The following is a 56,862-nucleotide window of genomic DNA, read 5'->3' as shown; positions in this document are numbered from 1 at the left end:
GTGCCGCGGGCGGGGGCCTCCGCCCCGCGGCGGCGGGCGGCCGGGGCCGCCCCGGCCCGGCGCGGGGGCTGGGGGGGGGCCCCCGGGCGGGCGAGCCGCCCGGCCCGGCCACCCGCGCCGGGTGGCTACTGAGCTGCGTGTCGGGCGGGCCGGCCACTCGCGCCGGGTCGGTTGATCGACTCGGCTTCCTTGTGGTCGGGGTGTCTTCGGCGGGCGGATCCCCCGTCTTCAAGGAAGTCGAGTTGACCATGCCGCCGCAGGTGGTTGCTCGGGGGCGGTTCGCGGGCGGCCTCCCGCCGTGCGGCGGACCGGTCCGACCTGGGGGAATGTGCGGGCACGGAGAATTGTCGTACCTCGGGGCTAGAGTTGCCGAGGCGTTCTTCTGCGCCCAGACAACCGCTCAGAACCGCCTCCGAGCGGACAGATCCGCCTCATCTTCTTCACCCGGGAGTACACGTACCGTGGCCGACCGACTGATCATCCGTGGCGCGCGCGAGCACAACCTGCGTGACGTCAGTCTCGACCTGCCTCGGGACGCCCTGATCGTATTCACCGGGCTCTCCGGATCGGGCAAGTCGAGCCTGGCCTTCGACACGATCTTCGCCGAGGGGCAGCGCCGCTACGTCGAGTCGCTCTCGTCGTACGCCCGGCAGTTCCTCGGCCAGATGGACAAGCCCGACGTCGACTTCATCGAGGGGCTGAGCCCGGCCGTCTCGATCGACCAGAAGTCGACCTCGCGCAACCCGCGTTCCACCGTCGGCACGATCACCGAGGTCTACGACTACCTCCGGCTGCTCTTCGCCCGTGTCGGTGAGCCGCACTGCCCGATCTGCGGCGAGCGGATCTCGAAGCAGAGCCCCCAGCAGATCGTCGACCGGGTGCTGGCCATGCCCGAGGGCACCCGGTTCATGGTGCTCGCCCCGGTGGTGCGGGGCCGCAAGGGCGAGTACGTCGACCTCTTCACCGAGCTCCAGGCCAAGGGCTACGCCCGGGCCCGGGTCGACGGTGTGGTGCACCCGCTCACCGAGCCGCCGAAGCTCAAGAAGCAGGAGAAGCACACCATCGAGGTCGTCATCGACCGGCTCACCGTCAAGGCGAGCGCCAAACAGCGGCTGACCGACTCGGTCGAGGCCGCGCTCGGCCTCTCCGGCGGCCTGGTTCTGCTCGACTTCGTCGACCTGCCGGAGGACGACCCCGACCGGGAGCGGCGCTACTCCGAGCACCTGGCCTGCCCCAACGACCACCCGCTCGCCATCGAGGACCTGGAGCCGCGGGTCTTCTCCTTCAACGCGCCCTACGGCGCCTGCCCGGAGTGCACCGGCCTCGGCACCAAGAAGGAGGTCGACCCGGAGCTGGTCGTCCCCGACCCGGAGCGCACCCTGCGCGAGGGCGCGATCCAGCCCTGGTCCACCGGGCACAACCTGGAATACTTCCTGCGCCTGCTGGAGGCGCTCGGGCAGGCCGAGCACTTCGACGTGGACACGCCGTGGCGGGCGCTGCCGTCGCGGGCGCAGAAGACGATCCTGCACGGCTCCGACGACCAGGTGCACGTCCGCTACCGCAACAAGTACGGGCGCGAGCGCTCCTACTACACCGGCTTCGAGGGTGTGGTGCAGTGGATCGAGCGCCGGCACAACGACACCGAGTCGGAGTGGTCGCGCGACAAGTACGAGGGCTACATGCGGGACGTGCCCTGCGCGGCCTGCGGTGGCACCCGGCTCAAGCCCGAGGTGCTGGCGGTCACCATCGCCGGCAAGAGCATCGCCGAGGTCTGCAACCTGTCCGTGGGGGAGTGCGCCGACCTGCTCGCCGGCATCGAGCTCACCGACCGGCAGAAGATGATCGCCGAGCGGGTCCTCAAGGAGATCAACGCCCGGCTGCGGTTCCTGCTCGACGTCGGCCTGGACTACCTCTCCCTGGACCGCCCGGCCGGCACCCTCTCCGGCGGCGAGGCCCAGCGCATCCGGCTGGCCACCCAGATCGGGTCGGGCCTGGTCGGCGTCCTCTACGTGCTCGACGAGCCGTCGATCGGGCTGCACCAGCGCGACAACCACCGGCTGATCGAGACCCTGGTGCGGCTGCGTGGGCTGGGTAACACGCTGATCGTGGTCGAGCACGACGAGGACACCATCCGTACCGCCGACTGGATCGTCGACATCGGGCCGGGCGCCGGTGAGCACGGCGGCCGGATCGTGCACAGCGGCTCCGTCCCCGAGCTGCTGGAGAACCCGGAGTCGGTGACCGGGGCGTACCTCTCCGGTCGCAGGTCGATCCCGACGCCACAGCAGCGCCGGCCGCAGACCCCCGGCCGGGAGTTGGTGGTGCACGGCGCCCGCGAGCACAACCTGCGCAACCTCACCGTGAACTTCCCGCTGGGCCAGCTCATCGCGGTCACCGGGGTCAGCGGCTCGGGCAAGTCGACCCTGGTCAACGACATCCTGCACGCCGTGCTGGCCAACCAGATCAACGGCGCCCGGCTGGTGCCGGGCCGGCACACCCGGGTCACCGGCCTGGAGCACGTCGACAAGGTGGTCGGCGTCGACCAGTCGCCGATCGGTCGTACCCCCCGGTCGAACCCGGCCACCTACACCGGTGTCTGGGACCACGTCCGCAAGCTCTTCGCCGAGACGGCCGAGGCGAAGGTACGCGGCTACGGGCCGGGACGGTTCTCGTTCAACGTCAAGGGCGGGCGCTGCGAGGCGTGCTCGGGTGACGGCACGATCAGGATCGAGATGAACTTCCTGCCCGACGTGTACGTCCCCTGCGAGGTCTGCAAGGGCGCCCGCTACAACCGGGAGACCCTGGAGGTGCACTACAAGGGCAAGACCGTCGCCGAGGTGCTGGACATGCCGATCGAGGAGGCGGCCGAGTTCTTCTCCGCCATCCCGGCCATCCACCGGCACCTCAAGACCCTGGTCGACGTCGGTCTCGGCTACGTACGTCTCGGCCAGCCCGCGCCGACGCTCTCCGGCGGTGAGGCGCAGCGCGTCAAGCTCGCCTCCGAGTTGCAGAAGCGCTCGACCGGCCGGACGGTCTACGTGCTCGACGAGCCCACCACCGGCCTGCACTTCGAGGACATCCGCAAGCTGCTGATGGTGCTCGAGGGCCTGGTCGACAAGGGCAACACGGTGATCACCATCGAGCACAACCTCGACGTGATCAAGACGGCGGACTGGCTCATCGACATGGGCCCGGAGGGCGGGCACCGGGGCGGGACGGTGCTGGCCACCGGCACGCCGGAGGAGGTCGCCGAGGTCCCGGAGAGTCACACCGGGCAGTTCCTGCGGCACGTGCTCAAGCTCGACGGCGAGGCGAAGGGTGCCGCGGCGGCGATCTCGCGGGCGGCCAAGGCCAACGGGACGAAGGCCCGTGGCAGCCGGAAGGTGCCCGCCGGGGCGCGTTGAGCTGTCCAGGCTCCTTGCAGCCGGGGTGTCGCGTGCGCCGACCCCCCGGCGCGATAAGCCGAGTCGATCCGGCGTGGCCCGCCATCAGCCGAACCGGTCGACCGCGCGAAGATCCGTCGTGATCTACCGGTCGCCCTGGTCGATCAACCGACCACCGTTGGACGACACCTGGTCTGACCGGGCACTGGACGACAGCGTCGCCACGGATGGTCAACTCGACCTTCTTGAAGGCGGCGCATCAGCACGCCCAGGACACCGCGACTTCAGGAAAGTCGAGTCGATCAACTACCCGGACCGCCTACCCGGCCTCCACCGGCCCGCCAAGGCTTGGCGGGCCGAGTGATGAGCCGGTGGAGCGTTCCGGCACGCTGTGAGTGAACCGTCGGGCACAGTCGGACGTGTGGAAAAGGTGTGGCGCCGGGGGTCGGGACGAGCCGCAGCAGCCGAGAGAAGGGCAAGGCATGAGTGACCATCAGGAGCTGACCCGTTCGGGCACGCAGACGCGGCGGGCGTTGCTCGCCGGTGCCGGTGCGGCCGGAGCGGCCGTCGTCCTGGCGGCCTGCGGCGGGAACGACGCGGGTGACGGCGTGACCGGGCAGCAGCCCACCAGTGGCGGGCCGGTCGTACCCAGCACCGGGGACGCCGGCGGCGGCAACCGGCAGGGCTCGCAGTCGCTGGCGACCACCACCGACATCCCGCTCGGCGGTGGCCGGGTGCTCGCCGCCCAGGGCGTCGTCATCACCCAGCCCACCCCGGGGCAGTTCAAAGGCTTCGACCCGATCTGCACCCACCAGGGCTGCCCGGTGTCGAACGTCGACGGCGGCACGATCAACTGCACCTGCCACGGCAGCAAGTTCTCGATCGAGGACGGCTCGGTCAAGGCGGGTCCGGCGACCAGGTCGCTTCCGGCCAAGCCGGTGAAGGTCGTCGGCGACCAGATCTCGTTCGCCTGATCCGACCGGGCCGCCCGCCCGTCCGGCGGCCGGCGGCCGGTCGGCTGCCGGGCGCGAGGCAGCTCGGTCGGCCTGCCCGGCGGAGGTGGCCGGTCCGTCCGCATGGCGGGAAACGGCCGTTGGCCTGCTCCGGAACGGCCACTGGTGGTGCCCAGCCGCGTGGGACGCCACCAGCTCGTGGCGGCGGACCGGCGGCGGCAAGGTCGACTCGAGTCACCAATGTGCCGGGGCGTCGCGGCGGGCCGACTCGGCTGGCAGCGCCGAGCGCGAGCTGCGCCGCCCGCGGGTCGTACGCATACCGAGAGCGCGTGCCGGGCGGTGAAGCCGGCGCCGACGGCCGCGACGCGGCGTGTCGAGGGGCTGTCGGTGCCGCGGACTAGGCTTGCAGCCGTGGCTGACCCCTCGACCTACCGTCCCGCACCCGGCACCATCCCGGAATCGCCGGGGGTCTACCGCTTCCGCGACGGCACCGGCCGGGTGATCTACGTCGGCAAGGCGAAGAACCTGCGCAGCCGGCTCAACTCCTACTTCGGCGACCTCTGGAACCTGCACGACCGCACCCGGCAGATGGTGACCACCGCGGAGTCGGTGGACTGGATCACGGTCGGCACCGAGGTCGAGGCGCTCCAGCAGGAGTTCACCTGGATCAAGCAGTACGACCCTAGGTTCAACGTCCGCTACCGGGACGACAAGTCGTACCCCTATCTTGCCGTCACGCTCGACGAGGAGTACCCGCGGCTGCAGGTGATGCGGGGCGCCAAGCGCAAGGGCGTGCGCTACTTCGGGCCGTACTCCCACGCCTGGGCGATCCGCGAGACGCTCGACCTGCTACTGCGGGTCTTCCCGGCCCGCACCTGCTCCGCCGGCGTGTTCAAGCGCGCCGGTCAGGTCGGCCGGCCCTGTCTGCTCGGCTACATCGGCAAGTGCTCGGCGCCCTGCGTGGGCACCGTCTCCGCCGAACAGCACCGGGCGATCGTCGACGGCTTCTGCGACTTCATGGCCGGCCGCACCGACACCATGGTGCGCAAGCTCGAACGCGAGATGGCCGACGCCAGCGAGCAGTTGGAGTTCGAACGGGCCGCGCGTGTGCGTGACGACATCGCCGCGCTGCGGCGGGCGATGGAGAAGCAGACCGTCGTGCTCGGCGACGGCACCGACGCCGACGTGGTGGCGTTCGCCGACGACCCGCTGGAGGCGGCCGTCCAGGTCTTCCACGTGCGCGACGGCCGCGTCCGGGGTCAGCGCGGCTGGGTGGTGGAGAAGACCGAGGAACTCAGCACCGGTGACCTGGTGCACCACTTCTGCACGCAGGTGTACGGCGGCGAGCACGGCGAGACCGACGTGCCCCGGGAGCTGCTGGTTCCCGAGCTGCCCGGCGACGCCGACGCGCTGGCCGACTGGCTCTCCAGCCACCGTGGCAGCCGGGTCGTGCTGCGGGTGCCGCAGCGCGGCGACAAGCGCGCCCTCATGGAGACGGTGGAGCGCAACGCCAAGGACGCGCTGGCCCGGCACAAGCTGCGCCGCGCCGGCGACCTGACCACCCGGAGCAAGGCGCTCGACGAGATCAGCGAGGCGCTCGGGATGCGCACGTCGCCGCTGCGCATCGAGTGCTTCGACATCTCGCAGATCCAGGGCACCGATGTGGTGGCGAGCATGGTCGTCTTCGAAGACGGGCTGCCGCGCAAGAGCGAGTACCGCCGGTTCATCATCCGCGGCGCCACCGACGACCTCTCCGCGATGTCCGAGGTGCTTCGCCGTCGCTTCGCCCGCTACCTCGACTCCCGGGCCGAGACCGGCGAGGCGGGCGTCGAATCGGCCGACGACCTGGAGGTGGCGGGCGATTCGGCGGCCGTGGACGAGCCGCGGGTCGGCGTGCTGGTCGACCCGACCACCGGGCGACCACGCAAGTTCGCGTACCCGCCGCAGCTGGTGGTGGTCGACGGGGGCCCGCCGCAGGTGGCGGCCGCCGCACAGGCCCTCGCCGAGCTGGGCATCGACGACGTCGCGCTCTGCGGGCTGGCCAAGCGGCTGGAGGAGGTGTGGCTGCCCGACGACGAGTTCCCGGTCGTCCTGCCCCGCAGCTCCGAAGCGCTCTACCTGCTGCAACGGGTACGCGACGAGGCGCACCGCTTCGCCATCACCTTTCACCGGCAGCGCCGATCCAAGCGCATGACGCAGTCGGCGCTGGACTCGGTGCCCGGGCTGGGGGAGGTGCGGCGCAAGGCGTTGTTGCGGCACTTCGGGTCGCTGAAGCGGCTCTCGGCGGCCACCGTCGAGGAGATCACCGAGGTGCCGGGGGTGGGTCGGCGTACGGCCGAGGCGATCCTCACCGCGCTCGGCGGTGAGTCCGCGAAGGCGTCGTCGACCGACTGACCGCGCCGGTCAGGCCGGGGAGTCGACGAGGACCGTGAGGATCTGCTCGCCGTACTTCGCGAGCTTGTTCTCCCCGACCCCGCTGACCTGGGACAGTTCGGCCAGCGAGGTGGGGGCGTCGGTGGCGATCTGCCGCAGCGTGGCGTCATGGAAGATCACGTACGCCGGGACACCCTGCTCCTTGGCGGCGGCCGCGCGCCAGGCGCGGAGCCGTTCGAAGACCGGCGCGGCGGCCGGCGGCAGCTCGACCGCGACGGCTGCACGGGAGCGCCCGGATCGGGCGGCGGCGGGGCGCTCCGGCTCACGTCGCAGCAGCACCGACCGTCGACGGCCCAGCACCTCGGCGCTCGTCTCGGTGAGCACCAGCGTGCCGTAGTCGCCCTCGACCGCGAGCAGGCCCTCGGCGAGCAACTGCCGGACCACCCCGCGCCATTCGGCCTCCCGCAGCTCGCCGCCGATGCCGAAGACGGTGAGCGAGTCGTGCCCGAACTGGGTCACCTTGTCGGAGCGTCGCCCGAGCAGGATGTCGATGCAGTGTCCGGCCCCGAAACGCTGGTTGCGTTCCCGGTCCAGCCGGAACACGGTGGAGAGCAGCTTCTGCGCGGCGATCGTGCCGTCCCACGACTCCGGCGGTGTCAGGCAGGTGTCGCAGTTGCCGCAGTCGGGTGTGCCCGGCTCACCGAAGTACTCCAGCAGCTGCGAGCGGCGGCAGCGGACGGTCTCGCAGAGCGCCAGCATCGCGTCGAGGTGTCGGGCGAGCCCACGCCGGTGCGCCAGGTCGCCCTCCGAGGTCTCGATCAGCTTCCGCTGCTGGACGACGTCCTGCAGCCCGTACGCCAGCCACGCGGTCGACGGGAGTCCGTCCCGCCCGGCGCGGCCGGTCTCCTGGTAGTAGCCCTCGACCGACTTCGGCAGGTCGAGGTGCGCGACGAAGCGGACGTCCGGCTTGTCGATGCCCATGCCGAACGCGATGGTGGCGACCATCACCAGCCCCTCCTCGCGGAGGAAGCGCTGCTGGTGCGTGGCGCGGGTGGTCGCGTCCAGACCGGCGTGGTAGGGCAGCGCGGCGATCCCGTTGGCGGTGAGGAAGTCGGCCGTCTTCTCCACGGAGGCGCGGGAGAGGCAGTAGACGATGCCGGCGTCGCCCGGATGCTCGTCGCGCAGCAGGCTCAGCAGCTGCTTGCGGGGTTCCCGCTTCGGCACGATCCGGTACTGGATGTTGGGGCGGTCGAAGCTCGCCACGAAGTGCCGGGCGCCGGTCAGGTCCAGGCGGCTGGCGATCTCGGTGCGGGTGGCGCTGGTCGCGGTGGCGGTCAGGGCGATCCGTGGTACGTCCGGCCACCGCTCGTGCAGCATCGACAGGGCGAGGTAGTCGGGCCGGAAGTCGTGCCCCCACTGGGAGACGCAGTGCGCCTCGTCGATCGCGAACAGCGCGATCTTGCCGCGTTCGAGCAGCTGGACGGTCGCGCGGGAGCCGAGTGCCTCCGGTGCCAGGTAGAGCAGGTCCAGGTCGCCGGCTAGGAAGGCCGCCTCGACCCGGCGGCGGGCGTCGAGGTCGAGCGTCGAGTTGAGGAACCCGGCCCGTACGCCGAGCGCGGTCAGCGCGTCGACCTGGTCCTGCATCAACGCGATCAGCGGGGAGACGACGACCCCGACGCCGGGACGCACCAGCGCGGGGATCTGGTAGCAGAGTGATTTGCCGCCCCCGGTGGGCATCAGCACCAGCGCGTCGCCGCCGGCCACCACGTGGTCGATCACGTCCTGCTGGAAGCCGCGGAACGTGTCGTAGCCGAAGATGCGGCGCAGCACCTGCAACGCGTCCGAGGTGCGTAGGTCGGCAGGGGAGGCCATCCGGGAAGTGTACGAGCCGCCCCCGACGACGTCCGGCTCCGGCGAGCGCGTCGTCGGGGCGGTGTCATCGGGACCGGCACGACGGTGGGCCGGCCCGGCCGACCTGTTCGCCGGGGCCGGCGAGGCGTACGAATCGGACAACTGGCTGTTCCGGTCATCACCCTGCGGAATCCCGGACGAGGTCGCAGCCGTTAGAGTCGGCGATTAACCATGCGCGGCCGACCGGCCGCGGCGCCACGGCTGGGGGTAGTGGGTGAGCGAGGCGCGTACGGCTGAGGGGCGGCACGACACGTCGGCGGAGACAACCGTCGGGCAGTCGGCGCCGGCGGAGTCGGACACCACTCTCGTGGTGGTCACCGGCCTCTCCGGCGGCGGGCGCAGCACGGTTGCCCGGGCGCTGGAGAACGTCGGGTACTACGTGGTCGACAACCTCCCGCAGGCGCTCATGCTCGACATGGCCGAGCTCGCGTTCAAGGCGGGCGGAGCGGCCCGGCGAACCGCGATGGTGCTGGACGTACGCTCGCGGGCGTTCTCCACCGATCTGGCGGGCGCGATCCGCGAGCTGCGCGATCGGGGCTTCTCGCCGCGGGTGGTCTTCGTCGACGCGGACGACGAGGTGCTGATCCGCCGGTTCGAGAGCGTCCGCCGTTCCCACCCGTTGCAGGGCGACGGGCGGCTCGCCGACGGCATCGCCGTCGAGCGTGGCCTCCTGGAGGAGGCCCGCGACCAGGCTGACGTGATCATCGACACCAGCCATCTCAACGTCAACCAGCTGCGCCGGCGCATCGAGGAGCTCTTCGGTGGCGAGGACGCGCGCCGGCTGCGCGTCACGGTGCTCTCCTTCGGCTTCAAGTACGGCCTTCCGCCGGACGCCGACTTCGTGCTGGACGCCCGGTTCCTGCCCAACCCGTACTGGGTGCCGGAGCTGCGCGAGCACACCGGCCGGGAGGAGGCGGTCAGCGCGTACGTGCTGGGTCAGGAGGGGGCGGACATGTTCGTGGCCACGTACGCCGACCTGGTCAACGCCACCACACCCGGCTTCGAACGGGAGGGCAAGCGGTACCTGACGGTGGCGGTCGGCTGCACGGGCGGCAAGCATCGCAGCGTGGCCATCGCCGAGGAGTTGGCCGAGCGGCTGCGCCAGTCCGGGCTCGCCGCCAACGCCCAGCATCGTGACCTGGGGCGGGAATGACGACGAGGGTGGTGGCGTTCGGCGGGGGCCACGGCCTCTCCGCCTCGCTGCGGGCGCTGCGTCGGTGCGCCCCCGAGCTGGACCTGGACATCACGGCGGTGGTGACGGTGGGCGACGACGGCGGCTCCAGTGGCCGGCTGCGCGCCGAGCGGGGCGGGCTCCCACCGGGGGACCTGCGGCAGGCGCTGGTCGCGCTGGCCGGCGACCACCCGGCCACCCGGCGCAGCGCGGGGCTCTTCCAGCACCGGTTCATCGAGGTGCCCCGGGCGGACACCGCTGACGGGCTGGCCGGACACGCGGTCGGCAACCTGGTGCTGTGCGGGCTGATGGAGCTGCTCGGCGATCCGGTGGCCGCGCTGGAGCATGCCGGCGCGATGCTCGGCACGGTCGGCCGGGTGCTGCCGATGTCCTGCCAGCCGGTGGGGATCGAGGCGCGGGTCCGCGGCGCCGACCCGGACCGCCCCGACGAGGTACGGACGGTCACCGGCCAGCACCAGGTCGCCGTCACGACCGGGCTGGTGGAGTCGCTGCGGTTGACGCCGGACGAGCCGGAGGCGTGCCCGGAGGCGGTCGAGGCGATCGGTGCGGCCGACTGGCTGATCTTCGGCCCGGGCAGCTGGTACACCAGCGTGCTGCCGCACCTGCTGGTACCGCAGCTGGCCGAGGCGATCGTGTCCAGCCCGGCCCGCCGGCTGGTCACCCTGAACCTCGCCGCGGAGAAGGAGACGCTGGGTCTCTCGGTGGCCGATCATCTGGCCGCGTTGCGCTGGTACCTGCCGAAGCTGAAGGTTGATCACGTGCTGGCCGATGCCAAGGCGGTCGGTGACCCCGAACCGGTCGAACGTGCGGCAGAATCGCTGGGTGCCCGGCTGGTCCTCGCCCCCGTCGCCGTCACCGACGGCACTCCTCGCCATGATCCAGCCGCCCTGGGCGCCGCCCTGGTGCCTGTCCTGGGCGCCGATCGTTAGACACGTACGTAATCTCCGGCGACACGCCGGAACCGGTCCGTGAGGGGACGCACAATGGCGATGACGGCTGCGGTCAAGGACGAGCTGAGTCGGGTCGACGTGCCCAAGCCCTGCTGTCGGCGGGCAGAGATGGCGGCGCTGCTCCGCTTCGCCGGCGGGCTGCACATCGTCTCCGGTCGCGTGGTGGTGGAGGCGGAGCTGGACACCGGCGCGGTGGCCCGCCGGCTGCGGCGGGAGATCGCCGAGGTTTACGGCTACTCCAGCGAGATCCACGTGCTCGCCTCCGGCGGGCTGCGCAAGGGCAGCCACTTCATCGTCCGGGTGGTGAAGGACGGCGAGGCGCTGGCCCGGCAGACCGGCCTGCTCGACGTCCGAGGCCGTCCGGTGCGTGGCCTGCCACCGCACGTGGTCGCCGCGAACGTCTGCTGTGCCGTCTCCGCCTGGCGGGGCGCGTTCATGGCGCACGGTTCGCTGACCGAGCCGGGCCGCTCCAGTGCTCTGGAGATCACCTGCCCCGGTCCGGAGTCGGCGCTCGCCCTGGTCGGCGCCGCCCGCCGGATCGGCATCACGGCCAAGAACCGCGAGGTGCGCGGGGTGGACCGGGTGGTGGTCAAGGACGGCGACGCGATCGCCGCGTTGCTCACCCGGATCGGCGCGCACTCCAGCGTGCTGGCCTGGGAGGAGCGGCGGGTCCGCCGCGAGGTGCGGGCGACCGCCAACCGGCTCGCGAACTTCGACGACGCCAACCTGCGCCGGTCGGCGCGGGCCGCGGTGGCCGCCGCGGCCCGGGTGACCCGGGCGTTGGAGATCCTCGCCGACGACGCCCCGAACCACCTGACCTCGGCCGGTCGGCTGCGGCTGGAGCACCGCCAGGCCTCGCTGGAGGAGCTCGGCGCGCTCGCCGACCCGCCGCTGACGAAGGACGCCATCGCCGGGCGGATCCGCCGGCTGCTGGCGCTGGCCGACAAGCGGGCCCGCGACCTGGGCATCCCGGATACCGAAGCAGCCGTCACGCCCGACATGCTCGTGGTCTGATAGGACGGTGGCGGTCAGCGGAGACGGGCGGGCCGGCAGGCGCGCCCTGCCCTCCGCCGTGGTGTGCGACGGGTCCGGAACGCGAGCCGGTCACCACCCCGCGCAGCGCCCTGTCACGCGCTCGGATAGGGTCGCAGCGTACGGCAAGGGGGCCGGCACCGGTACTCCACGCCGCGCGTACCGCCTCGGGCGGTCAGGTCCTCACAGACCGCGGCGGGGTGGCCGAGATGAATTGTCAACGGCCGGCTCCAACGGTCGGCGCACATCACTCCGCCGGCGACACGTTCTGCGGTCGGCGGACCAGAACGCGAGGAGATGGAACCTGTGACCATCCGGGTTGGCATCAACGGCTTCGGTCGGATCGGCCGCAACTTCTTCCGGGCAGTGCTGGCGTCCGGCGCTGACGTCGAGGTCGTGGCGGTGAACGACCTGACCGACAACGCGACGCTTGCCCACCTTGTCAAGTACGACAGCATCCTGGGCCGCCTCCCGCAGGAGGTCAAGGCGACCGCCGACGAGATCACCGTGGGCGGCAAGACCATCAAGGCGTACGCAGAGAAGGACCCGGCGAAGCTGCCGTGGGGCGAGGTCGGCGCCGACGTGGTGATCGAGTCCACCGGTTTCTTCACCGACGCCACCAAGGCCAAGGCGCACATCGACGGCGGGGCCAAGAAGGTCATCATCTCCGCGCCGGCAAAGAACGAGGACGTCACGGTCGTCATGGGCGTCAACCACGACCAGTACGACCCGGCCAAGCACACGATCATCTCGAACGCCTCCTGCACCACCAACTGCCTCGCCCCGATGGCGAAGGTGCTGCACGACACGTTCGGCATCCAGCAGGGTCTGATGACGACCATCCACGCGTACACGCAGGACCAGAACCTGCAGGACGCGCCGCACAAGGACCTGCGCCGGGCCCGGGCCGCCGCCCTGAACATCGTGCCGACCTCCACCGGTGCCGCGAAGGCGATCGGTCTGGTGCTGCCGGACCTCAAGGGCAAGCTGGACGGTTACGCGCTGCGGGTGCCGATCCCCACCGGTTCGGTCACCGACCTGACCGTCACGGTCGGTCGCGAGACCACGGTCGACGAGGTCAACGCCGCGCTCAAGGCCGCCGCGGACGGCCCGCTCCAGGGCATCCTCGTGTACAACGAGGACCCGATCGTCTCCACCGACATCGTCACCGACCCGGCGTCCTGCATCTTCGACGCGCCGCTCACCAAGGTGATCGGCAACCAGGTCAAGGTCGTCGGCTGGTACGACAACGAGTGGGGCTACTCGAACCGCCTGGTGGACCTGGTCAAGCTGGTCGGTAGCTCGCTGTGAGTGCGCGGAGCGAGCTTGCGAGCCCCGCAGTCGCGAACGGAGGACTGGCTCTGTGAGCATCCGAACCCTCGACGACCTGCTCGCCGAGGGGGTCTCGGGTCGGCGCGTGCTGGTGCGCGCCGACCTGAACGTCCCGCTCGACAAGCAGACCGGTTCCATCACGGACGACGGCCGTATCCGCGCCGTCCTGCCGACCCTGAGCGCGCTGATCGGGGCCGGTGCGAAGGTGACCGTCTGCTCGCACCTGGGCCGTCCGAAGGGCGCGCCGGACCCGCAGTTCAGCCTGCGGTCGGTCGCCGGTCGGCTCGGCGAGCTGCTCGGCGCCCCGGTGCACTTCGCGACCGACACCGTCGGCGACTCGGCCCGTTCCACCGTCGACGCGCTCGGTGACGGTGAGGTCGCCCTGCTGGAGAACCTGCGCTTCAACGCCGGCGAGACCAGCAAGGACGAGGCCGAGCGGGCGTCCTTTGCCGACCAGCTCGCCGGGTTCGGTGAGGCGTACGTCGACGACGCGTTCGGCGCGGTGCACCGCAAGCACGCCAGCGTCTACGACGTGCCGGCGCGCCTCCCGCACTTCGCCGGCCGGCTGGTGCTGCGCGAGGTGGAGGTCCTCTCCACGCTCACCGGCGAGCCCGAGCGGCCGTACGTGGTGGTGCTCGGCGGCTCGAAGGTCTCCGACAAGCTGGCGGTGATCGAGGCCCTGCTGCCGAAGGTCGACCGGCTGCTCATCGGCGGCGGCATGTGCTTCACCTTCCTCAAGGCTCAGGGCCACGAGGTGGGCACCTCGCTGCTCGAGGAGGAGATGGTCGAGACCTGCCGCAACCTCATGGAGCGTGCGCCGGGCAAGATCCTGCTCCCGGTCGACGTGGTGGCCGCCGACGCGTTCTCGCCGGACGCCACGCACGACACGGTCCGCGCCGACGGCATCCCGAGCCACCGGCTGGGGCTGGACATCGGCCCGGAGACCGTGGCCGGCTTCGCCGCCGCCCTCAAGGGCGCACGGACGATCTTCTGGAACGGCCCGATGGGCGTGTTCGAGATGGCGCCGTTCGCCCACGGCACGCGGGGCGTGGCCGAGGCGATCGCCGGTTCCGGGGCGTTCACGGTCGTCGGCGGTGGCGACTCCGCCGCGGCGGTGCGGGCGCTCGGCCTGGACGAGTCCTCGTTCGGGCACATCTCCACCGGTGGTGGGGCATCCCTGGAGTACCTGGAGGGCAAGACCCTCCCCGGCATCGCTGCTCTGGAGAACTGATGGCGGGCTCCACTCGCCGGCCGCTGATGGCCGGCAACTGGAAGATGAACCTCAACCACTTCGAGGCGAACCTGCTCGTGCAGAAGCTGGCGGCGAGGCTCAACGAGAAGCAGCTCACCGACGTCGAGGTGGTGGTTCTGCCGCCGTTCACCGATCTGCGCACCGTGCAGACCGCGGTGGAGGGCGACAAGCTGATGATCGGCTACGGCGCGCAGGACCTGTCGCCGCACGACTCGGGCGCCTACACCGGCGACATCTCCGGATCGATGCTGGCCAAGCTCGGCTGCACGTACGTGGTGGTCGGGCACTCCGAGCGGCGGGTCCACCACCACGAGAGCGACGCCCTGTGCAACGCCAAGGTGAAGGCGGCGCTGTCCCACGGGCTGACCCCGATCCTCTGCGTGGGGGAGGGGCTGGACGTGCGTGAGCAGGGGCGGCACGTGGCGCACTGCGCCGCGCAGCTCGAGGGCGGCCTGAGCGGCATCAGCGCCGAGCAGGCGACCAAGGTCGTCGTGGCGTACGAGCCGGTCTGGGCGATCGGCACCGGCAAGACGGCGACGCCGGAGGACGCCCAGGAGGTGTGCGGAGCGGTCCGTGATCAGCTGGCCTTCATCTACGATCGGGAAACCGCGGACCAGGTCCGTATCCTCTACGGCGGCTCGGTCAAGGCGTCGAACGTCGCCGCGACCATGGCCCAGGGGGATGTGGACGGCGCGCTGGTGGGCGGCGCGAGCTTGGACGCCGAGGAATTCGCACAGATCTGCCGGTTCCCGGAACACATCGCTCGCTGATCGCTCGCTATCCTTGACTCCGCCCGTCCGCCGGTCGGTGCCGCCGTGCCCGACCTGTCCGGGCGAGGATCGCTACGAGAGGACTGACCCCAGCCATGCCGACCTGGTTCGCATACACGTTGATCGTGTTGCTGATCATCACTAGCGTCCTGCTCACCATGCTGATTCTGCTGCACCGAGGTAAGGGTGGTGGGCTCTCCAGCATGTTCGGCGGGGGTGTCAGCTCCAGCCTCGCCGGTTCCTCCGTGGCGGAGAAGAACCTCGACCGCTACACCGTTCTGGTGGGCATCGTCTGGTTCGCCTGCATCGTCGGGCTCGGCCTCTGGCTCCGTCTGCAGATGAGCAGCGGGGCCTGATCGGCCGGTTCGAGTCGTACAATCTGCGCGCGGTCCGTCACTCGACGGGCCGCGCGCAAACTTTTTGCTGCACCGCGTCGCCCGCCGTCCCCTCGCGGCGGTTCCCCTCCGACGACAGGAGCGAGCAACCGTGTCCCAGCACAACGTGATCCGGGGTTCCCGGATCGGGGCCGCACCGGAGCGCCTGCCCCAGCGCTACGAGCCGGCTCCGCGCCGAACGGTCACCTACTGGTGCCGCAACGGCCACTGGATGGAGATTCTGATCGCCGCCGACGCCGTCGCGCCGCCGCAGTGGGACTGCCGGCGGTGCGGGCACCCGGCCGGCCCGGACGCGCAGAACCCGCCCGGACGGGCGCGCGCCGAGCCCCACAAGACGCACCTGGCGTACGTGAAGGAGCGGCGCACCGACGAGGAGGGCGCGGCGATCCTCGCCGAGGCCCTCGCCGCCCTCCACCGCCGCCGCGGCCGATGACCGCCGCGCCCCTCTCTCGCCCAGAAAACATGGAAAGAGTGGCCATTCTCGGCGGAATGGCCACTCTTTCCACGAACGAGGCGGTGCGGGGCGGTGGGTCAGCGCAGGCTGCGTAGGCGCGCGGGCACGTCGGCCGCCGCGGGCCGGTCCAGCAGCCAGAGGGTACGGCTGACGCCGTGTACGCCGGCCGCGGGCAGCTGCACCGGCCCGGCGCCCGCCAGGGCCATGCCGACGGCCCGCGCCTTGTCGGCGCCACTGGCCACCAGCCAGACCTCCTCGGCGGTGTTGATCGTCGGGAGGGTGAGCGTGGTGCGCACCGGCGGTGGCTTCGGGCTGCCCCGCACCGCGCTGACCGGCCGGCTCTCGTAGTGCACCGGGTGTTCGGGGAAGACCGAGGCGATGTGCCCGTCCTCGCCGACGCCGAGCATCAGCACGTCGAAGTGAGGCAGCTCGGCGGTACCTGGCCGCGCCGCCGCGGCCAGCTCGGCGGCGTACCGGGCGGCGGCCTCCTCCGGATCTGACCCGGCCGGGCCGTCCGACGCCGGCATCGGGTGCACCCGGGCCGGGTCCAGCGGCACCGCGTCGAGCAGCGCCGCCCGGGCCTGGGTCTCGTTGCGCTCCGGGTCGCCCGCGGGCAGGAACCGCTCGTCACCCCACCAGACGTCGACCCGCGACCAGTCGACCGCGTCCCGCGCCGGCAGGGTCGCCACGGCCCGGTAGACGGCCGCCGCGATCCGGCCGCCGGTCAGCACCACGGATGCCTGACCCCGTTCGGCCTGCGCGTCGAGCAGCTTCACCACGAAGCGTGCCGCCACCGCCTGCGCCAGCAACCCGGCGTCGGCGTGGACGGCGACACTCGCCTCACTCATCTTGTGCCTTTTCCTGTTCGAGCCGACCGTCTGGCGGTCGGTACGTCGTTGCTCGGGCGGGTACGGCCACCGTCACCGCTGGCTGGTGCCGGTGTGCGCGGTGACTCCCGCCTCCGCCCGCTCGGCCGTGGCGGGGTCCTTCCACACGTGCACCCGCGTGGCTGGGCGCTGCTCCAGGCCGCTGACGCCCGAGATGGCGCCCAGTGCCTCCGCGTAGACCTGGTCGGCGTCGAGCCGGCGCAGCTCCTCGGCCAGCTCGTCGCCGAGCGGGCGGCGGACCAGCGGCAGCTGCCGGTCGTCCTGACCGGTACGCCGGAAGGTGGCGACGCTGTCCTCCCGGGTGAGCGTGAGCTCGTCACCGTTGGTGCACCTCAGCTGCACCTCCCGCATCCGGGGGAACTCGTCGGTGTGCTCCCAGCGCGGGCTGATGCCGAGCCGGCTGCTCAGCCAGCCACACATCAGCGCCGCGGTCGGGTCCTGCCGCGGCGCCACCAGCCGGGCCTCGCTGACCTGCGCCTCGGTGGTGTCGAAGGCGCCCGCGACCAGCGTGCGCCACGGGGTGATCCGGGTCCAGGCCAGGTCGGTGTCGCCCGGGGCGTAGTCGTGGGCCCGCTGGCGCAGCGCCGCGATCGGGTCCCTGGCCTGTGCCGTGTCGGTGATCCGGCGGTCGGCCACCACACCGAGGAAGTCGGTGGCGATCTCCTCCGGCGGCTCGCCGTGCCACCAGGTGACCACCGGCACGTCCGGCACGAGCAGCGGCATGACCACCGACTCGGCGTGCAGCGCCAGCCGGCCGTACGTCCGCATGACCACGGCCTCGCAGGGGCCGAGCCGGCCGCCCACGACGATCTCCGCGTCCAGCCGGTTGCGGTCGCGCTCGATCTCGGAGCGGACCACCACCAGCAGGCGGCAGGGGTGGGCGGCGGCGGCGATGGTGGCCGCCGCCTCCGCCTCGCGTACCCGCTTCTCGTCCACTACGACGATCAGCGTGAGCGCCATCCCACTGGCCACACCGCCCGCGCTGCGCCGTTCTGCGGCGAGCGCCTTGACCACCTCGTTGCCGGTGGTGTCCCACAGGCCGATCACTGGAGCCTCCCGCTTCGCGTGCTCGTGCCGCTCCGCAGCGGCGCGAGCACGTCTCCGCTGTGCCGAATCGTTCGTCCGCTCACGCCGTTCACGCCCGCCGCCAGGCGCGGCCCTCGCCGGCCAGCATCTCGTCGGCGGCCCGGGGACCCCACTCACCGGCTCGGTACGGCTCCGGCTTGGTGCCCTGCCAGGCCCGCTCCAGCGGGTCGATGACCTGCCAGCTCTGCTCGACCTCGGCCGCGTCCGGGAAGAGCGTCCGGTCGCCGATGAGGACGTCCAGCACCAGCCGCTCGTACGCCTCCGGGCTGGACTCGGTGAACGCCTCGCCGTACTGGAAGTCCATCGCGATGTCGCGGACCTCCATGGCGGTGCCGGGCACCTTGGAACCGAACTTCAGCACCACGCCCTCGTCGGGCTGGACCCGGATGACGAGCTGGTTGTTGCCGAGCGACTCCACGTCGGTCGTGTTGAACGGCAGGTGCGGCGCCTTCTTGAACATGATGGCCACCTCGGTGACCCGCCGGGGCAGGCGCTTGCCGGCCCGGATGTAGAAGGGTACCTCCGCCCAGCGCCGGTTCTGGATGCCCAGCCGGACCGCCACGTACGTCTCGTTGATGGAGTCCTCGGGGACGCCCTCCTCGTCGAGGTAGCCGACGGCCCGCTCGCCGCCCACCCAGCCGGGCAGGTACTGGCCGCGGACGGTGCCCTGGGTGACGTCCTTCGGCAGGGTGATCGCCTTGAGCACCTTCAGCTTCTCGGTGCGGATCTCGTCCGGGTCGAAGCTCGTCGGCTCCTCCATCGCCACCAGCGCGAGCAGCTGGAGGAGGTGGTTCTGGAGCACGTCGCGGGCCGCGCCGGCCGAGTCGTAGAAGCCGGCGCGGGTGCCGATGCCGACGTCCTCGGCCATCGTGATCTGCACCGAGTCCACGTACTTGGAGTTCCACAGCGGCTCGAACAGGTTGTTGGCGAACCGCAGGGCGAGGATGTTCTGGACGGTCTCCTTGCCCAGATAGTGATCGATCCGGAAGACGTCCTTGCTGGTGAAGACGTCGTCCACCAGGTCGTTGAGCGCCTTCGCCGACGGCAGGTCGTGCCCGAACGGCTTCTCGACCACCACCCGGCGCCAGCCGCCCGACTTGGCGTTGTCCGCCATGCCGGTGCGGGCGAGCTGCTTGAGGACCACCGGGAAGGCGGCCGGGGGGATGCTGAAGTAGAAGGCCGCGTTGCCCGGGATGCCGTGGGTCTCCCGCAGTTCGTCGAGAGTGGCGGCGAGCTGGTCGAAGGCCTCGTCGTCGTCGAACGACCCGCCCACGAACTTGATGTTGCCGGCGATCCGCGCCCAGACCTCGTCCCGCCAGGGGGTCCGCGCGTGCTTGCGGGCCGCCTCGCAGGCGAGGGTCTCGAAGTCGCCGTCACCCCAGTCGCGGCGGGCGAATCCGAGCACCACGAAGCCCGGGGGCAGCAGCCCCCGGTTGGCGAGGTCGTAGACCGCCGGCAGCAGCTTCTTCCGGGCCAGGTCGCCGGTGACCCCGAAGATCACCAGCGCGCACGGCTCGGGAATCCGCGGCAGCCGGCGGTCCTGCGGGTCGCGCAGCGGGTTGACGCTGCTTCTCCGCTCCGACTGTTCCACGTCGTCCATCCTCACGCTCGCAGCCCACTGGCCGCATCGAGCAGCTGGGCCATGCCGGCGGACCGGTCGGTCAGGTGCAGCCGGAGCACCGGCCGGTTCCGCCCGGCGAGTGCCTGCCGGTCGCCGGCGGCCTGGGCCGCCTGCAGCTCACTGAAGGTGTACGGCTTGCCGGGCACCGGCAGGTCCTCGGTCACCGCGCCGGTCACCTGGAGGTAACTGCCGACCTGCGGGCCGCCCTTGTGGTACTGGCCGGTGGAGTGCAGGAAGCGGGGGCCCCAGCCGAACGTGACCGGTCGCCCGGCCGCCTCGGCCAGCAGCGGGCGCAGCCGGGCCGTGTCCGCGTCGGCGAACCGGTCGAGGTACGCCATCACCGAGAGGTACCCCTCGTCGCCGAGCCCGTCGAGCAGCCAGCGCAGCACGCCGGCCAGGTCGCCCGGGGCGCCGGCCGGGGCGTACACCTCGATCGCGCCCTCGGTGAACGACGGCGTCTCCGCCGGCAGACCCGAGGCCAGGATCTTGTTGGTGTTCTCCTTGGACTCGGTGACGTTCGGCTGGTTGAACGGGTCGATCCCGAGCACCACGCCGGCCACCGCGGTGGCGTACTCCCAGGCCAGGAACTGCGCGCCGAGCGGGCCGTTGATCGTCACGTCCGGGTCGCCCCCGCCGCCGGGCGCCTCGCCCGCGGCCAGCGCACCGCCGTAGCTCACGGAGAGCACGTCCGGGCCCTTGGCGCCGGCGCTCTGCGGCGACTCGACCACCACCGGAAGGATGCCGACTCCGGCCTTGCCGGTGGACTCGGCGATCAGCTGCTCGGCCCAGTCGCCGAGCCCGTCGATGCCGGTGCCGTCGGAGACCAGGGCGACCTTGTCCCGGCCGTCGGTGGCGGCCGCGCCGAGCGCGGCGCCCAGCGCCAGGGCCGGGTTGTCCTTGTCGCCGGCGAGGGTGGCGGCCAACGCGTCGGCCTGGTCGAGCAGCTCGGACACCTCCACGCCGGCCAGCGCCGACGGGACCAGCCCGAACGCGGTGAGCGCCGAGTAGCGGCCACCCACGTTCGGGTCGGCGAGCACGGTGAACGCGCCCATCGCGGCGGCGGTCTCCTCGAGCGGCGAACCGGGGTCGGTGACGATGACGAAGTGCCGTCCGGCCTCCGCCTCGGTCATCCCGGCGTCCAGGAACGCCTGCAGGTAGGCCCGGCGGTGGCTGTCGGTCTCCACGGTCGAGCCGGACTTGCTGGCCACCACGACGACGGTGCGCTCGAGCCGGTCACCGAGGGCCGCGCGTACCTGGCCCGGGTCGGTGGTGTCCAGCACGGTCAGCGGCCGGCCGAGCGTACGGGTGATCACCTCGGGGGCCAGTGACGAGCCGCCCATGCCGGCGAGCACCACGTGGTCGAGGTCGGCCAGCTCCGCCTTCAGCTCGGCGAGCTGGGGGAGCAGCTCCCGGCTGCGCCGGTGGGTGTCCACCCAGCCGAGGCGGATCTTCGCCTCGGCCTCGGCGTCCGAGCCCCACAGGGTCGGGTCCTTTGCGGCCAGCTTGGCCGGGACACCGGCGTTGACCAGCGCGTTGCGGGCGGAGGCCGGGGCGGCCTTGTCGACCGCCTCCGCCCCGTGCACGGTCAGTCCCGCGGCCGACTCGGCCGGGGTCGCGAACAGGTCGCTCATGCCGCCTCCCCGCTGCGCTCGATGGCGGCCCGAGGGTTCCGCACGCTGAGCTCGCTCACGCGTTGCCTCCCGCCTGCGCGGCGGCCTTGGCGTTGCCCTGCGCGACCCGGCCCGGCGTGCCCACACCCTGCGCCGCCGACTCCAGCGACTTGCGTACGCCGTCGAGCAGCTCCAGCCAGCTCGCCTCGAACTTCTCCACGCCCTCGCGCTCCAGCACCGCGATCACGTCGGTCAGGTCCACGCCGGCCGCCTCCAGGTCGGAGAAGGCCTTGCGGGCCGCGTCGTACGCGCCGGTGATGGTGTCGGCCTGGGTCTCGCCGTGGTCGGCGTACGCCTTGATGACCGACTCCGGCATCGTGTTGACCGTGCCGGGCGCGATCAGCTGCTCGACGTAGATGACGTCCCGGAAGTCGGGGTTCTTGGTCGAGGTGGAGGCCCACAGCGGCCGCTGCGGGTGCGCCCCGGCGTCGGCGAGCGCCTGCCACCGCTTCGAGGAGAAGACCTTGCTGTAGCGCTCGTACGCCAGCTGGGCGTTGGCGATGGCCGCCTTGCCGCGCAGCGCCTTCGCCGTGTCCGAGCCGATCTTCTCCAGCCGCTTGTCCACCTCGGTGTCGACCCGGGAGACGAAGAACGAGGCGACCGACCCGATCTTGGAGAGGTCGTGTCCGTTCGCCTTCGCCTGCTCGAGGCCGGCGAGGAACGCCTCCATGACCTGCGAGTAGCGGTCCAGGCCGAAGATCAGCGTGACGTTGACGCTGATCCCCTCCGCAAGCGTCGCGGTGATCGCCGGCAGGCCGGCCTCGGTGGCCGGGATCTTGATGAACAGGTTCGGCCGGTCGATCAGCCACCAGAGGGCCTTCGCCTCGGCGACCGTCTTCTCGCTGTCGTGCGCCAGCCGCGGGTCGACCTCGATGGAGACCCGGCCGTCGACGCCGCCGCTCTTGTCGTACGAGGGGCGCATCACGTCGCAGGCCCACCGTACGTCGTACGTGGTGAGCATCCGGACGGCCTCTTCGACCTCCACACCCCGTACCGCGAGGTCGCGCAGCTGCCAGTTGTACTCGTCGGCGTCACTCAACGCCTTCGCGAAGATCGTCGGGTTCGTGGTCACCCCGGCCACGTGCTTCTCCCGGCGCAGCTGCTCCAGCCCGCCGGAGGCAAGCCGCGTCCGGGAGAGATCGTCGAGCCAGATCGCCACGCCGGCGGAGCTGAGTTCGCCCAGTCTGTCCGTCATTTCGTCCACGCTCCCCTTCAGTTGCCGGTCGTGTAACCGGTGATGTCGCCCACCCGAGTCAGCGCCGCCCGCGCGGCGGCCACGATCCGGTCGGGAGTGAACCCGAACTGCTCGAAGAGCACCGTGTGCGGCGCGCTGGCGCCGTAGTGCTCCAGGCTCACGCTCTCGCCGCAGTCGCCGACGATGTGCCGCCAGGACATCGCGATGCCCGCCTCCACGCTCACCCGTGCCTTTACCCCGCGCGGCAGGACCGACTCCCGGTAGGCCTCGTCCTGCTCGTCGAACCACTCCTGGCAGGGCATCGAGACGACGCGGGTAGGCGTCCCGTCGGCCTCCAGCCGCTCCCGGGCGGTGAGGCAGAGCTGCACCTCGGAGCCGGTGCCGACGATGATCACCTGCGGCTTGGCGTTGGACGCCTCGGCCAGCACGTACCCCCCGCGGGCCACGCCCTCGGCGCCGCCCAGCTTGCTGCGGTCCAGCGTCGGCAGCGCCTGCCGGCTCAGCGCGAGCGCGGTCGGCCGGTCGGTGTGCTCCAGGGCCATCCGCCACGCCCACGCGGTCTCGTTGGCGTCCGCGGGACGGACGACGTCCAGGCCGGGGATGGCGCGCAGCGCGGACAGGTGCTCCACCGGCTGGTGGGTCGGGCCGTCCTCGCCGAGGCCGATCGAGTCGTGCGTCCAGACGTAGATCACCGGCAGCTTCATCAGGGCGGCGAGCCGCACCGAGGGCCGCATGTAGTCGCTGAACACCAGGAACGTGCCGCCGTAGGGCCGGGTGCCGCCGTGCAGGGCGATGCCGTTGAGGATCGCGCCCATGGCGTGCTCACGGATGCCGAAGTGCAGCGTGCGACCGTACTCGTGGCCGGGGAACGCCTTGGTGGCGTGCGAGGCCGGGATGAACGACGGCTCGCCCTTCATGGAGGTGTTGTTGCTCTCGGCCAGGTCGGCCGAGCCGCCCCAGAGCTCGGGCAGGATCGGGGCGAGCGCGTCGAGCACCTTGGACGAGGCGGCCCGGGTGGCGATGCCCTTGGCGTCGGCCGGGAACTCCGGCAGCACGTCCGCCCAGCCCGCCGGCAGGACCCGTCCGGCCAGCCGGTCGTAGAGCGCCTTGCGCTCCGGGTTGGCCTTCGTCCAGCTTCCGAACGTGGTGTCCCACTGCTGCTGCGCCTGCTCGCCGCGGGTGAGCACCTGGCGGGCGTGCGCGAGCACCTGCTCGTCGACGGCGAAGGTCTGCGCCGGGTCGAACCCGAGGATCTTCTTGGTGGCGGCCACCTCGTCGGCGCCGAGCGCCGAGCCGTGGATCTTGCCGGTGTTCTGCTTGTTCGGCGCGGGCCAGCCGATGATGGTGCGCAGCGCGATGATCGAGGGACGGCCGGTCTCCGCCTTGGCGGCCAGCAGCGCCCGGTAGAGCGCCTCGACGTCCTCGTGGTAGTCGCCCTGGTCGGCGTCGCCGCGGCGCCAGTCGACGGTCTGCACGTGCCAGCCGTACGCCTCGTAGCGGGCCGCCACATCCTCGCTCTTGGCGATCCGGGTGTCGTCCTCGATGGAGATCTCGTTGTCGTCGTAGATGACGACGAGGTTGCCCAGCTGCTGGTGGCCGGCGAGGGCGCTGACCTCGTGGCTGATGCCCTCCTCGATGTCACCGTCGGAGGCGATGCACCAGATGTGGTGGTCGAAGGCGGAGGCGCCCGCCTCGGTCTCGGGGTCGAACAGGCCACGCTCGCGGCGGGCGGCCATCGCCATGCCGACCGCGTTGCCCAGGCCCTGGCCGAGCGGACCGGTGGTGGTCTCCACACCGGGGGTGTGCCCGTGCTCCGGGTGACCCGGGGTGAGCGAGCCCCACTGGCGCAACGACTTCAGGTCCTCCAGGTTGAGCGGGTAGCCCGAGAGGAAGAGCTGGATGTAGAGCGTCAGGCTCGAGTGGCCCGGGGAGAGCACGAACCGGTCCCGGCCGGGCCAGGCGGGGTTGGCGGGGTTGTGCCGCATCACGCGGTTGAAGAGAAGGTGCGCCGCGGGCGCGAGGCTCATCGCGGTGCCGGGGTGGCCGTTTCCGGATTTCTCCACGGCGTCCATGGCGAGCACGCGTACAGTGTCGACGGCCCGGCGGTCGAGGTCAGACCAGTTGAGTTCGGTCTCGGATTGGTTGGCAGCCACGTTGGTTGTGCTCCTCGGCAGATGGGCGGAACCCTCATTGGTGACCCTATCGAGTCGTCCTAAACGTCCGCCCGGGGATCACTGCATGGTCCTTGGTACTCCTTCCGGAGGATTCGGCGGTAGGTCGGAACGTGTGACGGCCCGCACCGTTGCCGGGTCGGCCGGGCAGCCAAAACGACAGCGCGTAGTGTGTGGGCGGTGTGGGGCCCGATCTGGGCCCGGCCGATCCGAATCTCCCGCGCCGACGCCGGAAGGTGGCAATCCGTGAGCATGATCACCGAGCGCCCCGTCAGCAACTCCGCCGGGCAGCCGCCCGTGCGGACGGCGGCGGAGGGCTCGGTCGCGCCCCGGCGGGACGTCCGGGCGATCGTTCGGGCGTACGTGACGCTGACCAAGCCCCGGATCGTGGAACTGCTTCTGGTGACCACGGTGCCGGCGATGATGCTCGCCGCGGATGGCCTGCCGTCGCTCTGGCTCGTCGCCGTGGTGCTGGTCGGTGGCTCGCTCGCGGCCGGCGCGGCCAGCGTGATCAACTGCTACATCGACCGGGACATCGACCAGTTGATGCGGCGGACGAAGCGCCGCCCGCTACCCGCGCACACCGTATCGCCGCGTAGCGCCCTCATCTTCGGCCTCACGCTCGCGGTGATCTCGGTGGCGCTGATGGCCGTGTTCACCAACCTGCTGGCCGCGGGGCTCACCCTGGCCGCGATCGTCTACTACGACCTGGTCTACACGCTCTGGCTGAAGCGCACGACGACGGCGAACACCTTCTGGGGTGGCGCCTGCGGCGCGGCCCCGGTGCTGATCGGCTGGGCCGCGGTCACCGGCTCGCTCTCGCCGGCCGCGTGGGGTCTGTTCGCGGTGGTCTTCTTCTGGCAGATGCCGCACTTCTACCCGCTGGCGATGAAGTACAAGGACGACTACGCCCGCGCGGGGATCCCGATGCTGCCGGTGGTGGCCTCCACCCGCCGGGTCAACGCCGAGATCCTGATCTTCACCTGGCTGACCGTGCTGACGTCGTTGGCGGTCTGGCCGCTGGGCATGAGCTTCGTGTACGGCGTACCGACGCTGGTGGTCGGCGGCGTGCTCGTGGTCGAGGCGCACAAGCTCGCCCGTCGGACGGCGCGCGGCCAGGCGGTCAAGCCGATGCGGCTGTTCCACTGGTCGACGACCTACCTGACCATCGTCTTCGCCGCGGTCGCGCTGGACGCGCTGCTCTGACGGCCGGCGAGTCCGGCGGCCGGCGAGGCCAGCCGCACTGTGAACCGTGGGGAAGTCCCCACAAAATCATCATCTTGGATTAGTTGTCCAGGTTTAGCGGCACATCGTGCCCTCTGTCAGTATGAGTCGGATCGACTCAACTTGCGCCGGATAGTGTGCGGTTTGTCGAAGAGCTATGCAGCGAAAAGTGTTGAAAAATCTGGGCAAAACTCCTGTGGTCTTCCTTAAACGTCCAGGTAACAGGCATCACAAAAGGTTCACTGTTCTCGTCCGTCTCAGTGGCAACCTGCATAGGCTTCGCGTCATGGCAGATGGTTCCGATACGACGCTGACGGCTGAGCACAGCGATCAGGCCCCGAACGGCCTGGTCGCCGGGATCAAGTCGTTCGCCGCCGGACACGGCGGTGCGAAGGCCGTCATCGAGTACGTCGGCAAGCGCGGTGCACGCATCGTCCTCGTCGGTGAGGACGGCGAGTGGGGCGACCAGATGGCGACCGACACGGTCACCGCGCGCGAGGCGTGCGCCAAGGCGGGAGTCACCGTCGAGAACGCCTGGGAGCGGGAACTGATGGACCAGATGCGGCCGAGTAACGACCTCTGGCGGTCGATGGCCCGGCGCACGATGGCCCGTTGAGGACGAGTTGAACAACCACCAGCCGGCCCGGGGGAAACCCCGGGTCGCTCTCATAACCTGCGGCGAACTCGCCGACCTGGACCCGGACGACCGGCTCGTGCTCGCACCGTTGGCCGCCCGGGGCGTCGACGCCGAACCCGTCGTCTGGGACGACCCGGCCGCCGACTGGGCGGCGTACGACCTCGCGGTGCTCCGCTCGCCCTGGGACTACATGCCCCGCCGGGACGAGTTCGTGGCCTGGGCACAGCGCGTGCCGCGGCTGGCGAACCCCGCCGACGTGGTGCGCTGGAACACCGACAAGCGCTACCTCGACGAACTGCGGGCGGCGGGTGTCCCGACGGTCCCGACGGCGTGGGTCGGTCCGGGCGAGTCCTGGACGCCGCCCGCCGACTCGGGCGAGTACGTGATCAAGCCCGCGGTCAGCGCGGGCAGCCAGGACACCGGCCGGTACGACCTGGCTGACCCGGAGCACCGCGAGCTCGCGGTGGCGCACGTGCGGCGGCTGTCGGCCGCCGGACGGGTGACGATGGTGCAGCCGTACCTCGCCGCGGTCGACACCGCCGGCGAGACCGCGCTGCTCTTCCTGGCCGGCGAGCGGGGGCTCGAGTTCAGCCACGCCATCCGCAAGGGGCCGATGCTGACCGGGCCCGACTTCGGGGTGGACGGGCTCTACCGGCCGGAGGAGATCACCGCTCGTACGGCCGCCCTGGAGCAGCTCGCGGTGGCCAGGAAGACCCTCGCGTCGGTGCCCGGCGGAACGGACCGGCTGCTCTACGCCCGGGTCGACCTGATCCCCGGCCCGGACGGCCGGCCGGTCCTGGTCGAGCTGGAACTCACCGAACCCTCGCTCTTCCTCGGGCACAGCGACGGCGCCGCCGACCGGCTCGCCGACGCGATCCTCACTCGGTTGGTAAGCGAAACCTGATCCCCTCGTCCACCATTTCGGCGATCATGCAGTGGTGGCATGGCACAAGAGGCGCGAACGCGGGCATACCGTCCGAGGGTGCCTCCACGTCGGCCCTGTCGCCGGGCCGGGCCGACGGCCGCGCCGTGGCGGGTCAGACGGCGACGGTGACGGGTTCGGCGGCCGGGGTGGGCGCCGGGGCCGCGGGCACGGATCGACGTTCCCGGGTCGACCACTGCACGTGCAGCGCGGCCAGCAGGACCAGGCACGAGCCGAACATGTGCGCGCCGACCAGGACTCCGGGCAGGTGGGTGAAGTACTGCACGAAGCCGATCAGGCCCTGACCGAGTTCGACAGCGACCAGCAGCAGCGCGGCCCGTCCGGCCCGTGCCGCGCCCACCGCGCGGAACGCGAAGACCAGCGCCACCGAGAGTCCGAGCAGCAGGAACACGCTGTCGGCGTGCACCTGCGAGATCGACTCCGGGTCCAGTCCGTTGCGCGCCGCGCCCTGATCACCCGCGTGCGGTCCGCTGCCGGTCGCCCAGGTGCCGATCACCAGCACCGCGACGGCGACCACCGTGGTGAGCCGGGCCAGCGCCCGCAGCGGTGCGGGCACCACGGCCACCACCGGCCCGTCCGGGTCCGCGGTGCGGCGCCAGAGGGCGTACGCGGCGGCGATCACCGCCATCGAGGCGAGGAAGTGCAGGCCGACCACCCACGGGTTGAGGTCGGTCAGCACGGTGATCCCGCCGACCACCGCCTGTGCCGGGATGCCGAAGAAGACCGCGACGGAGAGCGGCAGGACTCCGCGCCGGCGTGGCCGGTGCGCCAGCGCCGCCAGCACGGTGGCGAACGCGATGACGCCTACCGCGAACGTGAGCGTCCGGTTGCCGAACTCGATCACCCCGTGCACGCCCATCTCGTTGGTGGGGACGTACGAGCCGTCGGTGCATCGCGGCCAGGTCGGGCAGCCGAGCCCGGAGGCGGTCAACCGCACCGCCCCGCCGGTGACCACGATGCCGACGTTCGCGATGATCGAGGCGAGCGCGAGCCGGCGCAGCAGTGCCGCCGGGACCGGAAACCGATCGAGCAGGCGGTGCAGCGCGGCGGGGACCGGGAACCGGACGTATCGCTTCACGGCGCAAATCCTACGCAACGTAGTGATCGATCTTCCTTCGAGTCCGGTGACACGGTGGTTGGAATCACCGGGACATCGGTTTGCGGGCCTCGGACGAAATACGTAACGTGGACGTTGTGAAAAAGGCGGCGGGAATCTCCCGGCACCGATCGGCGACCGATCCGGTCGCCGGTCAGCGCGCGTCCGCCACCGTCGGGGCCGACCTGTCCACCCGTGACCGGGTGACCCAGCTGCTGCTGGAGCAGGGCGCGACCACCGCGGCGCAGCTCGGTTCGGCGCTCGGGCTCAGCCCGGCCGCGATCCGCCGGCACCTCGACGCGATGCTCGCGGACGGTGACGTCATCGCCCGCGACCAGACGATCCACGGCCACCGGGGCAGGGGGCGCCCGGCGAAGGTCTTCGTGCTGACCGAGGCCGCCCGGGTCCGCTGCGGCACCCACCACTACGACAACATGGCCACCGCCGCGCTGCGCTGGATCGCCCGCAGCGGCGGTTCGGAAGCGGTCGAGACGTTCGCCGCCGAGCAGGTCTCCGCCCTGGAGGCCCGCTGCCGGGCGGCCATGGAGGACGCCGGCGACGATCCGCTCGCCCGGGCGGAGGCACTCGCCGGCGCATTGACCGCCGAGGGTTACGCTGCGAGCGCATCCACGATCGCCTCCGGCGGCCAGCTCTGCCAGCACCACTGCCCGGTGGCACACGTGGCCGCCGAGTTTCCCCAGCTGTGCGAGGCCGAGACCGAGGTGATCTCCCGCCTGGTCGGCACCCACGTGCAGCGCCTGGCCACCATCGCGCACGGCGACGGGGTGTGCACCACGCACATCCCCGCCCAGCCGGGGCGTGTCCAGTCCGGAAAGACCCGTCACCACTGTGAGGACAGATAGATGACCGAGCAGATCGTCCAGCCACTCACCCAGGAGGAGCAGCTCGCCGCCCTGGGCCGCTACGAGTACGGCTGGGCCGACCCGGACGTCGCCGGGGCCGCCGCCCAGCGGGGCCTCAACGAGGCGGTGGTGCGGGACATCTCGGCCAAGAAGAACGAGCCGGCCTGGATGCTCGACCTGCGCCTGAAGGGCCTGCGGCTGTTCGAGCGCAAGCCGATGCCGTCCTGGGGCGCCGATCTCACCGGGATCGACTTCGACAACATCAAGTACTTCGTCCGGTCGACGGAGAAGCAGGCCACCAGCTGGGAGGACCTGCCCGAGGACATCAAGAACACCTACGACCGGCTGGGCATCCCCGAGGCGGAGAAGCAGCGGCTGGTCGCCGGTGTCGCGGCACAGTACGAGTCCGAGGTCGTCTACCACAAGATCCGTGAGGACCTCGAGGAGCAGGGCGTCATCTTCCTCGACACCGACACGGCGCTGCGGGAGCACGAAGACCTGTTCAAGGAGTACTTCGGCACCGTCATCCCGGTGGGCGACAACAAGTTCGCCGCGTTGAACACCTCCGTCTGGTCCGGTGGCTCGTTCATCTACGTGCCGAAGGGCGTGCACGTGGAGATCCCGCTGCAGGCCTACTTCCGGATCAACACGGAGAACATGGGCCAGTTCGAGCGGACGCTGATCATCGTCGACGAGGGCGCGTACGTGCACTACGTCGAGGGCTGCACCGCGCCGCTCTACTCCTCGGACTCGCTGCACAGCGCCGTGGTCGAGATCATCGTCAAGAAGAACGCCCGGTGCCGCTACACGACCATCCAGAACTGGTCGAACAACGTCTACAACCTGGTCACCAAGCGCGCCACCTGCCAGGAGGGCGCGACCATGGAGTGGGTCGACGGCAACATCGGCTCCAAGGTCACCATGAAGTACCCGGCGGTCTACATGCTCGGTGAGCACGCCAAGGGCGAGGTGCTCTCGGTGGCCATGGCCGGCGAGGGGCAGCACCAGGACGCCGGCGCCAAGATGGTGCACGCCGCACCCCACACCAGCAGCACGATCGTCTCCAAGTCGATCGCTCGCGGTGGTGGCCGCACCTCCTACCGCGGCCTGGTCCAGGTGATGGAGGGCTCGCACCACAGCAAGAGCACGGTCAAGTGCGACGCGCTGCTGGTCGACACCATCTCCCGCTCGGACACCTACCCGTACGTCGACATCCGTGAGGACGACGTGGCGATGGGGCACGAGGCGACCGTCTCCAAGGTCAGCGAGGACCAGCTCTTCTACCTGATGAGCCGGGGAATGTCCGAGGACGAGGCGATGGCGATGATCGTGCGCGGCTTCATCGAGCCGATCGCCAAGGAGCTCCCGATGGAGTACGCCCTGGAGCTCAACCGCCTGATCGAGCTCCAGATGGAGGGCGCGGTCGGCTGACGCCGCCGCTCCCGAGCGGCGGGCCGGGATCCGGCCCGCCGCGCCAGCCCATAGACCGTCGTCACGGAACAGACAGACCAAGGAAGAGATGACTACCCAGGCTTCCGCGCCACCGACCACCAAGTCGCAGGCGCTGCGCTCGTACGACGTTGCCGACTTCCCCGCCCTGACGGGTCTGGAGGAGGAGTGGCGGTTCACTCCGCTCAAGCGCCTGCGCGGCTTGGTGGGCCCGGCGCAGGCCGCCACCGGAACGGTCCGGCACGAGCACGGCGACCTGCCCGCGGGCGTGACGCTCGGCCGCATCGCGAAGGACGACCCGCGGGTGGGCAGCGTGCTCACCCCGTTCGACCGGGTCAGCGCGCTGGCGTACAGCGGTGCCGGTGAGGCGCTGCTGATCCAGGTCGCGCGGGAGGCTGTGGTCGCGGCGCCGGTCACCGTGCGGGTGGTCGGCGACGGTGCGGACGGCCTGGCCTTCGGGCACACCTTCGTCGAGGTGGGCCGGTTCGCCGAGGTGACCCTGGTGCTGGAGCACGTCGGTTCGGCCACGCTGGCCGACAACGTCGAGGTGTCCGTGGCCGACGGGGCGAAGCTGACCCTCGTCACGGTCGCCGACTGGGCCGATGACGCGGTGCAGGCGCAGCACCTCAAGGTGAAGCTCGGCCGCGACGCGAAGGTGGTGCACGTCCAGGTCTCGCTCGGCGGTGACCTGGTCCGGCAGTTCACCTCGGTGGAGTACACCGGCCGGGGCGGCGAGGCCGAGCTGTACGGCGTCTACTTCGCCGACTCGGGCCAGCACCTGGAGCACCGGCAGCTGGTCGATCACAACACCCCGGACTGCCGTAGCTACGTCGGCTACCGGGGCGCCCTGCAGGGGGAGAGCGCGCACACCGTCTGGGTGGGCGACGTGCTGATCCAGGCCGAGGCGACCGGCACCGACACGTACGAGATCAACCGGAACCTGCTGCTCAGTGACGGCGCGCGGGCGGACTCCGTACCGAACCTGGAGATCGAGACCGGCGAGATCGCCGGTGCCGGCCACGCGAGCGCGACCGGCCGCTTCGACGACGAGCAGCTGTTCTACCTCATGGCCCGGGGTATCCCGGAGGGCGAGGCCCGCCGGCTGGTGGTGCGTGGCTTCTTCGCCGAGCTGATCAACAAGATTCCGGTCGAGGAGCTGCGTGAGCGGCTCGGTGCGGCGATCGAGGAGCGGCTCGCCAAGGCGGGCGCCTGATGATCCGGATCTGCTCCACCGAGGACGTGCCCAAGGGCGCCGTGATCAGCGCGGACGTCGACGGCACCCAGATCGCGCTGGTACACGGCGAGGACGACAACTTCTACGCCGTCTACGACGAGTGCTCGCATGCCTCGGTGGCTCTCTCCGAGGGCGAGGTCGAGGGCTGCACGCTGGAGTGCTGGCTGCACGGCTCCCGCTTCGACCTGCGTACCGGCGAGCCCACCGGGCTGCCCGCCACCGAACCCGTCCCCGTCTATCCCGTCGAAGTCCGCGACGGCGACATCTACGTCAGCCTGACGCCGAGCAATGGAGTGACCCGATAATGAGCACCCTGGAGATCCGCGACCTGAAGGTGTCGGTCAAGCTGCCCGAGGGTGAGCTCAAGCCGATCCTGGCCGGTGTCGACCTGACCGTCCGCTCCGGTGAGACCCACGCCATCATGGGCCCCAACGGCTCCGGCAAGTCCACTCTCGCGTACTCGATCGCCGGCCACCCGAAGTACGAGATCACCGGCGGTTCGGTGACCCTCGACGGCGAGGACGTGCTGGCCATGTCCGTCGACGAGCGGGCCCGCGCCGGTCTATTCCTCGCCATGCAGTACCCGGTCGAGGTGCCCGGTGTGTCGGTGGCCAACTTCCTGCGTACCGCCAAGACCGCCATCGACGGCGAGGCGCCGAAGCTGCGCACCTGGGCCGGCGAGCTGCGCGGGGCGATGGAGCGGCTGCAGATGGACCCGGCGTTCGCCCAGCGCAACGTCAACGAGGGCTTCTCCGGCGGTGAGAAGAAGCGGCACGAGATCGTGCAGTTGGAGCTGCTCAAGCCGAAGATGGCGATCCTCGACGAGACCGACTCCGGCCTCGACGTGGACGCGCTGCGTGTGGTCAGCGAGGGCGTCAACCGGGTCCGCGACACCGGTGACACCGGTCTGCTGCTGATCACCCACTACACCCGGATCCTGCGCTACATCAAGCCGGACTTCGTGCATGTGTTCGTGGCCGGCCGCATCGTCGAGCAGGGTGGCCCGGAGCTGGCCGACAAGCTCGAGGACGAGGGCTACGAGCGGTACATCGCCGGGGCCGGTTCGGCCCGGGCCTGAGCGTGAGGAACGCGGAGATGACCACGATCGCGATCCCGCCGGGGATGCCGCAGTACGACGACGTGCCGCGCTACGACGTAGCGAAGGTACGCGCCGACTTCCCGATCCTCGACCGCGAGATCAACGGGCACCCGCTGGTCTATCTCGACAGCGCCAACACCTCGCACAAGCCGCGTCAGGTGCTCGACGTGCTCGCCGAGCACTACGCGCGACACAACGCGAACGTGTCCCGGTCGGTGCACACCCTGGGCACCGAGGCCACCGAGGCGTACGAGGGCGCCCGGGCGAAGATCGCCGCGTTCATCAACGCGCCGAGCCCGGACGAGGTGGTGTTCACCAAGAACTCCACCGAGGCGATCAACATCGTGGCGTACGCGTTCTCCAACGCCTCGCTGCGTCCGGACGCCGACCCCCGGTTCCGCCTCGGCCCCGGTGACGAGGTGGTCATCTCCGAGATGGAGCACCACTCGAACATCGTCCCGTGGCAGCTGCTCTGTGAGCGCACCGGCGCGACCCTGCGTTGGTTCCCGGTCACCGACCAGGGGCGGCTCGACGAGTCGGGCCTGGACGACCTGATCACCGAGCGGACGAAGATCGTCTCGCTGGTGCACATGTCGAACATCCTCGGCACCGTGAACGCCACCGCGCGGATCACCGAGCGGGTGCGTCAGGTGGGGGCGCTGCTGCTGCTGGACTGCTCGCAGTCCGTGCCGCACCTGCCGATGGACGTGGTCGACTACGACGCCGACTTCATCGTCTTCACCGGTCACAAGATGTGCGGCCCGACCGGCATCGGGGTGCTCTGGGGCCGGGCCGAGCTGCTGGCGGCGATGCCGCCGGTGTTCGGCGGCGGCTCGATGATCGAGACGGTGGCGATGTCCGGCTCCACGTTCGCCGCGCCGCCGGCCCGGTTCGAGGCGGGCACCCCGCCGATCGCGGAGGCCGTGGCGCTCGGCGCCGCGGTGGACTACCTCAGCGGCATCGGCATGAAGGCCATCCAGTGGCACGAGAAGGAGCTGACGGCGTACGCGCTCGACGCCCTCGCCACGGTGCCCGGCCTGCGGATCTTCGGGCCGACCGTGCCGGTCGGCCGGGGCGGCACCATCTCGTTCGCGCTCGGCGACGTGCACCCTCACGACGTGGGTCAGGTGCTCGACTCGCTGGGTGTGCAGGTGCGGGTGGGTCATCACTGCGCCCGCCCGGTCTGCACCCGCTTCGGGGTGCCGGCCACGACGCGGGCGTCGTTCTACCTCTACACCACCACCGAGGAGATCGACGCTCTGGTGGCGGGTCTGGAGCAGGTGCGGAAGGTGTTCAACTGATGGTGCAGCTGGACCAGCTCTACCAGGAGATCATCCTGGATCACTACAAGCACCCGCACGGGCGCGGGCTGCGCGACGCCGACGGCGGAGCGCACTTCGCGGAGGCGCACCACGTGAACCCGACCTGCGGGGACGAGGTCACCGTGCGGGTGGCGACGGACGGCAGCGTGTTCACCGACATCTCGTACGAGGGCATGGGCTGCTCGATCAGCCAGGCGTCGGCCAGCGTGCTGCACGAACTGCTGAGGGGTCGGCGCGCCGGGGAAGCTTTCGAGGTGCACGAGGCGTTCGTCGAGTTGATGTCCGGGCGTGGCCAGGTCACGCCGGACGAGGATGTGCTCGGTGACGGGGTGGCGTTCGCGGGTGTGGCCCGCTACCCCGCACGGGTGAAGTGTGCGCTGCTGCCGTGGATGGCGTTCAAGGACGCCGCGGCACGCGCCGGGGTGGGCGTGAGCCCGGAGGTGAAGGCATGAGCGACGAAACCACCACCGCCGCGACGCCGGCGACCGGCGGCGGCAAGGCCGCCCTCGCCGACATCGAGGAGGCGATGAAGGACGTCGTCGACCCGGAGCTGGGCATCAACGTGGTCGACCTCGGCCTGGTGTACGGGATGCACGTCGACGACGAGAACGTGGTCACCCTCGACATGACGCTCACGTCGGCGGCCTGCCCGCTGACCGACGTCATCGAGGACCAGGCACGGCAGGCGCTGACCACCGGCCCGGGCGGCGGACTGGCCAACGACATCCGGATCAACTGGGTGTGGCTGCCGCCGTGGGGCCCCGACAAGATCACCGACGAGGGACGCGACCAGCTCCGCTCCCTCGGCTTCAACGTCTGACCGATCCTGCTCGTCGGGCGCGCCACCCATGCGGGTGCCGCGCCCGACGTGTCTTCGGCGCCCGTTCGCCAAGTTCGCCGTCTCCGCCGGGGCGGTGGTTCGACGCGGATGAACTCGCGGGTCGGCTCCGGTCGCGCGGCGGCCAGGACACATGTCGACGCGAGACGTGATACCTGGGAGGCATTTTTATACCTCTCAGGTATCACGCTCGCCGGGTTGGGGCACGTGCGGCCGGCATCTGGGCGCTGTTGTCGGTGGGCGGCTCCGACCAGGCCCGTCAGGCGGACGGGTTTAGCCGGACCGGACCCGGGCGGCGGAAATGCGGCCGTGCCCGTCCGGCCGGCCGCGGAATCGGGGTGAAATCGGTCGCGGGCGCGGATGGTGACGGCCAGGATGACGGCGTGTTCGAGACGTACCGGATGAGGCATGTTCCTGTCGCCGCGGCCGCTGGCGTCCGTCGACAGCGGCGGCCGCGCGGTCGCGTCACGACCCGCCGCCCACCGTCGTGACCGGGGCGTTCCTCGCCGGCTTGGTCGCCGGCTACGGCGTCGCCATTCCGGTCGGCGCGATCGCGGTGCTGATCCTGGGGCTGAGCGCCCGCACCTCGTTCCGGGTCGGCGCCGCCGCGGCGCTCGGCGTGGCCACGGCGGATGGCCTCTACGCCGCGGTCGCGGCGCTCGGCGGCGCCGCCCTGGCCGCGGTGGTCGCGCCGCTCGCCGGTCCGTTGCGAGCCGTGGCCGCGGTCGTCCTGCTCGCGATCGCCGCCCTCACGACATGGCGGGCCTTGCGCCCCCGGCCGGCCGACGGTCCGCGCGACGGCGCCCGAGGGCTGGACAGCCCGGGGCGGGCGTTCGCCGGCGTGCTCGCGCTGACCCTGTTGAACCCGGCGACCGTGGTCTACTTCGCCGCGCTGGTGCTGGGGCGGAGCGATGCCGCTGATCCGGATCCGTCGGACGCTGTGCTTTTCGTGCTGGGCGCGTTCGTCGCCTCGGCGAGTTGGCAGTTGCTGATCGCCGGCGGCGGCACCCTGGTCGGCCGGGCGCTCGCGGGTCCGCGTGGGCGTCTGCTGACCGCGCTCGCGTCGAGCACCGTCATCGCAGCCCTGGCCCTGGCCACCCTGCTGCACAGCTGACCGCGACCACCGCGCCCCTGGCGGGTCCGGCCGCCAACCTCATGATCGACGCGGGCCGGTGGGGCGCGGCGGCGAGTGGTCGTTGCGTGCCGTACGGTCGGAGCCATGTCGAGTCGACCCGCTGCCGGGGGCGGCCGGTGGGTCGAGATCGACCCGGCCCGGACGGCCCGCTGGGTGGAGGGCTTCGCCAGCCGCCACGGCCCGCCCCGCGTCAACACCGAGCCGTACGGGCTGCTGCTCGTGGCTGCGGACGGCGCGACCGCCGAACTGCACGCCCCACCCGGCGCCTCCGTGGCCGCCGACGTGCCGGGCTTCGTGGCCGCCGCCACCACCCCCCGCCGGCTCGGTCTGCTGCTCGCCCGCAAGGGCGGGGTCGCGGTCGGGATCGCCGAGGGCGTGGACCTCGTCGTGTCGAAGGTGGACACCCGATACGTGCAGGGGCGGACGGCGGCGGGCGGCTGGTCCCAGCAGCGCTTCGCCCGGCGGCGCGACAACCAGACGAAGGCGGTGCTGGGCGACGCAACCGAGCTGGCGGTGCGACTGCTGTTACCGCAGGTCTCGTCACTTGCCGCGGTGGTCTGCGGCGGTGACCGGCGGGCAGTCGACACGGTGCTCGCCGATCGGCGGCTCGCCCCGCTGGCGGAGCTGCGCGCTGACCGGCTGCTGGACGTGCCCGAACCCCGCCACGCCGTACTGGTCGACGCGATCGCCGGCGCCCGCGCCGTACACATCCTGGTCCGCGATGCGGGCGGCGACGCCCCTCGCTGACATGCCACCGCACCGCTCTGGTCGGGCAGCAAGATCGTGCTGGATCCAGGGTGTAGTGGCATCCGGCCGTCGGTGAGGCCACTACTTCGCAGTGCGAGCGCGATCTTCGGCTGGCTCCGCTCCGAGCGGGATTCAGCCGTTGCCGAAGGTGTCGCAGGACTTCGGGTCGCCGGTGGAGTAGCCCCGGCTGAACCACTGTTTGCGCTGGGCGGACGAGCCGTGGGTGAACTCCCCCGGGTTCACCGGCCGGTTCGCTCGCTCGGAGATGGCGTCGTCGCCGATCTTCTCGGCCGTGTCGATCGCCTGTTGAATGTCCCGCTCGGTGATGCTGGCGAAGATTTTCTGGCCGCCGGCGTCGGCGGTGCCGGTGGCGTTACGCGCCCAGGCACCGGCATAGCAGTCGGCCTGCAGCTCCAGCTTCACCGAGAGCGCGTTGGCGTTGCCGGGATCGCGTTGCTGCTGGCGGCGCATCTGGGCCGCGGTGCCGATCAGGTCCTGCACGTGGTGGCCGTACTCGTGGGCCAGCACGTACGGCTGGGCGAACTCGCCCTGGGCGCCCAGCTGCTCGGCGAGCACGCGATAGAAGCCGAGGTCGATGTAGACGAGGTCGTCGGCAGGGCAGTAGAAGGGGCCGACGCCGGAGTCGGCCGCACCGCAGGCGGTGTTGACGGCCCGGCTGAAGAACACGGTCCTCGACGGCCGGTACTGCTCGCCGAACTCCCGCGGGAGCGCAGTGCGCCAGTACGCCTGGATCGAGTTGACGTAGAGGGTGTTGCGGCAGTCGAGCTGCCGCAGCGCGTCGTCCGCCGAGCACTTCTGCTCCAGGGAGGTGTTGTCGCCCGCCGGGTCGCCACCGTCCATGGCGGCGTTGAGGCCGAAGCCGCCGCCGACCAGGGCGACGAGGACGGCGATGACCACGCCCACGATCCCACCCCGCCCACCACCGATCGGGATGGGTATCCCGCCGAGGCCACCCCCGCCGGAATCCCGTCGATCGTCCACCTGGCTGGTGTCTATCTGCGCGTTCTCGTTCAGCTCCATCTGTCCCCGATCGCCGATTCGTCCGTGTTCGTGCGGTGCGGTACCGGACCGGGTCCGGACGCCTGGTTCCGTACCCGATGATCTTGAACGGTAATCCAGCGGGGCGGTCGGGAAGCGGCCGGTACACTTGTCGGGTGCTGCGCTGCGAAGGCTGAACCGCCCCGCGCCGACGGGCCCGTCGCCCGCCGGCGTTTTCGCGTGCCCTGAGTCAGCCTTCCGGACCCCGAGAGCGAGCCTCACACATGATCACTGCCACCGGCCTGGAGTTGCGCGCCGGCGCCCGGATCCTGCTGTCCGACACCACGCTGCGCGTGCAGCCCGGTGACCGGATCGGCCTGGTCGGGCGCAACGGCGCGGGTAAGACCACCACCCTGAAGGTGTTGGCGGGGGAGGGTCAGCCGTACGCCGGCCAGATCGACCGCCGCAGCGCCATCGGCTACCTGCCGCAGGATCCGCGTACCGGTGACCTGGAGGTGACCGGCCGCGACCGGGTCCTCTCCGCACGCGGCCTGGACGTGCTGATGGCGCAGATGGCCGAGGTGGAGGCCAAGCTCGCCGACAACGCCGACGAGAAGCTGGTCCGGCGTTACGGCGCCCTGGAGGACCAGTTCGCCTCGCTGGGCGGGTACGCGGCCGAGGCGGAGGCCGCGCGGATCTGCGCCAACCTGGGCCTACCCGACCGGGCGCTCGCCCAGACCATCGGCACCCTCTCCGGCGGTCAGCGCCGCCGGATCGAGCTGGCCCGGATCCTGTTCCGCGACGCGGGCGAGAACGGCGGCGGCATCCTGCTGCTCGACGAGCCGACCAACCACCTCGACGCGGATTCGATCACCTGGCTGCGCAGCTTCCTCGCCAACCACAAGGGCGGGCTCATCGTGATCAGCCACGACGCCTCGCTGCTGGAGGCGGTGGTCAACAAGGTCTGGTTCCTGGACGCCACGCGGTCCGTGGTCGACGTCTACAACCTGGGCTGGAAGGCGTACCTGGAGGCGCGGGAGACCGACGAGCGGCGACGCCGCCGGGAGCGGGCCAATGCCGAGAAGAAGGCCGGCGCCCTGATGGCGCAGGCGGACAAGATGCGGGCCAAGGCCACCAAGACGGTCGCCGCGCAGAACATGGCCCGCAGGGCGGAGAAGCTGATCGCCGGGCTGGAGGAGGTGCGGGTCGCCGACAAGGTGGCCAAGGTGCGCTTCCCCACTCCCGCGTCGTGCGGCAAGACGCCGCTGACGGCGAGCGGGCTCTCCAAGTCGTACGGCTCGCTGGAGATCTTCACCGACGTCAACGTCGCGGTGGACCGGGGCTCGCGAGTGGCGATCCTCGGGCTCAACGGCGCCGGTAAGACGACCCTGCTGCGGATGCTCGGCGGCCTGCTCGAGCCGGACACCGGCGAGGTGCACGCCGGGCACGGCCTGCGGCTGGGCTACTACGCGCAGGAGCACGAGACGCTGGACGTGACCCGGACGGTGCTGGAGAACATGCGGGCCGCCGCGATCGAGCAGACCGACAGCGACCTGCGCAAGATCCTCGGCGCCTTCCTCTTCTCCGGCGAGGACGTGGACAAGCCGGCCGGTGTGCTCTCCGGCGGTGAGAAGACCCGGCTGGCTCTGGCCACGCTGGTCTGCTCGGGCGCCAACGTGCTGCTGCTCGACGAGCCGACCAACAACCTCGACCCGGTCAGCCGCGAGCAGGTGCTCGACGCGATCGCCCGTTATCCCGGGGCGATCGTGCTGGTCACCCACGACCCGGGCGCGGTCCTGGCGTTGAAGCCGGACCGGGCCATCCTGCTCCCCGACGGCGACGAGGACGCCTGGAGCGACGACCTGCTCGAACTTGTCGAGCTGGCCTGACGTCCGGCGGATCCGCTCGGCCCCCGGGCGGGAGGTCCCCCTCCGGCGGGTACGCCAATCCGCCGGCGGGGACGCCTGTCGATCAAGAGATTGCCGGCGGACCTCGCCGACTTCCTGATCGGTGCAGGTCGGGCCCGTTCTGATGTCACCTATCGGGAAGCTGACATCGCATAGCGTGTCGGTTGGCGAATAGTTGATATCTGGCGCATGATCGTTCGAGGCGGTCTAATAGGTGGGACCGTATCCGAACCGCACAGTCTGGGACGTGAGGACACAGCATGGCAGCCACCGGCACAGCCACCAGCACTGAGAAGGGTCGCCGGATCGTCGGGGCCGAGCGCCAGACGCTCGCCAAGGACCTGGTAAAGCGGTACACCTCGGGGGAGAGCATCCGGGCGCTCGCGGCCTCGACCGGCCGTTCCTACGGGTTCATCCACCGGGTGCTCACCGAGTCCGGGGTTCAGCTGCGCCAGCGCGGCGGTGCCCGGCGCCGCAAGAAGGCGTGATCAGGCCCGATACGTCGTCCATCAGCGCCGTCCCTCGGGTCGCCCGGTGACCGCCGACGCGACCGGAGTGCGGCTGGAATGCGACGGGCCGGTAGCGACGGTGACGTTGTGCCGGCCCGACGTGCTCAACGCTCAGACACCGGCGATGTGGCGCGCGATGAGCGCCTTCGCCCGTGAGCTGCCCGGTGACGTGCGGGTGGCGGTCGTACGGGCAGAGGGGCGTGCGTTCTCCGCCGGCCTCGACCTGTCGGTAGCCGGTGCCTCCGGGCCAGGGTCCTTCGCCGAGCTCGCCACCCTGCCCGAGCAGGAGTGCGCGGATCGCATCGCCGAGTTCCAGGCCGCGTTCACCTGGCTGCACCGCCCTGACATCATCTCCGTCGCGGCCGTGCAGGGGCACGCCATCGGAGCCGGTTTCCAGCTGGCCCTCGCCTGTGACCTGCGGGTGCTCGCCCACGACGCGAAGTTGTCGATGGCCGAGGTGACGCTCGGCCTCGTGCCGGACCTCGCCGGCACGAAGCGCCTCGTCGAGCTCGTCGGCTACTCCCGTGCGCTGGAGATCTGTGCCACCGGCCGCCGCATGGACGCCGCCGAGGCGGACCGGATCGGCCTGGCCACTCTCGTCGTACCGCCGGGCGAGCTGGACGGCGCGGTGCGCGACCTGACCATCGGGCTGCTGGCCGGCAACCGGGACGCGGTGATCGAGATCAAGGCGTTGCTCGCCGGCGCCGCCGGTCGCTCACCCGCCGAGCAGCAGCGGGCGGAGCGCGAGGCGCAGACCCGCCGGCTACGTGACCTCGCCGGCCGAGGGGAATAACCGGTAAGGACCGTTCGGGAAGATCCGGGTTGCGGTCGAGGTTGTCAGAGGCGTCGGGAGAATTGACCTGGCCGTGTGGTCAACCCGACGACCTCGGAGGTGAGCGTGTCCAACCCGATGGGCGGCGGTGGCATGGGCGGCGGCTGGAGCATGCTCCGGTCGATGCGCAATCAGGACGAGGTCTCGGCGCACCAGCTCAAGCGGGGCACCGCGAAGCGGATCCTCGCCTTCGCCCAGCCGTACCGGCGCGACGTCGTGATCTTCCTGATCACCGTGGTGATCGCCGCGGTGATCGGTGTGGCGACGCCGCTGCTCGCGGGCGAGGTCATCGACGCGATCAACCAGGGCGGTAGCGAGGCCGGATCGCTGGTGATACGCCTCGCCCTGGTCATCGGGGGCCTCGCCATCGCCGACGCGCTGCTCTCCCTGGCCCAACGCTGGTACTCCGCCCGCATCGGTGAGGGCATCATCCTCGACCTGCGCACCCGGGTCTACGACCACGTGCAGCGCATGCCGTTGCAGTTCTTCACCCGGACCCAGACCGGTGCGCTGGTCAGCCGGCTCAACAACGACGTGCTCGGTGCGCAGCGGGCGTTCACCTCGACGCTCTCCGGCGTCGTCAGCAACGTCATCCAGCTGGTGCTCACCGCCGGCGTCATGTTCACGCTCTCCTGGCAGATCACCGCGCTGTCGTTGGTGCTGCTGCCGGTCTTCATCATCCCGGCGCGTCGGGTCGGCCGGCGCCTCGCCGACATCACCCGTGAGGCGTACAACCTCGACGCCAGGATGAACGCCACGATGACCGAGCGGTTCAACGTAGCGGGAGCGCTGCTGGTGAAGCTGTTCGGCCAACCGGACGGCGAGGCACGCCGGTTCGCCGGCCGCGCGGAGCGGGTACGCGACATCGGAATCCAGTCCGCCATGTACTCGCGGACCTTCTTCGTGGCCATGCTGCTGGTCGCCTCGCTCGCCCAGGCGCTCACCTACGGCCTCGGCGGGTGGCTCGCCGTCAGCGGCAACGTCAGCGCCGGCACCGTCGTGACGCTCGCGCTGCTGCTCACCCGCCTGTACGGCCCGCTGACCGCGCTCTCCAACGTCCGCGTCGACGTGATGAGCGCCCTCGTCTCCTTCGACCGGGTCTTCGAGGTGCTCGACCTGCGCCCGGCGATCGAGGAGAAGCCGGAAGCCCTGCCGGTGCCCCGGGACAACGGCCGGGTCGAGTTCCGCGACGTGCGGTTCCGCTACCCGAGCGCCGCCGACATCTCGCTCGCCTCGCTGGAGGAGGTCGCGGCTCTCGACCGTACGATCACCGAGCCGGTTTTGCGTGGCGTCTCGTTCACCGCCGAGCCGGGGCAGATGGTCGCCCTGGTCGGCCCCTCCGGCGCCGGCAAGTCGACGCTGTCCATGCTCATCCCGCGGGTCTACGACGTCACCGACGGCCAGGTGCTCGTCGGCGGCGTCGACGTACGGGACGCCACGCTCGCGTCACTGCGCGACGAGATCGGCGTGGTCACCCAGGACTCGCACCTGTTCCACGAGTCGATCCGGGAGAACCTGCGCTACGCCAAGCCGGACGCCACCGACGACGAGCTGTGGGCGGCGCTGGCCGGCGCGCAGATCGCCGACCTGGTCCGGTCGCTGCCCGACGGGCTGGAGACCACCGTCGGTGAACGCGGCTACCGGTTCTCCGGGGGCGAGAAGCAGCGGATCGCCATCGCGCGGCTGCTGCTCAAGGCCCCGTCGATCGTCATCCTCGACGAGGCGACGGCCCACCTCGACTCGGAGAGCGAGGCTGCCGTCCAGCGGGCGCTGTCGGTGGCGCTGGCCGGGCGTACGGCGCTGGTGATCGCGCACCGGCTCTCCACCGTCCGGGACGCCGACCAGATCCTGGTCCTCGACCGCGGCCGCATCGTCGAGCGGGGGCGGCACGACGAACTGGTCGCTGTCGGTGGCCTCTACGCCGAGCTCTACCGGACGCAGTTCGCGGTCGCCGAGTCGCCCACCCCGTACGTGGACGCGACCGGCCCCGAGCCGCTGGTCATGCCGATGGGCACGTACGTGGCCGAGGAGACGATGCCGCCGGCCGCCGCGAACTGAACGCGGCTCCGGTCGACGCGACGGTGCGGGCCCACGCCCGGCACGCGCGGCGCGGCCGAGACGCGGTCCGGCGACCCGGACGGCCCGCAGCGACGAGCACTGGGTGGGTCAGAGCCTCTTCGATGCCTGGCGAAGCTCGGCGAAGGCGGCGCCCAGACTCTCGGGCGTGAAGTGTGCGTTGAGCCCGCTCGGATTGGGCAGCACCCAGAGCCGGGCGGCCGCGAGCAGCTCCGGTTGCGCGCCGAACGTCGCCTTGGGGCGGGCGAACCCGATCCGATACGCGGTCACGCCGACCACCGCCACCCAGCGTGGCCGGTACCGCGCCGCCTTCTCCCGTAGCGTCTCCGCCCCGGCGACCAGCTCGGCGGCGGTCAGTTCGTCGGCGCGGGCGCTGGCGCGGTCCACCATGTTGGTGATGCCGATGCCGTACCCGGGCAACTCGTCCTGTTCGCTCGGGTGCAGCAGCCGTGGGGTGAAGCCGCCCCGGTAGAGCGCCGGCCAGAACCGGTTGCCCGGCCGGGCGAAGTGCCATCCGGTGGCCGCCGACCACAGGCCCGGATTGATGCCGACGAAGAGCACGTCGAGGCCGGTCGCGATGAGATCGGGGAGGGTACGGTCCGCGGCCGCCGCGAGTTCCTCCCGGGTCGGCCGCGGGTACCGGCCGGCGGGACCGGGACGGCGATCGCCGAGCGGCCCGGAGCCGGGGCGGCGGTCGCCGGGGGCGGGCGCGCCGGGACGTGACCGGCCGGGCCGGCGACCGCCGGGCGGGTCCGGGTTCACAGCCCGCGCAGCGAGCCGCCGTCGACGGGGATGGTGACCCCGGTGACGTAGCTGGCGGCGGGGGAGAGGACGAATGCGGCGACGCGGCCGAACTCGGCGGGATCGCCGATGCGGCGCAGCGGGATGGCCGCCTCGATCTCGGTGAGCGCGCGGTCCGGGTCACCGGTGGCGGCCAGCAACTCCCGGCTGCGGTCGGTGAGGATGCGGCCGGGGAGCAGACCGACGATACGGACGCCGCGCGGGCCGCACTCGTCGGCGACGTCCTTGGCCGCGCCGACCAGGCCGGGCCGGAGCCCGTTGGAGATGCCGAGCCCGGGTAGGGGACTGCGGGCCGAGCTGGACAGGACCAGCCCGATCGCGCCGCCGTCGGTGAGGTTGGCGGTGACCGTCCGTACCGCGCGGACCGTGCCGAGGAAGATCGTCTCGAAGGAGGCGCGCCACTGCTCGTCGGTGACCGAGACGGCGCTGCCCGGCGGCGGGCCGCCGACCGAGATCAGTGCGCCGTCGAGCCGCCCGAAGTGGTCCTTGGCGGCCGCGACCAGGCGTTCCGGCAACGTCGGGTCGCCCAGGTCGCCTGGTACCCCGATCGCCCGTTCCGGGCCGCCGAGGCGGCCTGCGGCGGCGGCGACCAGGTCGGCGTCCCGGGCGGAGAGCACCACGCGCGCCCCGTCGGCGACGAGGCATTCGGCGGTCGCGTAGCCGAGGCCCCGGGAGGCGCCGGTCAGCACGTACACCCGTTCGCTGAGTCCGAGATCCATGCTGCCGATCCTGCCGTACCGGAGTCAGCGGTCGCGACCCGCGGGGTCGAAGCTCACCCGAGGTGCGGGGCGGAGCAGGCGTACCCGGCCGGCGAGCTGGACCGCCACGGCGCCGCACACCCGGCCGACGGCCGGCAGGCGGCGTGGGCGGGGCGGACGTTGCCCGTCGTAGCGGGCGCCGGCCTCCCGGACGGCCAGCTCCTCCGCCCCGAGCGGTGGCAGTATGCCTTCGTCGCGAAGGGCGCGGGCCAGGTCCCAACCGTCGCGGAGCGCACCGTGAGTCGGCCGGTCGGCCGCCCACGCCGCGAATGTCGTCGGCCAGTCCGGGCCGAGGGCGGCGGCGAGCAGCGGCCAGTGCCGGGCCACCCCGCCGGCGCGCTTGCGCAGTAAGGCGGCCCGGGCCGCGGCCAGCGGCGCGGGCGCGAATCCGGATGGCACCGGCCCGCCGGCGACCAGGGCGGCGACCAGCTCCGCCTGCCGTGCGGCCAGGTTGTTCGCCCGGTCGGTCCCGGCGTCGCCGGTCACGTCACCACCGGGAAACCCGACGCGCCCGCGAGGGCGTCGAGCTCGGCGCGGAGCGCCTGCGCGGGTGGGTAGTGGCCGTCCCGCTCCAGCAGCAGAGCCGGCGGCCGCCGGCGGGCACAGAGCTCGCCGACCAGCTCCAGCACCGGCCGGGGCACCGGGTCGGTGTGCGTGTCGTGGTAGAAGCCGCCAAGCTCGGAGCCGCCGGCCACGTGCACGTAGGCGACCCGGTCCAGCGGTAGCCGGTCGAGCAGGTCGAGCGGGTCGGTGCCGCGGTTGCGTGCGTTCGCGTACACGTTGGCGATGTCGAGCAGCAGCAGCGCGTCGGAGCGTTCGAGGATCTCGGTGAGGAAGGCGGCCTCGTCCAGCTCGTCGTCGGGCCAGTCGAAGAGCGCAGCGATCGGTTCCAGCGCGATCGGCACCGGCAACCGCTCCCGGGCGCGGGCGACGTTCGCGCAGACCGCGTCGACGGCCGCCCGGCTGCGCGGCAGGGGCAGGAGGTGTCCGGCCTCCAACCCGCCGGCCCGGACGAAGGCGATGTGCTCGCTGACCAGCGGCGCGCTCACCAGTTCGGCGACCGCGGCGAGGTGTTCGATCCGGGCGGGAGCGACCGGCTCCGCGCCGCCGAGAGAGAGCCGCACCCCGTGCGGTACGACGGTCACGCCTCGCCCGCGCAGCGCGGTGAGCCCCGAGGGCAGCGGACCGGAGGACGCCAGCGACTCCGCCACCACCTCGACGAAGCGCAGCCCGGGCAGTTCGGCGACGAAACCGGCGATCTCGGGGCGCCAGCCGATGCCGACGCCGGTCGGCCCGTTCATCCGCCGCAACCGCCGCCACAGCCACCGCCGCCACAGCCACCGCCCCCGCAGGAGCCGCCGCCGCACGAGCCGCCATCGCCGCCGGAGCCGCCGTCACCACCCGACGAACCGACCCCTCCGCTGGAGATGGGCTGTCGCGGGATCTCGGCCTGTGCGGCGAAGCCCGGGTCGAGCGCCCAGAGCGAGGCGGCGCCGAAGAGCGCCACACCCGTGGACACGCCGACCGCGCCGTACGTCGGGTACGACGGGGCGGCGGACGGTGCGAGGTGGGCGTGCTGGCGGCGCATGTCGTGCAGGGCCTGCCGGCCCGCCCGGGTCATCCGCGGGACCCGGCTCAGGAACAGGGAGGCCACGACGAGCGCCACCAGGCTGAGCAGCAGGTAGCCGACGGGCCGGCCGTCGGCGAGCCCGAGGAACATCCGCACCGCGCCGATCGCGATCAGGGTGAGCAGGGTCAGCGAGGCGCGCCGGGCCGCGCCCCGCTGCGCCGGCGACAGGAGCAGCTCGCGCCGCTCGAGACCCTCGCGCAGGTCGGTGAGCGCCCGGTCCACCCACTGGTCCCGGCGCAGCTCACGGACCCGGGCACGCTGCCCGGCCGCGTGGTGGATCGCCTGTTCCAGTGGCGTCGCCCCGGCGGGCAGCGGGCCGGTGGCCTTCAACTGGTGGTTTCGTTCGACGCCGATCGCGCCGTGGGCACGCAGTCCGCCGAGCGCGGCGTGCACGGCGAGCGTGTCGCCGCCGTTGAGGTACGCCGCCTGCTGGGGGGCCAGCGGATCGCGGCCATCCTCCCGTGCGCCGCTGATGAGCCGGATCCGGTGGACCACTGCGACGGCCACCAGCAGGGCGGCCGCGGTGAGGTAGAACCGGAGGAAGGTCGGACCGGAGATGCCCCACGTGTCGCCGGAAGCGGCGAAGTCGAGATCGGCCATCGGTTGCTCCTGTCACCGAAGGGTCGGCGGAACCATTGTGGAGCAACTTCGCCAACGCCACGACCCCTTACGGGCGGGCGCGGCCGCCGGGTTCAACGCCGGCGGACCGCCTCCTCGACGAGGTCGAGCACGGGGTCGAGGTCGCCGGCGGGGCGTCCCATCGCCAGGTGCAGCACGAGGCCGTCGTAGGCCAGTTCGAGGAACTGGGCCAGCACGTCGATCGGGACGTCCTCACGCAGTACCCCGGCGTCGCGCTGGCGGGCCAGTCGCTCGCGGGTCGCCTCGGCGATGGCCGCGGACCGTTCGGCCCAGCGGCGGGCGAACGCCGGGTCGGTACGCAGCCGGCGGGACACCTCGAGCTGGGTGCCCAGCCAGCCGGTGGTGTCCGGCGACATGGCTCCCGCCAACAGGTCCCGCATCACCTGGACCAGGCCGTTGCGGGCCACCGTCTCGACCATGGCCACCGCGTCGTCCTCGGCGACGGCGAGGAAGAGGGAATCCTTGTCGCGGAAGTGGTGGAAGATGGCTCCCCGGGAGAGCCCGGTGGCCTCCTCGAGGCGGCGCACGGTGGCGCCCTCGTAGCCGTGCCGGGCGAAACACGCCCGAGAGGCGGCGAGGATCTCCTGGCGGCGCGCGTCGAGCTGGTCCTGGCTTACTCTGGGCACGCGTCGATGGTCCCAGGTGGCCGGGCATCATGCAAACCGTACGTACGGCTTGGGATTGCGGGCTCGTGGCCGTCGGACCGCGGGTCTAGCATCACCCCCGTGACGCCGCCCCCCGCCACCCTGCCCTCCGCCCCGCTGACCGTCGCCGCCGTCCAGGCCGAGCCGGTCCCCGGAGACGTCGCCGGCAACGCGGCCGCCGCCGCCCGCCTCGTCGCCCGGGCCGCCGACGCGGGCGCCCGGATCGCCGTCCTGCCGGAACTCTTCCTCACCGCGTACCACCCACCGACCCTCGCCGCCGACCCGACCGGGACCGACGTGGTGGCCGCCGGCGACCGTACGGTCGACGACCCGCGACTGGCGCCGCTGAGCGCCGCGGCGGTGGCCGGCGGCATCAGCGTGGTGATCGGCGCCGCGGTGCGTCACCCTGACGGCCGGCGGACCATCTCGTCGCTGGTCGTCGACCGTCGTGGCAACGTTCGGGCCGGCTACGACAAGCAGCAGCTCTGGGATGGCGAACGGGAACTGTTCGTGCCCGGCACGCGAGGGGCCACCCTGCTCGTCGACGGCTGGCGGCTCGGGCTGGGCATCTGCTACGACGGCTGCTTCCCGGAGCACGGGCGGGCCGCCGCTGTCGACGGCGCGCACGGCTACCTCTGCCCGAGCGGCTACGTGGCCGGCTCCGAGCACCGCCGCGACCTCTACTACGCGGCCCGCGCGTTGGACAACACCATGTACGTGGTCTTCGCCAACTCGGTCGGGGGTGCGGACCCGTGGCGGTTCAACGGCGGGGCCGCCGTCCACGACCCCGAGGGGCGCACGTTGGCCCGAGGCGCGGACACCGGCGAGGACGTGCTGGTCGTGACGCTGGACCCGGCTCAGCTGGCGGCCACCCGGGCCGCGCACTCGATGCTCGTCGACCGGCTGCCCGATCAGGGCCCCACCCGGCTCTCGTTGCTGGGATGAGGAGTTAACGTAACGGATCTGTCGCTGGAAGCGCTCATTCCCGTAGGGTGCCCGAGTGCCATTGCTCCTCCTGGATCTGGACAACACCCTGCTCGACCGGGCCGGGCCGTTCCGCGCCTGGGGGCAACGCTTCCTGGACGGCATCGGCGCGCCTCCGGCCGACATCGAATGGTTGCTCTCCATCGACGCCGACGGGCTGACCGACCGCTGGGACGTGGCCGACGCGATCCGGGACCGGTACGACCTGCGCGTCCCCTCGATCGACCTCGTCGAGGAGCTGCACGACGGGTTGGTCGCGCACACCCGACTGGATCCGCTGATCGCCTGCGCGCTGCGGATCGCGGACGACGCCGGCTGGGTGCCCGTGGTGGTCACCAACGGCGCCGTCCGGCAGCAGGAGGGCAAGATTCGCGGGACCGGGCTGGACCGGTACGTCGCCGACTGGGTGATCTCCGAGGAGGCGGGCGTCAGCAAGCCCAATCCCCGGATCTTCGCGCTCGCCGCCCAGCGCGTACGGATGCCGCTGCGGGGCGCGTGGATGGTCGGCGACAGTCCGGAGGCGGACATCGGCGGCGCGACGTCGGTCGGTCTGCCCAGCGTCTGGCTGCACCGGGGACGTACCTGGTCGGACGACAGGTTCCGGCCGACCCGTACGGCGGACGGGTTGATCGCGGCGGTCGCCGCCGTGCTGGCCGGCTGAAGGCCGCTGCCCGGTCGTCGGCGTGCCCGCCGGGATGACAGCCGTTGCGGGCCGCCCGCACCGTGATCGGCCGGCCGATTCCGCCCCGGAGCGAGCGGCCGTATTTCGGTTGACTGCTGCCGGACCGCGGATGAGCATGGTCCGCGCATCGTGCACCCGGGCGTACGCCCGGTCGAGGAGGGGAGGTCGGTCATGGCCGTCTTCGCAGGTCGTTCCCACCGGCCTTCATCAACCTCGAACAAGGGACGAGCACCGCAGTGCGCGAGTACGACTTCCCGGCGCCGCAGCGCCGGGCCCGCGGCCGACGCCGCTTCGACGATGACGAACCACAGTTCCTGAAGCACGGCCGGCGAACCGAGCCGGTCGACGGTGGCCCGGACGACGAGTCCGACCCGGAGACCGGCCAGCGCTGGTCGTCCTGGGACGACGCCGTACACGGCCCGCAGCCGCACCCCGCCTGGCTCGTCACCGAGCTGGCGGCGAAGGACACCGACCTCGGTGTGCTCAAGACCGGCAAGGAGGCGGACGTCCACCTCGTCCGCCGGGCGGTGCTCGGCACCGACCGGGCCTGCCTGCTGGCCGCCAAGCGATACCGGGACGCCGAGCACCGGCTGTTCCACCGGGACGCCGGCTACCTGGAGGGGCGGCGGGTCCGCCGCTCCCGGGAGAACCGGGCGATGGCCGGGCGGACCGCCTTCGGGCGGCAGCTGATCGCCGGGCAGTGGGCGGCGGCCGAGTTCGCCGCGCTCGCCCGGCTCTGGGAGATCGGTGTCGAGCACGGCACGATCGCCGTGCCCTATCCGGTGCAGCTGCGCGGCACCGAGCTGATGCTCGAGTTTCTCGGTGACCCGGAGGGCGGGCAGGCCGCGCCCCGGTTGGCCCAGCTCCGGCCGGACCGGGCCGGTCTGCGCGACCTCTGGACCCAACTGGTCGACGCGCTGGTGGTGCTGGCCCGCGCCGGGTACGCGCACGGCGACCTGTCGCCGTACAACCTCCTGGTGCACCGTGAGCGGCTGGTCATGATCGACCTGCCGCAGGTGGTGGACCTGGTGGGCAACCCGCAGGGGCCCGAGTTCCTGGCCCGGGACGTCCGGGTGGTGGGCGACTGGTTCGCGGCGCGGGGACTGCCGGCCGAGCTGGCCGACCCGACCGCGCTGACGGGGGAGCTGCTGCGGGAGGCGGGTATCCGCTGAAGCGGGTGGGCCGGGCGGCCGCGCCACGGTCTCGGCGTGACCGGGCATCGCCCGGGCCGGGCACCGTGGCGGCGAAGCCGCCCCGGCCCACCCGTCAGGTCACTGCATGTAGCGCTCGACCTCGGGCTTGGGGCGTGTGCCCTGGGCGTCCGGGTCGTCGTGGGTGGCCCGTGCGGCGCGGCGCCGGCGCAGCAGGTCCCAGCACTGGTCGAGCGACTCCTCCAGCTCGCGCAGCCGGTTCTGCGCCTCCTCGTCGGTGCCCTTCTCGTGGGCCTGTGCGGCCGAGCGCAGCTGGTGCTCCTCGTCGACCAGCTCGGAGATCCGGTTCAGGATGTTCTTGTCGTCCATGACCATGAGCCTGGCACAGGGGGCCTGGAGCCGCGCAGGTTACCCCGCCGATCCGGTCGTCCGACCTGCCGGTAAGGCCTGATCATGACCCGTCGCGGCTGCCGCTCGGCGGCCCCTGCCGTCGCCTCGTGCCTTGGCCGGCGCCGCCCCGGCGGGTGCGCCCGACCTTCCCCGCGCCGGGACGGCGCGGGTCGACCTTCCCGAAGTCGGACGGCGCGGGTCGACCTCGCCGGGGCTGGAGCGGCGGGGTCGACCTTCCGGCGGGCCGGAGCGGCGGGCCAGGCGACCCGGTCGACGGGTCAGTCCGTTGGCCCTGGGATCCGCGTGAGGCGTAGATGTCGTCGAGCTGTCTTCCCAGGGGCGCATCTGTTGCGCATGAAAATTTCTCTAGACGCGTCTAGAGAAGTTTCACGGTGCAGTGGCATGCTCGCTGAGTCCTGACTCCAAATGGTCATTCCACGACGGACAGTCGCAAAAGAGGGGGTTCGGCCCAGGTGCAATCGCTAGATTCCGGGCAGTCCCGCGCCCGACGAGCACGCACCGTTCCGCTGCACCAGATGGTGCCGAGCCTGCTCCGCGACCCGGCCCGCGCGCTGATAGCAGTCGGTGAGCGGGCCGGCGGGGAACTGGTCCGCCTCAACCTGGGCTCATTCCGGCCGTACCTGGTGACACACCCCCGGCACGTGCAGCACGTACTACGCGAGCGGTCGGAGAACTACGAGCGGGCCGGCGACGGGCTGTTCTGGCGGCCCGTAAAGCGGCTATTCGGCGAGGGGATCCTCGGCGAGGGGCAGATCTGGTCGGCGAGCCGCAAGATGCTCCAGCCGATGTTCACCGCCAAACGGATCGAGGCGCTGGTGGATGGGATGGCCGAGGCCATCCGGGACGCCGTGGACGAGCTCGACGAGCCGTCGCGGGACGGCCGCACCGTCGACATCGGAGTCGAGCAGACCCGCATCGTGTGCCGCGCCATCATGAAGGTGCTCTTCGGTGACAAGATCTCCGTATCGGACGCGATGCGGGTGGTCGACGCGCAGGACGTCATCGCGACCGCGGTGATCCCGCGCATCGTCGTGCCGTTCGCGCCGCTGTCGCTGCCGATGCCGGGCGACCGGCCGTTCCGCCGCGCCAAGCAGATCGTGGACGACGTCCTGCTGCCGATCGTGCGCGCGTCCAAGGCCACCGCCGACGAGGGCGACGACGTCATCTCCACGCTGTGGCAGGCGCGTACCGAGGACGGCCGGCGGCTCAGCGAGCAGCAGGTACGCAACGACACAGTGGCCATGTTCGCGGCCACCACCGAGACCACGATCAACGTGCTGACCTGGCTCTGGCCGCACCTCGACGAGCGGCCCGACGTGGCCGAGCGGCTGTACGGCGAGATCGCGCAGGTGGTCGGCGACGGGCCCGTCCGGCGGGAGCACCTCAACCAGCTGCCCTACACGCGGATGGTCCTGGACGAGCTGCTGCGGCTCTACCCGATCGGCTGGATCATTCCGCGTCGGGCGGTCGCCGACGACGTCATCGACGGGGTGGAGGTGGAGGCCGGCGCGACGATGGTCGCGAGCCCCCTGATCACCCAGCGGATGACGGCGTTCTGGGACCGGCCCGACGAGTTCGACCCCGACCGGTTCACCCCGGAACGTATCCGCGGCCGGCACCGCTACGCCCACTTCCCGTTCGGCGGCGGGCCGCACCAGTGTCTCGGCATGTACCTGTTCTACCTGGAGGCACAGCTGATTCTCGCCACGATGCTGAGCCGCTACCGTTTCCGGCTGCGCCGATCGGGCGTACCCGGCCTGCGCCTCGCCGCCGCCCTGCGGCCCCGCCGGCGCGTGGAGTTGACGCTCGCCACCATGGCGGACGCGGCCTGAGGATGAACACGTACCGATCTGACGACGCCATGACCCTCGCCGCCGAGCAGGGCCGCATCTGCGCGCTCGCCGCGAAGGGCCAGCGCGACCTGCAACGGCAGGCAGCTGCGCATCCCGAACTCTTCTCCGCCCGGCCGTTCGACCCGGCGCTGTACAGCAGCATCGCGATGGCGATGGCCTTCAGTTCCCCGTCGTGCACGACGGAGGAACTGAGGTTCGCCAACCGGGCGGTGCTCTGGGGCTTCGCGCTCGACTGGCAGGTCGACTACCTCGCCAAATCGCGCGAGGCGGTCGACCGGATCACCGCGGACACCCTCGCCGTGGTCGACGGCGCCGCGCCGACGGTGGAGGATCCACTGGGGCGGTTCCTGGCCGAACTGCGCGACGAGTTGGCCCGGTCGCCAGGCTATCCGACGGCGCGGTCGCTCTGGCGGGACGCGGTTCACCGCACCCTCGCCGCGATGGCACGCGAATGGGACTGGCGTGCGTCGACGGCGGCCGGTCGGCCGCCGAGCTACGAGGAGTACCTCGACAATGCCGACAACCTCGCCTGCACCGTCGTCAACGTCGCCCACTGGATCCGTACCGGGGATGCGGACGTCCACCGCCGGTTGCCCGAACTCGTCGCGGCGAGCGACCAGGTGCAGCAGGTGTTGCGGCTCGTGAACGACCTAGCCACCCACGAGCGGGACCGGGAATGGGGGGATCTGAACGCCATCACCCTGGTCGGTGATCCGGCCGAGGTGGCGCGGCGGGCGGCCGATTTGACGGAGAGCTGCCGCAAGACGCTCGCGGATCTGGCCGACCGGTGGCCGAGGGAGGCCACCTACCTGACCCGCCAGCTCGGCTACACCAACGGCTTCTACGGCTCGACCGACTTCTGGGGCAACCGGTGAGCGGGCACGCGTACCACGAGGCCGGGTCGGAGCGCGTCTCGCGGGCCGGTGCGGCGGTGGTGGATCGGGCGTCGGCGCCCGATCTGATCGTCGAGATGCTCGCCGAGCCCTCCGGACGGTCCTCCCCGTCGGTCTACGAGACCGGGCGGCTGGTCAGCCTGGCCCCGTGGCTCGTCGGTCACGACGAGCGGATCTCCTGGCTGGTGGGGCGGCAGCGCCCGGACGGCGCCTGGGGTGCCCCGGACGGCTACGCCCTGGTGCCGACGCTCAGTGCCACCGAGGCGTTGCTGACGGCCCTGCGGCGTGGCGACGGCGGCGCGGTCGGGCTCGATCGTCTCGCCCAGGCGGTCGAGGACGGGCTGCGGGTGCTCCACGGCACGCTCACCGGCCCGGCCGCCCCACCGCCGCCGGACCTGCCGGCCACCGACCTGATCGTGCCTGCCCTTACCGAACTGATCGCCGGGCACCTCGACCTGCTGGACGACCGGCCGGGCTTCGACCACTGGCGTGGCATGTTCCGGCTGCCCCTGCCGGACGGGATGGGCCATCGCCGGCTGGCGAGTGCCCGGGCGCTCTTCGCCGCCGGCCGGCCCCTGCCGGAGAAACTCGCGCATGCGCTGGAGGTGGTCGGCCCGGCCGCGCGGCGGGCCGCCAGGTTCGGTCCGGTCGGCCCTGGCACGGTGGGTGCCTCGCCGGCGGCCACCGCCGCCTGGCTCGGCCCGCAGCCCGGCCACGGCGAGCCGGGACGGACCTATCTGGAGGACCTGGTCCGGCAGTATGGGGGACCGGTGCCCTGCGCCAGCCCGATCACCGTGTTCGAGCGGTCCTGGGTGCTCGGCACGCTCTCCCGCGCCGGTGTCCCGGTGCGGGTGCCGGCAGTGCTCACCGACGACCTGCGCGCGGCCCTCGGTCCGGCCGGCACGCCGACCGGACCCGGTCTGCCGGCGGATGCGGACACCACCTCGATGACCATCTACGCGCTCGCGCGGCTCGGCCACCCGGTCGACCCGCTGGTGCTGCGGCCGTACGACACGGGCGAGCACTTCTGCACCTGGCCCGGTGAGGATGGCGCCTCGGTCACCACCAATGCGCACGTGCTCGACGCGCTCGGGCACCTGCTGCCCTCCGGCGGCCCGGCCACACCCTGGCTGGAGTCCGCGGTGCGCCGGCTGACCCGCTGGCTGCTCGACCAGCAGGAACCGGACGGGCGGTGGTCGGACCGTTGGCACGCCTCGCCGTACTACGCCACCTGCTGCGCGGCACTGGCCCTGGCCGAGTACGGCGGTACCGACGCCGCGCGGCACGCGGTCGACCGGGCGGTGAACTGGGTGCTGGCGAGCCAGCGGGCGGACGGCTCGTGGGGCCGGTGGGCCGGCAGCGCCGAGGAGACGGCGTACGCGGTGCAGACGGTGCGTACCGCCGAACCCCGATTCGGTCCGTCCGCAACCGAGGCCGTCGGGCGCGGCGCGGCCTGGCTGTCCACAACGGAAATTCGCGATGACGGCCCGGAGCTGTGGCACGACAAGGACCTGTACCGCCCGGCCCTGATCGTGCAGGCAGCGGTGCTGGCGGCCAGGTGGATTACCCGTCCGAGCAATGTGGATAGTTGACCGGGCGGTGACTCTAGTCGGCGGTTGCATGATCAGGACCGCTTGAGTGCACATCCCGACACTGCTAGCGTGCGCCGGTGTCGATTAGTGCGCCGATACCCATGCTCGGGCACATGACCAGATATCCGGCCAGGACGGTGTGATGGGTTCCCGAAGTACGAATCTCCGTACCAAAGTCGTTGCCCTGCTCGTGTCGCTGGTCGCGCTCTGGGCCTTCGCGGCATGGGTGACCGTCCGGGACGGGTTCAACCTGCTCGGCGTCCAGGCGCTGAACTCGCGCGTCTTCGAGCCGAGCGACCCGCTGCTCACGCAGCTGCAGAAGGAGCGGCGGCTGTCCCTGGCCTACTTGGGCGGCCCGGACGCGACGCAGTTGGAGCAGCTCGCGGCGGAGCGGCGGCGCACCGACGACTACGCGGCGACGTTCCGCGAGTCGGTACGGGACTGGCGTACCGAGGTGCCGGCGAGCGCGCAGCTGGAGCAGCGCATCGACGAACTCCTCGCCGACCTGGACGGGCTGAGCGAGACCCGGGCCGGGGTGGACGCGCGCAGCATCGACCGCACCACCACGATGAGCGCGTACGTCGGAGTGATCGACTCGATCTTCAACGTGTTCGACGCGCTCGGCGGTCTGGACGACCGTCAGATCGCGCAGGAGACCGGGGCGCTGATCGACCTGAACCGGGCCCGTGAGCTGGTGTCGCAGGAGGACGCCCTGCTCACCGGGGCGCTCGCCGCAGGCCGGATCACCGCGGCGGAGCAGGCCCAGTTCGCCCGGCTGGTGGGCGCGCAGCGGTACACCGTCGAGCAGACGACGATCGACCTGGCCGGCACCGACCGGAAGCGCTACGAGGCGGTGGCCGCGGGCGAGACCTTCCAGAAGTTCCGCGCCCTGGAGGACGAACTCGTCCGGACCCGTAACGTCCCAGGGCGTCCGCCGGTGCAGGCGGCCGAGTGGGACGCCGCCGTCACGCCGGTCGAGCAGAGCCTGCGCGACGTCATCATCGCCGGTGGCAACGACGTGGTGTCTCGGGCGATGCCGGTCGCGGTCGGCGTGATCGTGCGGCTGGTTCTCGCCGCGGGTCTGGGTCTGATCGCCGTCGTCGCCTCGATCATCGTGTCGATCACCACGGCGCGGGCCCTGCTGCGTCAGCTCGAGCGGCTGCGCGACGCGGCCTTCCGGCTGGCCGACGAGCGCCTGCCCAGCGTGGTGGAGCGCCTCGGTCACGGCGAGGAGGTCGACGTGGCCAAGGAGGCGCCGCCGCTCGAGTTCGGCGACGACGAGATCGG

50 protein-coding genes and 1 pseudogene (1 of these 51 cut by a window edge) are annotated in these 56,862 nt (G+C 71.7%); 35 read left to right on the top strand and 16 right to left on the bottom strand.

Annotation, left to right across the window (positions count from 1 at the left end; all coding sequences use genetic code 11):
• The first annotated feature begins 461 nt into the window (after positions 1–461).
• From uvrA to uvrC, 3 genes are all read left to right on the top strand, one after another.
• Positions 462–3,404 carry an excinuclease ABC subunit UvrA gene (gene uvrA, locus ABZS42_RS12430; protein WP_355144492.1) on the top strand — a complete coding sequence of 981 codons (2,943 nt, stop codon included), beginning with the start codon at positions 462–464 and terminating at the stop codon, positions 3,402–3,404.
• A gap of 461 nt (positions 3,405–3,865) precedes the next feature.
• Complete coding sequence (locus tag ABZS42_RS12425; protein ID WP_355144490.1) at positions 3,866–4,357, top strand: Rieske (2Fe-2S) protein; 492 nt, start codon at positions 3,866–3,868, stop codon at positions 4,355–4,357.
• A gap of 390 nt (positions 4,358–4,747) precedes the next feature.
• Positions 4,748–6,730: an excinuclease ABC subunit UvrC gene (gene uvrC / locus ABZS42_RS12420; RefSeq protein ID WP_355144488.1), complete on the top strand. Its 1,983-nt coding sequence runs from the start codon at positions 4,748–4,750 to the stop codon at positions 6,728–6,730.
• A gap of 9 nt (positions 6,731–6,739) precedes the next feature.
• On the opposite strand, the gene recQ is transcribed toward uvrC, so the two are convergent.
• Positions 6,740–8,581, bottom strand: coding sequence for a DNA helicase RecQ (gene recQ, locus ABZS42_RS12415; protein ID WP_355144486.1), 1,842 nt, complete (start codon positions 8,579–8,581; stop codon positions 6,740–6,742).
• Positions 8,582–8,927: 346 nt separating this feature from the next.
• Between recQ and rapZ the strand changes: the two genes are divergently transcribed.
• From rapZ to ABZS42_RS12375, 8 genes are all read left to right on the top strand, one after another.
• Positions 8,928–9,773: an RNase adapter RapZ gene (rapZ, locus tag ABZS42_RS12410; protein ID WP_355144518.1), complete on the top strand. Its 846-nt coding sequence runs from the start codon at positions 8,928–8,930 to the stop codon at positions 9,771–9,773.
• Positions 9,770–10,741, top strand: coding sequence for a uridine diphosphate-N-acetylglucosamine-binding protein YvcK (yvcK, locus tag ABZS42_RS12405; protein ID WP_355144484.1), 972 nt, complete (start codon positions 9,770–9,772; stop codon positions 10,739–10,741). The genes rapZ and yvcK overlap by 4 nt, the downstream gene beginning before the upstream one ends.
• Before the next feature lie 54 nt (positions 10,742–10,795).
• On the top strand, positions 10,796–11,776 hold the full coding sequence (gene whiA, locus ABZS42_RS12400; RefSeq protein WP_043967505.1) for a DNA-binding protein WhiA: 981 nt from the start codon (positions 10,796–10,798) through the stop codon (positions 11,774–11,776).
• Positions 11,777–12,100: 324 nt separating this feature from the next.
• The gene (gap, locus tag ABZS42_RS12395; protein WP_355144482.1) at positions 12,101–13,105 is read left to right on the top strand and encodes a type I glyceraldehyde-3-phosphate dehydrogenase; all 1,005 of its coding nucleotides are present in this window, start codon (positions 12,101–12,103) and stop codon (positions 13,103–13,105) included.
• A gap of 52 nt (positions 13,106–13,157) precedes the next feature.
• Positions 13,158–14,357 carry a phosphoglycerate kinase gene (locus ABZS42_RS12390; protein WP_355144480.1) on the top strand — a complete coding sequence of 400 codons (1,200 nt, stop codon included), beginning with the start codon at positions 13,158–13,160 and terminating at the stop codon, positions 14,355–14,357.
• Positions 14,357–15,148: a triose-phosphate isomerase gene (gene tpiA, locus ABZS42_RS12385; protein ID WP_355144478.1), complete on the top strand. Its 792-nt coding sequence runs from the start codon at positions 14,357–14,359 to the stop codon at positions 15,146–15,148. The genes ABZS42_RS12390 and tpiA overlap by 1 nt, the downstream gene beginning before the upstream one ends.
• 95 nt (positions 15,149–15,243) lie before the next feature.
• Positions 15,244–15,504, top strand: a complete 261-nt coding sequence (gene secG, locus ABZS42_RS12380; protein ID WP_120683446.1) for a preprotein translocase subunit SecG — start codon at positions 15,244–15,246, stop codon at positions 15,502–15,504.
• Positions 15,505–15,634: 130 nt separating this feature from the next.
• Positions 15,635–15,976 (top strand): RNA polymerase-binding protein RbpA, encoded by a 342-nt coding sequence (locus ABZS42_RS12375; protein ID WP_355144475.1) that lies wholly within the window; start codon positions 15,635–15,637, stop codon positions 15,974–15,976.
• A 98-nt stretch (positions 15,977–16,074) separates the two neighbouring features.
• On the opposite strand, the gene pgl is transcribed toward ABZS42_RS12375, so the two are convergent.
• From pgl to tkt, 6 genes are all read right to left on the bottom strand, one after another.
• Positions 16,075–16,845 (bottom strand): 6-phosphogluconolactonase, encoded by a 771-nt coding sequence (gene pgl, locus ABZS42_RS12370; RefSeq protein WP_355144473.1) that lies wholly within the window; start codon positions 16,843–16,845, stop codon positions 16,075–16,077.
• A gap of 72 nt (positions 16,846–16,917) precedes the next feature.
• Positions 16,918–17,931: a glucose-6-phosphate dehydrogenase assembly protein OpcA gene (locus ABZS42_RS12365; RefSeq protein ID WP_355144471.1), complete on the bottom strand. Its 1,014-nt coding sequence runs from the start codon at positions 17,929–17,931 to the stop codon at positions 16,918–16,920.
• 88 nt (positions 17,932–18,019) lie between these two features.
• Complete coding sequence (gene zwf, locus ABZS42_RS12360; RefSeq protein ID WP_355144516.1) at positions 18,020–19,570, bottom strand: glucose-6-phosphate dehydrogenase; 1,551 nt, start codon at positions 19,568–19,570, stop codon at positions 18,020–18,022.
• Positions 19,571–19,572: 2 nt separating this feature from the next.
• On the bottom strand, positions 19,573–21,222 hold the full coding sequence (locus ABZS42_RS12355) for a glucose-6-phosphate isomerase (RefSeq protein WP_355144469.1): 1,650 nt from the start codon (positions 21,220–21,222) through the stop codon (positions 19,573–19,575).
• Between the two features lie 55 nt (positions 21,223–21,277).
• Positions 21,278–22,456: a transaldolase gene (gene tal / locus ABZS42_RS12350; protein WP_355144467.1), complete on the bottom strand. Its 1,179-nt coding sequence runs from the start codon at positions 22,454–22,456 to the stop codon at positions 21,278–21,280.
• A gap of 17 nt (positions 22,457–22,473) precedes the next feature.
• The gene (tkt, locus tag ABZS42_RS12345; RefSeq protein WP_355144465.1) at positions 22,474–24,609 is read right to left on the bottom strand and encodes a transketolase; all 2,136 of its coding nucleotides are present in this window, start codon (positions 24,607–24,609) and stop codon (positions 22,474–22,476) included.
• Positions 24,610–24,873: 264 nt separating this feature from the next.
• Between tkt and ABZS42_RS12340 the strand changes: the two genes are divergently transcribed.
• From ABZS42_RS12340 to ABZS42_RS12330, 3 genes are all read left to right on the top strand, one after another.
• The gene (locus tag ABZS42_RS12340; RefSeq protein ID WP_355144463.1) at positions 24,874–25,833 is read left to right on the top strand and encodes a heme o synthase; all 960 of its coding nucleotides are present in this window, start codon (positions 24,874–24,876) and stop codon (positions 25,831–25,833) included.
• A gap of 304 nt (positions 25,834–26,137) precedes the next feature.
• Positions 26,138–26,467 (top strand): hypothetical protein, encoded by a 330-nt coding sequence (locus ABZS42_RS12335; protein ID WP_076467644.1) that lies wholly within the window; start codon positions 26,138–26,140, stop codon positions 26,465–26,467.
• Positions 26,468–26,474: 7 nt separating this feature from the next.
• A complete protein-coding gene (locus tag ABZS42_RS12330) occupies positions 26,475–27,392 on the top strand; it encodes a hypothetical protein (RefSeq protein ID WP_355144461.1) in 918 nt (305 codons plus the stop codon).
• Between the two features lie 133 nt (positions 27,393–27,525).
• Here the strand turns inward: ABZS42_RS12330 and ABZS42_RS12325 are convergent, their stop codons facing one another.
• Positions 27,526–28,473, bottom strand: coding sequence for a COX15/CtaA family protein (locus tag ABZS42_RS12325; RefSeq protein ID WP_355144514.1), 948 nt, complete (start codon positions 28,471–28,473; stop codon positions 27,526–27,528).
• 152 nt (positions 28,474–28,625) lie between these two features.
• On the opposite strand from ABZS42_RS12325, the pseudogene ABZS42_RS12320 reads away from it, so the two are divergent.
• The 10 genes and pseudogenes from ABZS42_RS12320 (at position 28,626) to ABZS42_RS12275 (ending at position 37,214) form a co-directional block, all read left to right on the top strand.
• Positions 28,626–29,394: pseudogene (locus ABZS42_RS12320) on the top strand (HTH domain-containing protein).
• Positions 29,391–30,821 carry a Fe-S cluster assembly protein SufB gene (gene sufB / locus ABZS42_RS12315; protein WP_355144459.1) on the top strand — a complete coding sequence of 477 codons (1,431 nt, stop codon included), beginning with the start codon at positions 29,391–29,393 and terminating at the stop codon, positions 30,819–30,821. The pseudogene ABZS42_RS12320 and the gene sufB overlap by 4 nt, the downstream one beginning before the upstream one ends.
• An 88-nt stretch (positions 30,822–30,909) precedes the next feature.
• A complete protein-coding gene (gene sufD / locus ABZS42_RS12310) occupies positions 30,910–32,052 on the top strand; it encodes a Fe-S cluster assembly protein SufD (RefSeq protein ID WP_355144457.1) in 1,143 nt (380 codons plus the stop codon).
• Complete coding sequence (locus ABZS42_RS12305; RefSeq protein WP_355144455.1) at positions 32,052–32,378, top strand: non-heme iron oxygenase ferredoxin subunit; 327 nt, start codon at positions 32,052–32,054, stop codon at positions 32,376–32,378. Before sufD ends, ABZS42_RS12305 begins: the two co-directional genes overlap by 1 nt.
• Positions 32,378–33,151, top strand: a complete 774-nt coding sequence (sufC, locus tag ABZS42_RS12300; RefSeq protein WP_355144453.1) for a Fe-S cluster assembly ATPase SufC — start codon at positions 32,378–32,380, stop codon at positions 33,149–33,151. The genes ABZS42_RS12305 and sufC overlap by 1 nt, the downstream gene beginning before the upstream one ends.
• A gap of 17 nt (positions 33,152–33,168) precedes the next feature.
• The gene (locus ABZS42_RS12295) at positions 33,169–34,473 is read left to right on the top strand and encodes a cysteine desulfurase (RefSeq protein WP_355144451.1); all 1,305 of its coding nucleotides are present in this window, start codon (positions 33,169–33,171) and stop codon (positions 34,471–34,473) included.
• A 2-nt stretch (positions 34,474–34,475) separates the two neighbouring features.
• Positions 34,476–34,946 (top strand): Fe-S cluster assembly sulfur transfer protein SufU, encoded by a 471-nt coding sequence (gene sufU, locus ABZS42_RS12290; RefSeq protein ID WP_355144512.1) that lies wholly within the window; start codon positions 34,476–34,478, stop codon positions 34,944–34,946.
• Complete coding sequence (locus tag ABZS42_RS12285; protein ID WP_355144449.1) at positions 34,943–35,314, top strand: metal-sulfur cluster assembly factor; 372 nt, start codon at positions 34,943–34,945, stop codon at positions 35,312–35,314. The genes sufU and ABZS42_RS12285 overlap by 4 nt, the downstream gene beginning before the upstream one ends.
• A gap of 505 nt (positions 35,315–35,819) precedes the next feature.
• The gene (locus tag ABZS42_RS12280; protein WP_355144447.1) at positions 35,820–36,446 is read left to right on the top strand and encodes a LysE family transporter; all 627 of its coding nucleotides are present in this window, start codon (positions 35,820–35,822) and stop codon (positions 36,444–36,446) included.
• Between the two features lie 105 nt (positions 36,447–36,551).
• A complete protein-coding gene (locus tag ABZS42_RS12275; RefSeq protein ID WP_355144445.1) occupies positions 36,552–37,214 on the top strand; it encodes an acVLRF1 family peptidyl-tRNA hydrolase in 663 nt (220 codons plus the stop codon).
• 132 nt (positions 37,215–37,346) lie between these two features.
• On the opposite strand, the gene ABZS42_RS12270 is transcribed toward ABZS42_RS12275, so the two are convergent.
• Complete coding sequence (locus tag ABZS42_RS12270; protein ID WP_355144443.1) at positions 37,347–38,255, bottom strand: neutral zinc metallopeptidase; 909 nt, start codon at positions 38,253–38,255, stop codon at positions 37,347–37,349.
• A gap of 242 nt (positions 38,256–38,497) precedes the next feature.
• Between ABZS42_RS12270 and ABZS42_RS12265 the strand changes: the two genes are divergently transcribed.
• From ABZS42_RS12265 to ABZS42_RS12250, 4 genes are all read left to right on the top strand, one after another.
• Positions 38,498–40,102 carry an ABC-F family ATP-binding cassette domain-containing protein gene (locus ABZS42_RS12265; protein ID WP_355144441.1) on the top strand — a complete coding sequence of 535 codons (1,605 nt, stop codon included), beginning with the start codon at positions 38,498–38,500 and terminating at the stop codon, positions 40,100–40,102.
• Between the two features lie 278 nt (positions 40,103–40,380).
• Entirely contained in the window at positions 40,381–40,608 is a 228-nt protein-coding gene (locus ABZS42_RS12260; protein ID WP_007462679.1) for a helix-turn-helix domain-containing protein, read from the top strand.
• 46 nt (positions 40,609–40,654) lie between these two features.
• The gene (locus tag ABZS42_RS12255) at positions 40,655–41,422 is read left to right on the top strand and encodes an enoyl-CoA hydratase/isomerase family protein (protein WP_355144439.1); all 768 of its coding nucleotides are present in this window, start codon (positions 40,655–40,657) and stop codon (positions 41,420–41,422) included.
• A 117-nt stretch (positions 41,423–41,539) separates the two neighbouring features.
• Positions 41,540–43,519, top strand: coding sequence for an ABC transporter ATP-binding protein (locus ABZS42_RS12250; RefSeq protein ID WP_355144510.1), 1,980 nt, complete (start codon positions 41,540–41,542; stop codon positions 43,517–43,519).
• A gap of 108 nt (positions 43,520–43,627) precedes the next feature.
• On the opposite strand, the gene mug is transcribed toward ABZS42_RS12250, so the two are convergent.
• The 6 genes from mug to ABZS42_RS12220 all read right to left on the bottom strand — a co-directional run bounded on the left by mug (position 43,628) and on the right by ABZS42_RS12220 (position 47,991).
• Positions 43,628–44,299 carry a G/U mismatch-specific DNA glycosylase gene (mug, locus tag ABZS42_RS12245; RefSeq protein ID WP_355144437.1) on the bottom strand — a complete coding sequence of 224 codons (672 nt, stop codon included), beginning with the start codon at positions 44,297–44,299 and terminating at the stop codon, positions 43,628–43,630.
• Entirely contained in the window at positions 44,296–45,057 is a 762-nt protein-coding gene (locus ABZS42_RS12240; RefSeq protein WP_355144435.1) for an SDR family oxidoreductase, read from the bottom strand. The genes mug and ABZS42_RS12240 overlap by 4 nt, the downstream gene beginning before the upstream one ends.
• Before the next feature lie 24 nt (positions 45,058–45,081).
• Positions 45,082–45,582 carry a hypothetical protein gene (locus ABZS42_RS12235; RefSeq protein ID WP_355144433.1) on the bottom strand — a complete coding sequence of 167 codons (501 nt, stop codon included), beginning with the start codon at positions 45,580–45,582 and terminating at the stop codon, positions 45,082–45,084.
• Positions 45,579–46,397, bottom strand: a complete 819-nt coding sequence (locus ABZS42_RS12230) for a DUF692 domain-containing protein (RefSeq protein ID WP_355144431.1) — start codon at positions 46,395–46,397, stop codon at positions 45,579–45,581. The genes ABZS42_RS12235 and ABZS42_RS12230 overlap by 4 nt, the downstream gene beginning before the upstream one ends.
• Positions 46,394–47,326: a TIGR04222 domain-containing membrane protein gene (locus ABZS42_RS12225; protein ID WP_355144429.1), complete on the bottom strand. Its 933-nt coding sequence runs from the start codon at positions 47,324–47,326 to the stop codon at positions 46,394–46,396. The genes ABZS42_RS12230 and ABZS42_RS12225 overlap by 4 nt, the downstream gene beginning before the upstream one ends.
• A 92-nt stretch (positions 47,327–47,418) precedes the next feature.
• Entirely contained in the window at positions 47,419–47,991 is a 573-nt protein-coding gene (locus ABZS42_RS12220) for a helix-turn-helix domain-containing protein (RefSeq protein ID WP_355144427.1), read from the bottom strand.
• A gap of 99 nt (positions 47,992–48,090) precedes the next feature.
• Here ABZS42_RS12220 and ABZS42_RS12215 point away from each other — a divergent pair, with 99 nt between their 5' ends.
• The 3 genes from ABZS42_RS12215 (at position 48,091) to ABZS42_RS12205 (ending at position 50,847) form a co-directional block, all read left to right on the top strand.
• Complete coding sequence (locus ABZS42_RS12215; RefSeq protein ID WP_355144425.1) at positions 48,091–48,954, top strand: carbon-nitrogen hydrolase family protein; 864 nt, start codon at positions 48,091–48,093, stop codon at positions 48,952–48,954.
• A gap of 55 nt (positions 48,955–49,009) precedes the next feature.
• Positions 49,010–49,654 (top strand): HAD family hydrolase, encoded by a 645-nt coding sequence (locus tag ABZS42_RS12210; RefSeq protein ID WP_355144423.1) that lies wholly within the window; start codon positions 49,010–49,012, stop codon positions 49,652–49,654.
• A 257-nt stretch (positions 49,655–49,911) separates the two neighbouring features.
• Positions 49,912–50,847, top strand: coding sequence for an RIO1 family regulatory kinase/ATPase (locus ABZS42_RS12205; RefSeq protein ID WP_355144421.1), 936 nt, complete (start codon positions 49,912–49,914; stop codon positions 50,845–50,847).
• Between the two features lie 99 nt (positions 50,848–50,946).
• On the opposite strand, the gene ABZS42_RS12200 is transcribed toward ABZS42_RS12205, so the two are convergent.
• On the bottom strand, positions 50,947–51,201 hold the full coding sequence (locus ABZS42_RS12200) for a DUF2630 family protein (RefSeq protein ID WP_355144419.1): 255 nt from the start codon (positions 51,199–51,201) through the stop codon (positions 50,947–50,949).
• 551 nt (positions 51,202–51,752) lie between these two features.
• Here ABZS42_RS12200 and ABZS42_RS12195 point away from each other — a divergent pair.
• From ABZS42_RS12195 to ABZS42_RS12180, 4 genes are all read left to right on the top strand, one after another.
• A complete protein-coding gene (locus tag ABZS42_RS12195) occupies positions 51,753–53,069 on the top strand; it encodes a cytochrome P450 (RefSeq protein WP_355144417.1) in 1,317 nt (438 codons plus the stop codon).
• Between the two features lie 2 nt (positions 53,070–53,071).
• The gene (locus ABZS42_RS12190; RefSeq protein ID WP_355144415.1) at positions 53,072–53,965 is read left to right on the top strand and encodes a terpene synthase family protein; all 894 of its coding nucleotides are present in this window, start codon (positions 53,072–53,074) and stop codon (positions 53,963–53,965) included.
• A 56-nt stretch (positions 53,966–54,021) separates the two neighbouring features.
• The gene (locus ABZS42_RS12185) at positions 54,022–55,575 is read left to right on the top strand and encodes a prenyltransferase/squalene oxidase repeat-containing protein (protein ID WP_355144508.1); all 1,554 of its coding nucleotides are present in this window, start codon (positions 54,022–54,024) and stop codon (positions 55,573–55,575) included.
• A 142-nt stretch (positions 55,576–55,717) separates the two neighbouring features.
• Positions 55,718–56,862: the 5' end (the start) of a nitrate- and nitrite sensing domain-containing protein gene (locus tag ABZS42_RS12180; protein ID WP_355144413.1), read on the top strand. 1,375 nt of this gene lie beyond the right edge of the window; the window shows 1,145 of its 2,520 coding nt (coding positions 1–1,145); the start codon lies at positions 55,718–55,720; its stop codon lies off the right edge, out of view.

The organism is Micromonospora sp. NPDC005367 (genome assembly GCF_040606825.1).
GTDB lineage: Bacteria > Actinomycetota > Actinomycetes > Mycobacteriales > Micromonosporaceae > Micromonospora.
This window is presented reverse-complemented; position numbering and strand designations above follow the sequence as displayed.

What these genes read in the sequence shown, in the direction of transcription:
- ABZS42_RS12425 (WP_355144490.1), top strand. Translation starts at nt 3,866, where the DNA reads ATGAGTGACCATCAGGAGCTGACCCGTTCGGGCACGCAGACGCGGCGG.
- recQ (WP_355144486.1), bottom strand. Translation starts at nt 8,581, where the DNA reads ATGGCCTCCCCTGCCGACCTACGCACCTCGGACGCGTTGCAGGTGCTG.
- yvcK (WP_355144484.1), top strand. Translation starts at nt 9,770, where the DNA reads ATGACGACGAGGGTGGTGGCGTTCGGCGGGGGCCACGGCCTCTCCGCC.
- whiA (WP_043967505.1), top strand. Translation starts at nt 10,796, where the DNA reads ATGGCGATGACGGCTGCGGTCAAGGACGAGCTGAGTCGGGTCGACGTG.
- tpiA (WP_355144478.1), top strand. Translation starts at nt 14,357, where the DNA reads ATGGCGGGCTCCACTCGCCGGCCGCTGATGGCCGGCAACTGGAAGATG.
- secG (WP_120683446.1), top strand. Translation starts at nt 15,244, where the DNA reads ATGCCGACCTGGTTCGCATACACGTTGATCGTGTTGCTGATCATCACT.
- pgl (WP_355144473.1), bottom strand. Translation starts at nt 16,845, where the DNA reads ATGAGTGAGGCGAGTGTCGCCGTCCACGCCGACGCCGGGTTGCTGGCG.
- zwf (WP_355144516.1), bottom strand. Translation starts at nt 19,570, where the DNA reads ATGGACGACGTGGAACAGTCGGAGCGGAGAAGCAGCGTCAACCCGCTG.
- ABZS42_RS12355 (WP_355144469.1), bottom strand. Translation starts at nt 21,222, where the DNA reads ATGAGCGACCTGTTCGCGACCCCGGCCGAGTCGGCCGCGGGACTGACC.
- tal (WP_355144467.1), bottom strand. Translation starts at nt 22,456, where the DNA reads ATGACGGACAGACTGGGCGAACTCAGCTCCGCCGGCGTGGCGATCTGG.
- ABZS42_RS12335 (WP_076467644.1), top strand. Translation starts at nt 26,138, where the DNA reads ATGGCAGATGGTTCCGATACGACGCTGACGGCTGAGCACAGCGATCAG.
- sufB (WP_355144459.1), top strand. Translation starts at nt 29,391, where the DNA reads ATGACCGAGCAGATCGTCCAGCCACTCACCCAGGAGGAGCAGCTCGCC.
- sufD (WP_355144457.1), top strand. Translation starts at nt 30,910, where the DNA reads ATGACTACCCAGGCTTCCGCGCCACCGACCACCAAGTCGCAGGCGCTG.
- ABZS42_RS12305 (WP_355144455.1), top strand. Translation starts at nt 32,052, where the DNA reads ATGATCCGGATCTGCTCCACCGAGGACGTGCCCAAGGGCGCCGTGATC.
- sufC (WP_355144453.1), top strand. Translation starts at nt 32,378, where the DNA reads ATGAGCACCCTGGAGATCCGCGACCTGAAGGTGTCGGTCAAGCTGCCC.
- ABZS42_RS12295 (WP_355144451.1), top strand. Translation starts at nt 33,169, where the DNA reads ATGACCACGATCGCGATCCCGCCGGGGATGCCGCAGTACGACGACGTG.
- ABZS42_RS12285 (WP_355144449.1), top strand. Translation starts at nt 34,943, where the DNA reads ATGAGCGACGAAACCACCACCGCCGCGACGCCGGCGACCGGCGGCGGC.
- ABZS42_RS12275 (WP_355144445.1), top strand. Translation starts at nt 36,552, where the DNA reads ATGTCGAGTCGACCCGCTGCCGGGGGCGGCCGGTGGGTCGAGATCGAC.
- ABZS42_RS12270 (WP_355144443.1), bottom strand. Translation starts at nt 38,255, where the DNA reads ATGGAGCTGAACGAGAACGCGCAGATAGACACCAGCCAGGTGGACGAT.
- ABZS42_RS12265 (WP_355144441.1), top strand. Translation starts at nt 38,498, where the DNA reads ATGATCACTGCCACCGGCCTGGAGTTGCGCGCCGGCGCCCGGATCCTG.
- ABZS42_RS12260 (WP_007462679.1), top strand. Translation starts at nt 40,381, where the DNA reads ATGGCAGCCACCGGCACAGCCACCAGCACTGAGAAGGGTCGCCGGATC.
- ABZS42_RS12250 (WP_355144510.1), top strand. Translation starts at nt 41,540, where the DNA reads ATGGGCGGCGGTGGCATGGGCGGCGGCTGGAGCATGCTCCGGTCGATG.
- ABZS42_RS12240 (WP_355144435.1), bottom strand. Translation starts at nt 45,057, where the DNA reads ATGGATCTCGGACTCAGCGAACGGGTGTACGTGCTGACCGGCGCCTCC.
- ABZS42_RS12230 (WP_355144431.1), bottom strand. Translation starts at nt 46,397, where the DNA reads ATGAACGGGCCGACCGGCGTCGGCATCGGCTGGCGCCCCGAGATCGCC.
- ABZS42_RS12225 (WP_355144429.1), bottom strand. Translation starts at nt 47,326, where the DNA reads ATGGCCGATCTCGACTTCGCCGCTTCCGGCGACACGTGGGGCATCTCC.
- ABZS42_RS12200 (WP_355144419.1), bottom strand. Translation starts at nt 51,201, where the DNA reads ATGGTCATGGACGACAAGAACATCCTGAACCGGATCTCCGAGCTGGTC.
- ABZS42_RS12195 (WP_355144417.1), top strand. Translation starts at nt 51,753, where the DNA reads ATGGTGCCGAGCCTGCTCCGCGACCCGGCCCGCGCGCTGATAGCAGTC.
- ABZS42_RS12190 (WP_355144415.1), top strand. Translation starts at nt 53,072, where the DNA reads ATGAACACGTACCGATCTGACGACGCCATGACCCTCGCCGCCGAGCAG.